Source organism: Rhodopseudomonas palustris, from assembly GCF_003031265.1.
In the GTDB taxonomy this organism is placed as follows: Bacteria; Pseudomonadota; Alphaproteobacteria; order Rhizobiales; family Xanthobacteraceae; genus Rhodopseudomonas; species Rhodopseudomonas palustris_H.
The window spans coordinates 5,052,501-5,110,171 of the sequence record NZ_CP019966.1 but is presented as its reverse complement, the minus strand read 5'-3'; the positions used below and the strand labels follow the sequence as shown (position 1 = coordinate 5,110,171).

Below are 57,671 nucleotides of genomic sequence, written 5' to 3'. Positions count from 1 at the left end.
ACTGCGTGCGCGCCGACGGTCCGCGCTTCAAAGCAAAATGGCCGGGACGAGCCCGGCCATTACGCAGCGATGCGGCGAAGTAGGTGCGCAGGATCAGCCCTTGGCGAGCTGCTGATCGAGGTCGTGCAGCACCTGGTAGCAGGGCAGCACCTGGGCGACGCTGGCGTTCGGCTCGCGGCCTTCGCGGATCGCGGCGAAGAACTCGCGGTCCTGCAGTTCGATGCCGTTCATCGAGACATCGACCTTGGAGACGTCGATCTTCTCTTCCTTGCCGTTCACCAGATCGTCGTAGCGGGCGATGTAGGTGCCGTTGTCGCAGATGTAGCGGAAGAAGGTGCCGAGCGGGCCGTCGTTGTTGAACGACAGCGACAGCGTGCAGATCGCGCCGTTGGCGGCCTTGAGCTGGATCGACATATCCATCGCGATGCCGAGATCGGGATGGATCGGTCCCTGCACGGCGTTGGCCTTCACGATCGGCGAGCCGGCCTGATAGGCGAACAGATCGACGGTGTGGGCGGCGTGGTGCCACAGCAGGTGATCGGTCCAGCTGCGCGGCTGGCCGAGTGCGTTCATGTTGGTGCGGCGGAAGAAGTAGGTCTGCACATCCATCTGTTGGACGTTCAGCTCGCCGGCCTTGATCTTCTTATGGACGTACTGATGGCTCGGATTGAAGCGGCGAGTATGGCCGCACATCGCCACCAGGCCGATCTGCTTCTGCAGATCGACCACCGCCTGCGCGTCCGCCAGCGAATCCGCCAGCGGGATTTCGACCTGGACGTGCTTGCCGGCGCGCAGACAGTCGATGCCCTGCTGCGCATGCATCTGGGTCGGCGTGCAGAGGATGACCGCATCGACCTCTTTGATTGCCAGCGCGTCGGACAGTTCGGTCGAGACGTGCTCGATGCCGTACTTTTTGGCGACTTCCTGGGTCGGCTCCAGCCGGCGCCCGATCAGCGACACCACCTCGACGCTGTCGATGTTCTTGATGCCGTCGAGATGCTTGATGCCGAACGCACCCGCTCCCGCGAGGGCGACCTTGATCGTCTTTGCCATGTCAGGCGTTCTCCAGAATGAGGTGGCCGACCGCAGTGTTGCTGGCCGGGACGTGGTAGAAACGGTGGGCGACCTTGGGCTTGGGGCCGCCTGCGACATCGCTCATCGCGCCGCGCGCGATCAGCCACATCACCAGCTCGATGCCCTCGGAGCCCGCCTCGCGGACGTAATCGATATGCGGCTTCTGTGACAGGCCTTCCGGATCGGCGATCAGCTGATCGAGGAAGGCGTTGTCCCATTCGCGGTTGATCAGGCCGGCGCGCGGCCCCTGGAGCTGGTGGCTCATGCCGCCGGTGCCCCAGATCTGCACGTTGAGGTCTTCGTCATAGGACCGGATGGCGCGGCCGATCGCCTGGCCGAGCATGTAGCAGCGCCGGCCCGACGGCACCGGATACTGTACGACGTTGACGGCGAACGGGATCACCGGGCACGGCCACGCCTGCGGTTCACCGCACATCAGGCTGAGCGGGACGGTGAGACCGTGGTCGACGTCCATCTTGTTGACGATGGTCAGGTCGAAATCGTCCTGGATCACCGACTGGGCGATGTGACCGGCGAGCCGCGGATGGCCGATCACCTTCGGCACCGGCCGCGGCCCCCAGCCTTCGTCGGCCGGCTGATACTCGGCCGCAGTGCCGATCGCGAAGGTCGGAATCAGGTCGAGGCTGAAAGCGGTGGCGTGATCGTTGAATACCAGGAAGATCACGTCGGGCTTCTGGTCCTTCAGCCACTGCTTGGAGAACTCGTAGCCCTTGAACACCGGCTTCCAGTAGTCTTCGCCGGTCTTCTGCATGTCGATCGCCGCACCGATCGCCGGCACGTGCGAGGTGTAAACGCTGGCGGTGATACGGGCCATTACTTCTTCTCCCCGACGTAGCGATTGCCCTCGATCGGGCGGCCGCCGCCGACCATCATGTTGCGATATTCCTCTTCGGTCATTCCGGTCATCGAGCCCGCCATCTGCTGGAAGCTCTTGCCGTCGGTGGCGCCGATCTTGGCGAGGAAGTAGATGTTGCCGCCGAGCGCGATGCAGCGATTGAGGTCGCGATCCAGCACCGCCTGCTTCTGTTCCTCGCTCATCGGCCATTCGTCGAGATAAGCGCGCTCGTCTGCCTTGAAGCGGGCGCGGTTCTCGGCCTTCATCAGCGACATGCAGAACTGGTTGAGATGATAGCCCTGGCGTGACATGTCGGCATCGAAGATCGTGGTGCCGGGCACGTCCTTGTAGGGTTTGTCGAGGGGCATGGCGGGGTCTCCTCTGGAATTTGGTTATGGTTCGTCATTGCGAGGAGCGAAGCGACGAAGCAATCCAACTCAGTGCTCGGTGCTCTGGATTGCTTCGCGGAGCTTGTCATCGGGCCGGCCAAAGGCCGGACCCGGTGGCTCGCAATGACGGCGGTGAATTATTTCTCCTCCGGCCAGTACAGCCGCATCGGGTTGTCGACCAGCAGCTTGCGCTGAAGTTCCGGCGTCGTCGCGATGTGGGGGATGAAGTCCACCAGCAGGCCGTCATCCGGCATGTGGCCCTTCAGGTTCGGGTGCGGCCAGTCGGTTCCCCACAGCACGCGATCCGGGAAGGTCTCGACGATGCGGCGGGCGAACGGGACGACATCGCGATACGCGTTCTGTTCGCCGTTCAGCGCTGGCGGACCGGACACCGAGAGCCGCTCCGGGCAGCTCACCTTCGACCAGACGTTGGTGTGCTCGCGCATGAATTTGACGAACAGCTCGAACTCGGGGCCGTCGACCGGCTTGGTGACGTCCGGGCGGCCCATGTGGTCGACCACCACGGTGGTCGGCAGCGAGGTGAAAAAGTCCCACAGTTCGGGCAGGTCGACGGCCTCGAAATAGATCACCACGTGCCAGCCGAGCTCTTCGATGCGCCCGGCGATCTCGACCAGTTCGTCCTTCGGGGTGAAGTCGACCAGACGCTTGACGAAGTTGAAGCGGACGCCGCGAACACCGGCATCATGCATCGCCTGCAGTTCGGCATCGGTGACGCTGCGCTTCACCGTGGCGACGCCGCGCGCTTTGCCCCCCGAATTGATCAGCGCGTCGACCATCGCCCGGTTGTCGGCGCCGTGGCAGGTCGCCTGCACCACGACATTGCGGGCGAAGCCGAGATGGTCACGCAGCGCATATAGCTGCTGCTTCGACGCGTCGCACGGCGTGTATTTGCGCTCCGGCGCAAACGGAAACTCGTCGCCCGGCCCGAACACATGACAATGTGCATCCACCGCGCCCGGCGGCACCTTGAAGGTCGGCTTCGAGGGGCCTTGGTACCAATCCAGCCAGCCCGGGGTCTTTTCGAAGGTCATTCGGTTACTCGTCTCAGTCCGTGTTGGTCTAATTCAGCGCGAATTCGGGTTGGTGCGGGCTCAAGTGAGCAGTTCAAATCAGTCAGTGTTTCGCCTCGGCCTCTCATCTCCCCTCCCCCTTGCGGGGAGGGGTCGGGGGTGGGGGTCCCCAGGCACAGTGCCCGGGGCCCCCACCCCGGCCTCCGCTTCGCTCGGCCGACCCTCCCCGCAAGCGGGAGGGGTGCCATCAGCGCCGCGGCCAATTAGTTTTGCCGCCAAGCCGTCAATGGCGTCGGCGTTACGTCTTCGTCTCGTCCTTCACCTTCGCCAAAATCCGATCAGCCTCCGTCCGCCAGTCCGGACTCCGCGCAAAGCCGGATGCGCCGCGGGCGCCGAACAGGCCTTCGTCGGCGAGGTCAGCCACCCAGGCTTGCCGCTCCGCGGTGCCTTGCGCGGACCACGGCGTCAGGCCGGCTTCGCGCACCGTCTCGGCGACTTCGCGGACTTCCTCGGCGCGGCGGCGGCCGTGTTCGATCACGCGCTGGAAGAAATAGGCGCCCTGCTTCTCCCAATCGATCGACGGAAACGTCTCTTGCAGCGAGGCGATCACCGCGTCCTCGACGCCGTAGGCCCGCGCGGTGGTGAAGCTCTCGATCACCATCGCCTCGAGGCCCTTGATCATGATGCTGCGGCACATCTTGGTGGCCGAGGCGACGCCGAGCTGGTCGCTGGCCGGCTTGGCGGCGAAGCCGAGCGTGTTGATCAGCGGCGCCAATTCGGCTGCGTGCGCGCCGCCGAGCAGCAGCGGCACCTTGATGCGATACGGCGGCACCGAGGTCATCACTGCGCCTTCGACATAGCGTCCCTGAGCGCCGTCGATCAGCGAGGCGGCGCGCTGCTTGGCGCCGGGCGAGGCGGAGTTGAAGTCGAGAAACCAGGTGCCTTGATTGATCGCGCCGGCGCAGGCCTCGGCGACCGCGACGGTTTGGCTCGCCGTCACCGCCGAGATGATGAAGTCGCTCAGCGCTGCGAGCTCGGCATGCGATGTCGTCAGCGTCACGCCGTGGCGGCTGGCATGCTCGCGCAGCGGCCCGCCGCGATCGTCGGCGAGCTTGACGTCATAGGCCGCGACCTTGACGCCCTGGGCGCGCAGATCCTCGGCGAGGATCTTGCCGACCTCACCATAGCCGACGATCCCGACCAGCCATTGTTTCGCCGCGCTGCTCATCAGTCGATGTACTTCAGGCCGGCTTTTTCAAGCGGCTCGCGCATCTTGTACATGTCGAGGCCGAGCACGCCGCTCGCCAGCTTGGCGCGCTTCTCGGCCTCGTTGGCCTCGCGGGCTTCGGCCGCGTCGGCCGCCATCTGCGCCACCGCGGCCGGCACTACCACGACGCCGTCGTCATCGGCAATCACCACGTCACCGGGCGTGATATGGGCGCCGGCGGCGACCACCGGGATGTTGACCGAGCCGAGCGTCGCCTTCACCGTGCCCTTGGCGTGGATCGCCTTGGACCATACCGGAAACTTCATCTCGGTGAGATCGCGCACGTCGCGAACGCCGGCGTCGATGATCAGGCCGAGCGCGCCGCGGGCACGAAAACTGGTGGCGAGCAGGTCGCCGAAGAAGCCGTCGGTGGAGTCGGCGGTGCAGGCCGCGACCACGACGTCGCCCGGCTGAATTTGTTCGGCGACGACGTGCATCATCCAGTTGTCGCCTGGCTGCAGCAGCACGGTGACGGCGGTGCCGCAGATGTGCGCGCCGGAGTAGATCGGGCGCATATACGGCGCCATCAGGCCGACGCGGCCCATCGCCTCGTGCACGGTGGCGACGCCGAACCGCGACAGCTTCTCGACGGCAGCCTTGTCGGCGCGGCCGATGTTGCGCTTGACGATGCCGAGATCGTTCATCCGCACGGTCATGGTTACTTACCCTTCGCCTTGAGCGCGGCATCGAGCCGCGGATAGACGCGGCGGGCGTTGCCTTCGTAGATCTGCTGCTTCTCTTCGGGCGTCAGGATGGTCGACGCCTCGATGTAGCGCTTTGTGTCGTCGTAATAGAACCCGGTCCGTGGATCGATGCCGCGCACCGCGCCGATCATCTCCGAGGCGAACAGCACGTTGTCGACCGGAATCACGGTGTTGAGCAGGTCGATGCCCGGCTGGTGATACACGCAGGTGTCGAAGAAGATGTTGTTGAGGACGTGATCCTCGAGCAACGGCTTCTTCATTTCCTGCGCCAGACCGCGGAACCGGCCCCAGTGATACGGCACCGCGCCGCCGCCATGCGGGATGATGAATTTCAGCTCGGGGAAGTCCTTGAACAAATCGCCGGCGACGCACTGCATGAACGCGGTGGTGTCGGCGTTGAGGTAATGCGCGCCGGTGGTGTGGAAGCAGGCGTTGCAGCTGGTCGAGACGTGGATCATCGCCGGGATCTCCAGCTCGACCATCTTCTCGTAGATCGGGTACCAGTGCCGGTCGGTCAGCGGCGGCGAGGTCCAGTGCCCGCCCGACGGATCGGGATTGAGGTTGATGGCGACGAAGCCGTAGTCCTTGACGCACTTCTCGAGCTCAGGGATGCAGGTCGCAGGGTCAACGCCCGGCGACTGCGGCAGCATCGCCGCACCGATGAAATTGTCGGGGAACAGCTGCGAGACGCGGTAGCACAGCTCGTTGCAGATCGCCGCCCAGGTCGACGAGACGTTGAAGTCGCCGATATGGTGCGCCATGAACGAGGCGCGCGGCGAGAACACCGTCAGGTCGCTGCCCCGCTCCTGCATCTTCTTGAGCTGGTTCTCGATGATCGAGGCGCGCAGCTCGTCGTCCGAAATCTTCAGCTCGGACACTTTCGGCATCACGGACGGATCCTTGATGCCGGCGATTTGCCGGTTACGCCAATCCTCCAGCGCCTTCGGCGCGGTGGTGTAGTGGCCGTGAATGTCGATGATCATCAGGTGTCCTCGAATAGTCTGTCTCCGTCATTGCCGGGCTTGACCCGCCTGCGGGGCCGAAGCCCCTCCGGCGCGGCGTAGGCCCGGCAATCCATCTTTCTCGGAAGAAGATGGATGCCCGGGTCGAGCCCGGGCATGACGTCTGTGGTTGTGGCGTCGCTCGTGCTAACAGCGCGGGCTTCGATGTTGGTCCTCTATTCTTCGATGTCTTAGCCCGCGCGCCGCAGCGATGCGTCGCTGGCTTGCTTCCCGCCCCACACCGAGCCCGGCACCATCGCTTCGCCGCGCATGATTAGGCGCGCGGTACGCAGCAGGGCGGCGCGGGTGACGTTTTGCGGGTTCTGCGGGTCGACCTCGATCTCGACTGAGAACTCGCCGGTGGGGTGTTCGACCGAGATCTGCTTGATGGTGCCGTCCGGCACCTGCGCGATGCCTTCGGTGACGCTGCCTTTCAGCACGCAAGCGGTCGCCACCGTCACGGCGGCGAGCACGCCGATGGCGTCGTGGCAGACGTGCGGAATGAAGCTGCGGGTCGAGATGCTGCCGCCGGCGCGCGGCGCCGAGATCAGCGTCATCTTCGGATAGTTCTTCGATGTGACGTCGCCGAGCTGCATCGCGTGGCCGCAGGCGATCCGCAGCTTCTCCAGCCGCGCCTTTAGTTCGGTGTCGGCGTTGAGCTGGGCGACGCCCTCATAACCGGTGCGGCCGACGGCCTCGGCGCGAAACATCACCAGCGGCATGCCGTTGTCGATGCAGGTCACCTCGACGCCGTCGATGATATCGCGGACGTTGCCGGTCGGCAGCAGGCCGGGCGCCACCGAACCCGCGGTATCGAGGAAGTTGATCTTGATCGGCGCCGAGGTGCCGGGCGCGCCGTCGATCCGCGCGTCGCCTTCGTAATCGACATGGCCATTCGGCGTCTGCACCGTGATGTCGCACTGCATGTCGGTGTTCAGCGTCAGCACCCGCAACGTGGTGGTCGGCCCTTGCGGCTTCACCAGTCCGGTTTCCAGCGCGAACGGCACGACCGCAGCCAGCATGTTGCCGCAATTCGGCGTGGTATCGACCGTGTCTTTGTCGGGCTGCAGCTGGGCGAACAGGAAATCGAGGTCGACGCCGGGCTTCGATCCTTTGGAAACAATGCCAACCTTGCTGGTGAGCGGATGCGCGCCGCCGAGCCCGTCGATCTGGCGGCGGTCGGGCGAGCCCATCACCGCGAGCAGCACCTTGTCGCGGGTGGCGATGTCGCTCGGCAGGTCGGCTGCATTGAAGAAGGGGCCGCGTGAGGTCCCGCCGCGCATGAACAGGCAGGGAATGGCGGTTTGCATTCGTTTCCTTCCGGATTGTTATTGCTATTTTGGCCGGGCGGCCTGACCGGCGCCACGGCGGGTGGTCTATAACAGCTATCGGCTTCCGGCATGGCAACCGCCCGTGCCGAAAACCGTGAGCCGGAATCAGGTCGGCAGCGTCTGCACCAGGTCGGTCAGGATCCGCATGCTGTGCTGCGCCAGCGGCGTCGGCCGCCGCGTCGCGGACACCACGAGGCAAAGAGCGCTCGCCGGTGCGGGCTCGATCAGCGGACGCATCACCAGCTCGGCCGCCCGCGGCGAAGCGGCCACCCCGCTGCGCGTCAGCACCGCGTGGCCGTAGCCAGCGCAGACCAATTCGATGATCGACGGCACGCTCGAGACTTCCCAGGCGATGTCGAGCTTGACGCCGGCCAGCGCCGCCTCGTTCTCCAGCAGCCGGCGCATCGCGTGCACCCGTTCCGGCACGATCAGCGGATATTTCGACAGTTCCTTGAACGGCAGCGGTGCTGCGGCAGTGCGACGTTTGCCGGCGGGTGCGTAGCTGACCAGCCCGAGCGGCTCCTGCAGCAGCGGCGTGATCTCGATGCCGGACTGTGCGTCCGGATTATAGACCAGGCCGACATCGGCGCGGCCGGTGGTGACCCATTCGATGATGTGTGACGACAGGCCTTCGACGATCGCCAGCCGGGCCGACGGCAGGGTGCGCTTGAAGTGGTCGATCAGCGGCAGCGTCAGTTGCCGCGCGATCGACGGCGGCAACCCGATGGTGACGCGGCCGACCGGCGCGTCGCGGCTGGCGCCGAGATCCTCGCGGGCATGCGCGACCATCTGCATGATCGCCACCGAGTGATCGAACAGCCGCCGCCCGGCTTCGGTCAGCGCCACGCCGCGGCCATTGCGCAGGAACAATTGCTGGCGCAGTTCGGTCTCCAGCCCGCGCACCTGTCGGCTCAGCGCCGGCTGGGCGACATCCAGCACCATCGCGGCCTTGCTGAACGAGCCGAGCTCGGCGACATGCATGAAATATTCGAGCTGCTTGAGGTTCATCGCCTGATCGCGGGCCCGCCGCTATTGCCGCTCGATGCCGGACTGCTCGATCACGGCGCGCCATTTCTCGATGTCGCCGCGCAGCCGCGCCGCCAACTGGTCTGGCGTCGACGGCTTGGCGTCGATGCCGAGTTCGAGCATCTTCTTCTTGAGGGCGGGATCGGCGAGGATCTCCTGTAGCGCGGTGTTCAAGGCGCCGATCACGCCGGGTGGCGTACCGGCCGGTGCGAACAACCCGTTCCAGGATTCGATGCTGGCTTCGATGCCGCTCTCGCGCAAAGTCGGAATCTCGGGCGTGATCTTCGAGCGCAGCGGCCCGGTTGCTGCCAAAGCCCGGATCTTGCCATCGGCGAGATTTCCCTTCAGCGCCGAATAGCTGTCGATCGTCAGGTCGACGCTGTCCTGCAGCAGCGCCACCAGCACTTCCGGCGTTCCGCGAAACGGAACGATCACAAAGTCGACCCCGGCCGCAGTCTTGAACAACGCCGCGGCGAGGTTCTGCGTGCTGCCGGTATTGATGGTGCCGACATTGAGCGCGCCGGGCTTCTGCTTCGCTGCCTTGATGACGTCTTCCAGCGTCTTGAACTTGGACTCGGCGCGGACCGCGAACAGGAAGTCGAAGGTGCCGAGGCTCGAGATCGGCGCGAAATCCTTCACCGGATCGAACGGCAGCTTCTTGAACAGCGACACGCTGATCGCGGTGCCGTTCGACAACAGCGCCAGCGTGGTGCCGTCTGGAGGCGACGAGATCACCGTGCGCGCCGCGGCGATGCCGCCGGCGCCCGGCTGGTTCTCGACATAGAAACGCTGGCCGAGCTTGGTGCCGAGCTGATCGGCGATCAGGCGCGCTGTGATGTCGGCGACACCGCCGGCCGCGAACGGCAGCACGATCCGCACCGGGCGGGTCGGATACAGGCCCTGCGCCCGTGCGGGCGACGGAATCCTCGCCGTCGCCAAGGCTGCGGCAGCGGTGGTCAGGACGGCCCGGCGAGACAAAACAATACGTCGGATCAAGCTCATGGCGCGACGATAGTCCAACTGAACCGGATTTCACAGCGACTGCTGCAATTGACCTGATGCGGCCGGACCGTCAGAATCGTGCGTAACGAACGGGAGGAGCTGGCGTCTGCGCCGAGCTGTCCGCCCGACTGAAGAAGTCTTTCCGAGGAACGTTGTGGAGTCCCGATGTCACAGCCGCCGCTGTTTCGCCCGTTCACCCTGCGCGGCATCACCGCCAAGAACCGCATCCTGATCTCGCCGATGTGCCAGTATTCCGCAGTCGATGGCGTGGCCAACGACTGGCACTTGGTGCATCTCGGCAAGTTCGCCCAGGGCGGCACCGGCATCGTGATGGTCGAAGCGACCGCGGTAACCGCCAACGGCCGCATCACCCATGGCGATCTCGGACTGTGGAAGGACGACCAGATCCGGCCGCTGGAGCGGATCGCCGCCTTTCTGCGCGACAATGGTGCGGTGCCGGCGATTCAGCTCGCCCACGCCGGCCGCAAGGCGAGCATGCAACGGCCATGGTACGGCAACGCCGCGCTGACCGCGGAGGACATCGCCCGCGGTGATCAGCCGTGGGACATCGTCGCGCCGAGCGCGATCCCGATGGACGAAGGCTGGCTGACGCCGCAGGAACTGAGCGACGACGATCTCGACCATCTGCTCGAGGCTTGGCGCAGCGCGACGCTGCGCGCGGTCGAAGCCGGGTTCGAGATGCTCGAAGTGCACTGCGCCCACGGCTATCTGCTGCACTCGTTCCTGTCGCCGCTGTCGAACAGGCGCACCGACGCCTATGGCGGCGACCGCGCCGGGCGGATGCGGTTTCCGCTGGAGGTGATCGAGACGGTCCGCGACGCCTGGCCCGACACACTGCCGCTGGCGGTGCGGGTATCGGCGGTCGATGGCGTCGATGGCGGCATCGAGCTTGCCGACTCGGTCGTATTCGCGCGCGAGGCCAAGGCGCGCGGCGCCGACATCATTGATTGTTCGTCGGGTGGACTGCTCGGGTCGGCCACTGCCAACCGGATTCCGCGTGGCTACGGCTTCCAGGTGCTGTTCGCCGAAACCATCCGGACCGAAGCCGAGATCCCGACCATTGCGGTTGGGCTGATCATCCATCCGGATCAGGCCGAGAAGATCGTCGAGCAGGGTCAGGCTGATCTGATCGCGATCGGCCGCGAGGCGCTGTTCGATCCGAACTGGGCGCTACACGCGCAGCTCGAACTCACCGAAGGCGATGAGGTGTTCGCCGACTGGCCGAAGCAATATGGCTGGTGGCTGGAGCGCCGCGAGTCGGGCCTGCGCAAACTCGACGGGCCGAAGCTGCCATTCCGGCGGAGCTGAGAGATCAGCCGCGCCGCCTGAAAACGCGGATGGCCGGGACGAAGCCCGGCCATCACGACGTTGGTGTAGACGCAAATTAGAGCGAAGTCGGTAGGTTGGGTTGAGCGTACAGCGAAACCCATCGAAACGGTCGGCGCATCAGGATGGGGCGCATAAACTCCCCCCAATCCTAAGACGTTAACGAGTCGTTACCAGCCGCAGCCGCCGCAGCGCGGACGGACCGGCGCGTAGTAGCTGTAGCCCGGCGACACCATCTCGACGCGCTCGCGGGTGGCGTATTGCGGCGGGATGCGCTCGTATTCGACGCCGCCGGGAGAGACCATCACGGTCTTCGGCACCATCACGGTGCGATACTGCGGCGGAACGCGGTGGGCGACCACGCGGCCCGGGTTGACCATCACCGTCTCCTCGACGGTGCGGTACTCCGGAGCAACGTATTGCTGCTGATAGCAGGTGTAGCACGGCGGCGGGGCGCAGCCGTAACAAGCGGAGGCTGCGGTCGGCAGCGCGACGGCCGCGCCGGCGACGACGGCGGAAGCGAGCAAAGCGGCGGACAAACGAGACATGGACGATCCTCAGCGCCAATGAAATATCGCCGCATGTTTGGTTGTGATCACGACGTCCGTCAACGATCGAGCAGAATCAACCTTTACGAAGATCATTAACGGCACGGCTTGGTAACCAGTTGGTCATCAATCCGCCGCGCGCCGCGAACTACGCCGCCCGCACCGTTCGGAGGAAGCGGGCGACTTCGTCTTTCAGCCGGGTGCTGTCATGCGCCAGCGACTGCGCCGCGGACAGCACCTGCGCAGAAGCCGAGCCGGTCGCCGAGGCGCCGCGCTGGACCTCGACGATGTTCACCGAGACCTGATGGGCACCTTCGGCGGCGTGGTGCACGTTGCGCGAGATTTCCTGCGTCGCGGCGCCCTGTTCTTCCACTGCGGAGGCGATCGTCGCGGCGATCTCCGACATCCGCGCGATGGTCTCGCCGATCTGCCGGATCGCGCTCACCGACTGGTCGGTGGCGGTCTGGATGCCGCCGACCTGCTGGCTGATCTGGTCGGTGGCCTTGGCGGTCTGTTCGGCGAGTTGCTTCACTTCGGCTGCCACCACGGCGAAGCCGCGGCCGGCTTCGCCGGCGCGCGCCGCCTCGATCGTGGCATTCAGCGCCAGCAGGTTGGTTTGGGCTGCGATGGTGTTGATCAGTTCGACGACGTCGCCGATCCGTGATGCGGCTTCGGACAGGTGGCTGACGCGTTCGTTGGTGGCCTGCGCCTGCGTCACTGCCTCGCTGGCAATCCGCGCCGACTCCTGCACCTGGCGGCTGATCTCATTGACCGAGGACGACATCTCTTCGCTGGCCGACGCCACCGATTGCACATTGGTGGACGCCTCCTCGGAAGCTGCGGCGACCAGGGTGGTGAACTGCTGGGCGTGATCGGCGGTCGAGGTCAGGGTGGTCGCCGAAGCTTCCAGCTCGGTCGAGGCCGACGATACGGTCTCGACGATCTCGCCGACCGCGTCTTCGAACTTGGCGGCGAGGGCGATCATCTCGCCTTTGCGCTGCTGCGCGGCCAGCCGGTCATGCTCCGCCTTGGCGGCGGCTTCTGCTGCGGCGCGCTCCTCGGCCTTCAGCTTGCAGGATTCCACCGCGCGCGCCATGTCGCCGATCTCGTCGCTGCGCTGCAGGCCCGGCAGCACCAGATCGAGTTCGCCATCGCCGAGGCGGCGGATGCCGGTGTTCAGCCCGCTGAGTGGCTTGGTGATCGACCGCGCAATCCAGATCCCGAGCACCATCACGGTCAGGATGATGGCGATGATCGCGATCTGCATGCGCTGCTCGGTGGCCCGCCGCGCGGTGGCGGCCATCGTCTTCGCGAGCTCCGCCTGCTGCCTAACCGTGCTGGAGAGCTCGTCGAGCGCGGGTTGCACTGCCCGGTAGGTCGTCACCATGTCCTTCTCGGCACGGTCCAACGCCAGGGCATTCTCCATCCAGGCGGAGAAGTCGCGCTGATAGGCGCCGAGCTTTTGGGTGATCTCGGTCTTTGCCGTTGGCGGCAGGTCGGAGGCGGCGAGCAGCTTGGCGAATTCGGCGGATTGCTTCTTCATCTCGTCGCCGTATTTCGGATGGCGGCGGAGCATGAAGTCCTTCTCGTGCCGGCGCATCATCAGCATCTGCACCATCAGGGGCGGGGAGTCGAAGCTGCTGATCGTCTTTTCGACATCGTGCACCGACGCTCGCAGGCTGCCTTCGAGCCCAAGATCTTCCTTGAGGCCGAGCTTCACGGTGGCCTCACCGAACCTGCCGAATTGGCGCTGGTAGTTCTCAAATCCGTCCTGCACCGATTTCAAACTGCGGGTGAGTTCAGTCTGACCGGCTGCCTCGGTCTGCCGGATCATGTCCGCGAGCGTCTCGGCTGCCACTCGGCCGCTCTGCTGAAACATGCCGAGATATTGCTCGTCCTTGCGCAGCATGAAGTTTTTCTCGGCGCGGCGCTGCTCGAGCAGGGCGATTTGCAATTTTGCGTTGCTGTCGCCGAGTGTGCGGGCTCGTTCGTCAATCAGCCTCGCTGCGTCTTGTGACGATGTTCCGATCATATACAGCGCGCCAAAGGCGAGAACGCCAATGATGCCGACCAGAGCGATGGAATTGATCTTGGACGTGAGGCCGAGACGAAGAGACATGGGAGATCCCGAGTTTCAGACGATTCGCTTGGACGATGACGTGTGAGTTGTGGACGTGCTTGTTGGTGAGGCAGGCAATCTGCACAAACACTGAGCAATCTGCGACGTAGTCGATCGCTGGTCCGATGAGGCTCCAGATTCGAATCTTGACGTAATAACTAAGCTTGGACGAACCGGTGCTAAGTTTGCCTTAAGATCTCCCGCGATGTTGAAATCCTGGTACTTGTCCGGATCGGATTGATTAGTTGTCGCGAAGCTTTCGCAAGACGGGGATGACGCTTCGATGACGATCGCTGGGAAATTTCATGCAGACGCCGGATCGAAGGCGATCGATTACTAACAGAGACGCGAGCGATAGAATCTGGTTCGGCGTTCCTAGTGCGGTGTCGAGAGATTGTGCTCGACTCGATCGGTCGTAGTGACGCACGTCAGCGCATCTCGCGGGGCCCGTAGCTGGCCACGGACCTCCCTCATGCGGTCTGCGTCCAAGCATCGGCTGCGGGTGCCGGCGGCATCCGTCATGGAACCGAATCGGCGTTCCTCCACGACGTATCGAACCGTCCTGTTTCAGTTTGGGACCCCACGAACCGCAGTGCATCCTGCGGGCAACACTCGATTTGAAATTGGTCCGAGGCCGGCCGTCGATCTGGACAAAGCCTTGATCGGAAATCACCCTGACGCTGTCTCGAGGGCGCACGGTCTGCGGCTTCGCGACGGGGATCGTTGGGGGAGCCATGAGACTGTTCACGGGGATGCTCGCGGCCATGCTGCTGGTCGCCGGCGTGGCGTCGAGCCAGGCGATGGTGCGAATCGCCGACGATCGTGGCGGCCGGATCGGAACCTATGTGGACCGCTACCAGTCGCTGCGCAGCTCCGGCGAAACCGTGATGATCGACGGCCTGTGCGCCTCGGCCTGCACCATCGTGCTGGGTGCGGTCCCGCACGATAAGATCTGCGTGACTTCCCGGGCCAATCTCGGCTTCCACGCCGCCTGGGATCTCGGCTCGAATGGCAACGTCATCACCAATACCGAGGCCACGCAGATGCTGTACACGATGTACCCGACCAGCATCCGCCGCTGGATCGCCAAGCGCGGTGGCTTGACCCGTCACATGATCTTCCTGCGCGGCAAGCAGCTGATGTCGATGTACCGTCCCTGTTACATGGACGCGCAGGCTCAGGCCGGCCGCTGATTCCGCGCCCGCGATCCATCCTCCGGATCACGTGATCAGTGCGACGGCGTCGCGGCTTGCCGGGCGCCGCCGCTGGCTCTATTGGGGGCGACCGTGCGGCGATTGCCGCACATCGCAGCGGCTGGGCTGAAATAGCGTCCAACCGGCCGCTCCGAAGGTTGCGAGGTGTCTGCCGATGTCTGCACAAGCCAAATCCATCCGCCCGCTGGTCGTGATCGCCGCGTTTGCCGGCAGCCTGATCGTCGGCCTCGTGGTCGTGCTGTGGCTGCTCGGCGGTCTGCAGAAGATCTCGGCACCGGCGACGATCGGCGGTCCGTTCCGTCTCACTGACCAGAACGGCCAGGTCATCACCGAACAAAGCATGAAGGGTAAGCCGACCCTGATCTTCTTCGGCTTCACCCGTTGCCCGGACGTCTGCCCGACCTCGCTGTTCGAGTTGTCGCAGGTGCTCGGCGCGATGGGCCCCGATGCCGACCGCATCAATGCCTATTTCGTCTCGGTGGATCCCGAGCGCGACACTCCGCAGTCGATGAAGGACTATCTGTCGAGCTTCGATCCGCATCTGAAGGGGCTGGTCGGAACCCCGGAAGCCACCGAGAAGATCGAGAAGGCCTACCGGGTCTATGCCAAGAAGGTCCCGCTGAAGGACGGCGACTACACGATGGATCACACCGCGCTGATCTATCTGATGGACAAGTCGGGCAATTTCGTCTCGCCGTTCAACATCAAGCGCAAGCCCGAGGAGGCTGCGGCCGACCTGAAGCGGTATCTGTAGCTTACGCCGACAGCCGCCATCGCGACCGCCGGGCTTTTGGCTTCGGCGCCAGCGGATGCGGACGGCGGGCAACGCCGTGCTGAGTCTTGTCCCAGCGGTACGGACACCAGACGAATTGCGCCAGCGCGCGCCACGCCGCCGCCGATAGGCACAGCCAATAGAGCGGCGTCAGCGCCAATGCGCCGGCGTGCCGTAATTGCCGCCGCCGGGCGAGGCCGAGCAGGCCGACCACCAATGTCGATGCAACGCCGGATGCGATCGTCAGCCAGTGCAGCGCGCTCGGCGCCGCGGGCTCCAGCCAGCCGCCGAGCCATACCGGCAACTGCTCCGGCCAATCGATTGCCGCCGCAACGGCGAGCCACACCAATAATGGATAGGCCAGCGCCGACAGCACATTGCCGCCGACCACCAGGTTGAGGCCGATCACGCCGCGCCAGCCGATCTCGCGCCACAGCCGGATCGGCTGCCGCATATGCACCGCCCAGGTCTGGATCCAGCCCTTCATCCAGCGTGCCCGCTGCGGCAGCCAGTTGCCGAACGCGATCGGAGCTTCCTCGTAGGTGGCCGAAGCAATGGTGACGCAGCGGTGGCCGAACCGGGCCAGCCGGAAGCCGAGGTCGGCGTCTTCGGTGACGTTGTGCGGATCCCAGCCGCCGATCGCGCGGAGCACATCGGTGCGGAAATGGTTGGAGGTGCCGCCGAGCGGCAGCGGCAGTCCGAGCGCCGCCAGGCCAGGCAGAAACAGATCGAACTGGCCGGCATATTCGGCCAGGAATGTGCGCGACAGCCAGCTATGGGTGAGATTGTCGATGCACAGGCTGGCCTGGACGCAAGCGGTGTCGGGGCTCGCAGCATCGAACGCTGCCAACGCCGCCCGCAGCTGGTCCGGGTCGGGCCGGTCTTCGGCATCGTACACCGCAATGAAGCTGCCGCGCGCGAAGGCGAGGGCGTAGTTGAGCGCTTTCGGCTTCGTTCTCGGCTCGACCGCAGGCGCGATCAGCACCCGCAGATGCGGCCGCTGTTTGATCCGTGCCAGTGCCGCGCGGGTGGCGAGGTCGTCGGGCTCGATCACCAGGATAAGGTCGAGCTTCTCGTGTGGGTAATCGAGCGCGTCGAGAGCCTCCACCAGCGTTCCCACCGAGTCGGCTTCGCGATACAGCGCCGCCACCACCGTATAGATCGGCAATTCGGCGTCCGGCTTTCGCGGCGGCGATGGCAAGGTCGAGCGTGGCCACAAGCAGGCCAGCAATCGCAATCCGGCAAAGCCGATGAACCAGGCTGCCAGCAGCGTCGTCGTGATGTCAGGATAGAGATAGAGCGGCAGAGCGAGCGGGACCGCCACACAAACCCCGCGCTTCAGGCGCTGCCGCCACACCGGACCGGGTCGGCGCGGCGCCGCCGACAGCATCGGGTGGCGCTGGTGCAGATCGGAGCTGGCGATGTCGGCCAGTGTGCGCTCGCCCTGCTGCGCCAGAAAGGTCTCCAGATTCGCCGTCGAGGCCAATCGCAGCCGCGGGCGTGTGTCCGGATAGTCGTCGAGCAGCCCGCACAGCCGATGGCTCGCAAGATGTCGCGGCGCCACCACCCAGATCAATTCGCCATCGACCCGGAGCGGCACAATTCCGGTCGCAGTGGCAGACGAGATTTGCGCGTCCTCCAGCGGACAGTCGGCGCGATCGAACGCGCCGAAGTCTTCGAAGCCGAGGCGAAGCCAGCGGGCGAGATAGCGGAGATACGCTTCCTCCTCGATCAGGCCCTGCTGAATCAGGACACGGTCGGCACCGATGTCGAGGTCTCTGGCGCGCCGCGCGGCCGCCTGCAGCAGTGCCGGCGCAAGCACGCCGCGCAAGCAATCCAGCTCCGGCGCTGCGATCGCTTCGGATTGTCGGTCCGCAGCCTCGCGCCATTGCTCGCCTGGATGATTGTCGTTGCTGACGTAGGCAGGCCGGGCGGCGAGAAACCGGGGCGGCCCGGGCCATGGGGCGATTGCCTCACCATCGCCGCGCCCGTCGGTCATCGTCTCGTGCAGTCCGGCGTGGTCGGTCCCGACCATGGCACGCTCTTACGCAAACGATACTCGCGTCTCGCGTCGGATGGTCTATAAGACCGCCGGTGCGGAACCCCTGACTATGCAACCACAGATTGCGATGTTGATCAATGGCCGACCGGCCGTCTGGCGCGCAGCCGTGGCGGCGCTGGCGCTCGCCGCGACCACGCTGCTGACGCCTGTGGCCGCGCGGGCTGCGGAGACCGCGCCCGAGGCGAAGGCGATTGCGGACGCGACCGCGCATGCGGTGCCGGGGTTTTGGGATCCACGGCGGCGGCCGGAGCGGCCGGATATGTCGCGCCTGACGATGATCCGGTTCCTGACCGAGGTCGATTATCCGCCGTTCAACTTCACCGGGGCCGACGGCAATCCGGCAGGGTTCAACGTCGATCTGGCCCGCGCGCTGTGCGATGAGATCAAGATCACCTGTACGGTGCAGATGCGGAAGTTCGAGACCCTACTCGACGCGCTCGCCGGCAATCGCGGCGACGCCATCATCGCGTCGCTGGCGGTGACGCCGCAGACCCGCACCAAGCTGGATTTCACCGATCCCTATTACCGCACGCCGGCGCGGTTCGTCGCCCGCAAGGATGCGGTGATGCGGGAGATGCGTCCTGAGTTTCTCGAAGGCCGCAAGGTCGGCGCGGTCGCCGGTTCGGCGCATGAGGCCTATCTGAAGGCGATGTTCACCGACGCCGAGCTGCATTCCTATCCGAATGCCGAGGCGCTGCGGACCGCGCTGAAGCGGGGCGAAGTCGATTTCATCTTCGGCGACGCGATCTCGCTGGCGTTCTGGATCAACGGCACCGACTCGGAGAACTGCTGCGCATTCTCCGGCGCTCCGTTCCTGGAGAGCCGCTATTTCGGCGAGGGCGTCGGCATCGCGGTGCGCAAGGGCAACGACACGTTGCGCCAGGCGCTGAATTGGGCGCTGTTCCGGGTTTGGGAAAAGGGCCAGTACACCGACTTGTGGCTCCGGTATTTTTCCGTCAGCCCGTTTTGAAAGACCCGCCTTCAAGGGCGGCTGGAGACCTGAATGACGACGATCGACCTTCCGAGCGCTTCCGAGCTGCGCACCCTCGCCGAACAATCCAACGCCTGGCCGTTCGAGCAGGCGCGCGCGCTGGTGAACCGGCTGAAAAAGCATCCGAAGGACGAGGTGCTGTTCGAGACCGGTTACGGTCCGTCGGGGCTGCCGCATATCGGCACGTTCGGCGAGGTCGCGCGCACCACGATGGTGCGCCATGCCTTCCGTGTGCTGACCGACGACAAGATCAAGACCAAGCTGCTGGCGTTCTCGGATGACATGGACGGCCTGCGCAAGGTGCCGGACAATGTGCCGAACAAGGAGCTGCTGGAGAAGAATCTCGGCAAGTCGCTGACCAGCGTGCCGGATCCGTTCGGCACCCATGATTCGTTCGGCGCCCACAACAACGCGCGGCTGCGCGCCTTCCTCGACACATTCGGTTTCGACTACGAGTTCGCTTCGGCGACCGAGTACTACAAGTCGGGCCGGTTCGACGCGACGCTGCTGAAGGTGTTGGAGCGGCTCGAGAAGGTGATGGCGATCATGCTGCCGTCGCTCCGCGAGGAGCGCGCCGCCAGCTATTCGCCATTCCTCCCCATTTGCCCGCGCACCGGCGTGGTGCTGCAGGTGCCGATCGTCGCGCACGACGTCAAGGCCGGCACGATTTCCTACGACGATCCGGAAACCAATGAACGCATCACCGTTCCGGTCACCGGCGGTCACTGCAAGCTGCAATGGAAGCCGGACTGGGCGATGCGTTGGACCGCGCTCGGCGTCGACTACGAGATGGCCGGCAAGGACCTGATCGATTCCGTGAAGCTGTCCGGCAAGATCGCCCAGGCGATCGGCGGCACGCCGCCGGAAGGCTTCAACTACGAGCTGTTCCTCGACGACAAGGGCCAGAAGATCTCGAAGTCGAAGGGCAACGGCCTGACCATCGAGGAGTGGCTGCGCTACGCTTCGCCGGAATCGCTGTCGCTGTTCATGTACCGCGAGCCGAAGGCGGCGAAGCGGCTGTATTTCGATGTGATCCCGCGCAACGTCGACGAGTATCAGCAGTTCCTCGATGGCTACGCGCGGCAGGATCTGAAGCAGCGGCTCGCCAACCCGGTCTGGCACATCCATTCCGGCAATCCGCCGCAGGCCGACATGCCGGTGACGTTCCAGCTGCTGTTGACGCTGGTGTCGTCGTCCAATGCCGAAAACGCCGATACGCTGTGGGGCTTCATCGGCCGCTACCGGCCGGGCGTGACGCCGCAGAGCCATCCCAAGCTCGACGCGATGGTCGGTTACGCAATCAATTACTACCGCGACTTCGTGGCGCCCACCAAGGTGTTCCGCGATCCGACCGATGCCGAGCGCGCCGCGCTGCAGGATCTGCGCGATGCGTTGTCACAGCTGCCGGCGGACGCGACCGCCGAGGCGATCCAGGACGTGGTGTACGAGATCGGCCGCCGCGAGCCGTTCCTCGACCACAAGAAGACCGCCAAGGACGGCAAGCCGGGCGTCTCGCTCGACTGGTTCAACATGCTGTACCAGGTGCTACTCGGCCAGGAGAAAGGGCCGAGGTTCGGCTCCTTCGTGGCCGTCTACGGCGTCAGCAATGCGGTGGCGATGATCGACGGCGCGCTGGCGCGCAGCGCGTAAGATCAACAGGCGCGGCGCCGGACAGTGCCGCGCTCCACGATCAGGCCGCTCGCACTGCGGCCGAGAAGCGGTCGACCTCGATCTTGAGATGACGGCTTTCCGCCAGCAGCGCGGCGGCGAGATCGTGCACATGCGTTGAGGCCGCGCCCGTGTTCTGGGCGCCCTCGCGGACCGCCCCGATCGTCCCCGAGACTTCGGTCGCAGCATCCGCCGATTGCCGCACCGTGCTGGCGATCTCGCGCATCGCGGCGCCCTGGTGATCGACGGCCGAGGCGGTCGAATCCGAAATCTCCGAGATCTGCAGGATGGTGTTGCCGATCGCTTCGATCGCCGACACCGACGATTCGGTCGCCGCCGTCATCTGGGCGATCTGTTCGGTGATCTCGTCGGTCGCGCGCGCGGTCTGCGCGGCCAGTGCTTTCACTTCGGCGGCCACGACGGCAAAGCCACGGCCGGCCTCGCCGGCGCGCGCGGCTTCGATGGTGGCGTTGAGCGCCAGCAGGTTGGTCTGCGACGCAACCGCGTTGATCAGATCCACCACATCGCCGATGCGCCCGGCTGCCTTCGAAAGCTCGGCGATCCGCGCGTTGGTTTCCTGCGCCTGCCGGACGGCGGCCTGGGAAATGTTCTGCGATTGCCGGACCTGCTGACCGATCTGCGAGGCCGATGAGGCTACCTCGTTGCAGGACACGGACGCCGACTGCGCCGTTGCACAGGATTGCTGCGAAGCCGCCGCCACCGTCGTTGCCAGGTGCTGGGTCGTCTCGGCCCCGCTCTCGAGCTGTCTGGCGGCCGCTTCCATGTCGGCGGAGGTGGAGGTCACGGTCTGAACGATGCGGCCGATGGCACGATCCAGGTCGTCGGCCATCTTGTGCATCTCGGCGCGGCGATCGGCGTCGGCTCGCGCCTTGATGCCCTGCTCGGACTCCATGGCTTCGACCCGCAGCGCATTGTCCTTGAACACCTGAACGGCCCGCGCCATCGCGCCGACCTCGTCGCCACGCTCGATCGCCGGAATGGCAACAGCCCGATCGCCGCTTGCCAGCCGCCGCATCACTTCGGTCATTCCGGTGATCGGCACGATCACCCTTTTTACGATCGCCGTCAGCCCAGCCACGAACAGCAGGAACACGATGCCGGATACGCCCCACAGCAGATAATTAAGGTCGGTCACGCGGACCGCCGTCGCGGCTTCGGTGGCGGCGTTGAGATCGTTGGTGCGCTTGACGATGTCGTCGATGATCGCGCGATGCGCCGTGTAGGCGGCGGTCAAATCCTTATAGGCCTGCATCGCGGCATCCGGATCCTTGGCCTCGATCGCCGGAACCAGGCTCGCATCGATGATGCGCCAGAATTTCTGCACCTCGCGGTCGGAATCATCGATCAGCCGCGCCTTGATGGCCGGCTCGAGCGGCGCCTTGCGCCAGAAGGCGTGACGGTCCTGGTACTCCTTCTTGAGGCGGTCGAGCCGCTCGCGGTGAAGCGCGGAAGAGCCGGGGTCTTCCAGCGCCAGCGTCGCTTCCAGATAGGCTTCGATCACATAGGCGGGCGGCGGCAGGATATCGGCCACCAGATCGTTGCCGAGCTTGATCTGCTCATACAGCGGCCCGCCGACCTTGAGCTGGGAAAGGCCGTACAGGCTCGCCCCGAAAACCGCCGCCAGGCCTGTGCCGATGATGAGGCCGAACATCAGAACCGCTCGGGTGATTGAAAGTCGCATCTAAGCCTCTCAGGTCGACGCCGCGTAAATCACTCACCCGCGGGAGGTTTTGGAATCCCGGAGCGGCGTCTCGGTTCAATGAACGAGTTCCTAAATACCCCACGGCGCACCAGTTGCGTTACTCGTGGGACTACCAAAACGACAAATGCCGATGAGAGGGGCGGCCCTAGGCGAACTACGCAGTCGCCTCTCGCGCCGTTGATGCGATTCGGGGCAGGGTTACGAGAAGAAGCGCGGCAGGGTGCAACAGGTGCGGTGTGTCTCGGGTGCGGCAACTTTGCTGACTGTTATTCCTGATATCAGTCGTGAATGGCGCGCTGATACCTGCCGTATGCCTTGATCTGGTATCACCGGCCTGTTGCCGCGTTGAAGTGACGCAGTCTTTCCCGTCGCAGTTTTGATTTCAAACAAAGTTTGCTGCGTTGCGTCTTTCGCACAGTCGGCACAACGATAATCCCTCGTCGGGTTGCCGCTGGAGCGGCCCCGTCAGTTTGCTCGTCAGCTCCAAAGGGAAAGACAGTGCCGTTTCTCATCAGGTCTCATGGAGGAAGACAATGTCTGAACTGGCTGGACTGCCCTACGACGCCAACATGCCGGCGATCGTCTGGTCGATGTATCTCGTTGCTGCTGCGTTGTACTGCGCGCCAATGTTGATCGCGTTCGCGCGCAACGTCGAATACAAATGGGGACTCTACGTCGGCAATCTGCTGCTCGGCTGGACCGGCATCGGCTGGGCCTACGCGTTGTACTATGCGGTGTTCGCCGACAAGGAGCGGGTGTCCCAGCCTCGCTTGTCTCTGGTTCGATAGCTCGTGCCGTAACCCTTTGCGGCGGATCGGTCGCGGCCGAAGCCGTCAGGCGCCTCGGTGTTATTTCGCCGAGGCGCCGGCGGCCAGCACCGGGCGCACCGCGTCGCCTTCGCGGAGCAGCGCGCCTGCACGTTCGACCACGATGTCGCCTTCCTTCAGGCCCTCGCGGATTTCGACGTTGCCACCATTCATCAGGCCGATTTCGACGCGGCGGGTTTCGACCACCTGGCGCCGCACGACCTGCACGATGGTTCCGACCGGATTGTAGATCACCGCGGTGAGCGGCACCGAGATGTTGCAGCTCTCGCCGGTCTTGATGGTGGCTCGGCCGGAGGCGTTGGCGAGCAGGCGCTTGTCCGAGCTGACGCCGACGAACACGTTGCCGAGCTGGGTCTTCGGCTCCACCGTGGCGGAAACGCGGCGAACCTTGCCCTGTAGCTCGTTTTTGTCGCCGACCACCTTCACGGTCGCGGTTTGGCCGACCGACAGCCGCGGCATGTCGCGGGTCGGCACCTGTCCAACGAGATCGAACTCGCCGCGGCTGACGATGGTGAACAGCGCTTCGCCCTTTGGCGACGCCGGTGCGCCGATCAAAGCGGTCGAAGCCGACACCAGGCCGGCGACCGGCGCCTGAACCGTGCTGCCGCCGTCGAGCTTCGCCAAGGTTTGGCCCTGGGTGACGGTCTCACCTGGGTCGACCAGCACGTCGCTGATTTTGGCCCCGGGCCGGTCCGGTCGCACCGAGACTTCGTCGCGCGGGATTAGAAATCCCGACACCTCGACCACCGCCGGAAAGCAGGCCTTGGCGGCGGGAAAGACCGTGACGGTCTGGGCGGCGGCTTCACTTCCCTGAGCGCGGACCGGTGATACCAGCGCGCAGGTGATCACGAGAGCCAGCAGCGTTGCACGCTGAAGATCAGGCCCCAAACGGAGGGGATCAGCGATCAGCCTGGTCATGTTGGGTCCTTGCCTCGATGCCATCCAAGCTTTGCTCTCGCGCATTCCGCTGGTCGTGATCTTGCCGGTTCGCATCGATCGTCACCGTCCGAACAGCTGCTTGATAATCGCGTCCACCGCCGCACCGTGATCGTCGTCAGGGCGGCTGGCGTCGCTTGAGTTGTTGCGATCGCCGCGGCTGCTGCCGAGCAGGCCGAACAGACCGCTGCCGATCTCGCGCAAACGCTGATACGCCGCATCCGGATCATCGAGCACGCCGGCGATATCGGGAAATATGCGCGGCGCAATCCACGGTCCCTCGATCCTGACCGGAATGCCGAAGCCGATCGGCTCGGGGGCGGGCGCAACACTTCGCTCCAACGCGCTCTGTCCCTGCGTCGTCAGCACCAGCTTGGGCTCCACTTTGAGCGCCAGCGTTTTGGTCGGCAGATCGATCGCGCCGGCGCCGGTCATCCGCACCAGCGGACCGGCGAGCCTCAGATCGGAGGTCTCGGCCTTGCCTTGGGCGATCCGGAACGAGGCGGCGAATTCGCTGAGATCGGTGGCGTCGGTCGGGGCGATCTGCCAGCCGTCCTGGGTATGCGCAGTCAGATTGCGGATGATCCGGGTGACGTCGATGCCACGGATCGCGCCGTCGCGAAGTCCGACCGCGGCGCTGCCGCTGAGGCCGGATGCGATCGCGCGCGCACTACCCCCGCTGCTGCGCAGCGCCAGCTTGGCCTGCAGCCGGCCGTCAAGCCGGTCGAAATCGGCCAGCCCGTCGAGCAGCGGCAGCGCATGCACGCCGCTGAGATCGCCCTGCAGGTCGAACGTCGGCACCGCACCGGAGGCGTCGATCGCCAGCGTCCCGGTCGCTTGTCCGCCATAGGCGGCCAGACGGCTCGCTTGCACCGACAGCACCCCGCCCGCGAGCTTTGCGTCGGCCGAAGCCGGTGCGATCCGGGCCGGGCCGATATTCAGCTCGGCGGCGGACAGCCGCAATTCGGCATCGACGTAATTCAGGCCGGCGAAATCGAGCGGCGTTTCGCTCCACGGTGAGCCGGGAGGCGCGGTCCGGGTGATGGCGACGAGATCGAGCCGCTGAAAGTCGAGGTCGAGCTTGACCAGCGGCTTGCCGGCGACGTCCACCGAGGCCCAGCCATTGAACGGTGCGTCGCCCAGTCTGCCGCTGACGCCGTTGATCGCCAGCGTGGTGCCGCGCAGCCGCGCTTCCGCTTTGGCGCTGAGCCGTGACGTCAGCAGCCCCGGCGCGTCGAGCGTGAGATCGATCAGCATCGGCTGCTTGTCATCGGCAGGCGGCGTGGCGGTGAGTTCGAACGACACCGGCGAGCGGCCGAGCGTGGCCGAGCCGCTGGCGGTGATCGGCCCCTCGGTATCGTCACGTTCGATGTCGGCCTGGATCCCGGCAATGCGGCGTTCGACGCGGTCCGCCGCGCTGGTCATCACCACGACGCCGTCCTGAACCACGATGCGCTCGATGTCGGCGAGCTCGGCGCTGCCTTTACGCGCGGGCGCTGGCGTGGCGCCGGCCTCGTCGCGCCGGCGCAGCAGCGGCAGGTGTAGTTCTGGACTGATCAGGGTCAGCTCGGTGAGCCGCGGCGTCGCCGAGATCAGGCTGGTCAACGGCAGTTCGGCGCGGACGGTCGCGATTCTCAGCCGCGGATCGGTGGTGCGGCCGCTCGGCAATTCGGCGCTGACATCGTGCAAGGTGAGCGCGACCGCCGGAAACAGTCGGACGGTACCGGTCCCGGCGATCGTCACCCGGTAGCCGGTGTCGCGTTCGATTCGGCTCTGGATCGCGCCGGTCAGCGCGCCAGCCGGAATCCCGATCGCGATCAGCAGCGTGGCCGCGACGAGGAGCAGAGCCGCCATGGCGCCTGCGATCCTGATCGGTTTCATCTCGGCTCCTTACGCATCCGGCTGCCCGCTGATCCGCCGACCCTAGCCACGCCAGAACGACGGCTTCTTGGCCGTCGGTGCCGGCTCGGCACTGGCGGGTGGTGTCGCCGCCGCCGGCACGGCTTCGGCCGCATCGCGCGCGCTGCCGCTGAGCAGTCGTTTGCCGACCGCCCAGAAGCCGCGGCCGACATCATCCATCATCATGAACACGGCAGGCACGAAGATCAGCGACAGCACCGTGGAGAAGATCAGGCCGCCGATCACCGCCAGCGCCATCGGCGAGCGGAATTCGCCGCCGGCGCCGAATGCCAGTGCGCTCGGCATCATGCCGGCCACCATCGCGATCGTGGTCATCACGATCGGGCGGGCGCGCTTTTGGCCGGCGTCGATGATCGCGGCGTCGCGGCTCTTGCCCTCGCGCATCGCCTCCATGGCGAATTCGATCAGCATGATCGCGTTCTTGGTGACGATGCCCATCAGCATCAGGATGCCGATCCACACCGGTGTGGTGAGCTGTTTGCCGGTCAGCAGCAGCGCCCCGATCGTGCCGCCGATCGACAGCGGCAGCGAGAACAGGATGGTGATCGGCTGCAGGAAGGTGCCGAACAGCAGTACCAGCACCGCATAGACCATCATCAGGCCGCCGCTGATCGCCGTGGCGAAGCCGTCCGACAGTTCGGCGAGGTTCTCGGCATCGCCGGAGGGGCTGACTTTGACGCCCTTCGGCAGCGACTTCATCACCGGCAGCTCGTTGATCTGCTTGGTGGCGTCGCCGAGTGCGGAATTGCCGACCAGGTCGGCCGCGACGGTCGCCTGGCGCAGCCGGTCATAGCGGTTGATGCTGGTCGGGCCCTGATCGAACTTGACGTCGGCGACGACGGACAGCGGCACCGCGCCGCGGCCGCCATAGATCGGCACCTGAAGCTGTTCGAGCGTGGCGAGCTCGCCGCGCGCCGAATCCTCGAGCTGCACCCGGATCGGCACCAGCCGGTCGCCGGCGTCGAACTTGGCGAGCGCCGGGCCGACGTCGCCGATGGTCGCAACCCGGATGGTCTCGGACAGGCTTTCGGTCGAGACGCCGAGCCGGGCGGCGAGATCGGCGCGGGGGCGGATCCGCAGTTCGGGCCGGTCCAGCGCGGTTTCCGAGATCACGTTGGAGATCAGCGGAATCCGCTTCATCTGTGATGCGAGTTCCTGGGCGACGTTGTTGACGACGGCGCTGTCGTCCCCGGTCACCACCAGCGAGATCGCGCGCAGGCCGTTCTCGTCGAGGAACCAGTAGCGGATGTCCGGCACCTGATCGAGCTGCCTGCTGATCGCGTGTTCCAGCTCGCGCTGGGTGATCGAGCGGTCGTGCTTCGGCGTGTAGTTGATGATCAGCGAGGCGCGGCGCACTTCCTGGATGCCGGGCGGCACCCGGCCGCCATCGACGAATACGCTCTTCACTTCGGGTCGCTCGCGCAGCAGTTTGACGATCGCCTCGGTGGTCTTCTCGGTGGTGCCGATCTGGGTGCCGGGCGGCAGCTGCATCGCCAGCACCGAGCGTGCGGTGTCTTGCGCCGGCAGGAACCCCTGCGGCAGCAGCACGATGCTCCAAATCGAAGCGGCGAAGATGCCGAGCCCGATCAGCACTGTGATGTAATAATGCTGCACCGACCAGGTGACGACCCGCGTATAGGCGCGCAGCACGCGGCCCGGCGGTTTCTCGACATGCGGATGATCTTTCAGGAAATACGCCGCCAGCACCGGCGTGACGAACCGCGCCGCCAGCAGCGAGAAGAACACCTGCACCGAGACGGTGATGCCGAACTGCTTGAAGAACTGTCCGGCGATGCCCGACATGAAACTGGCCGGCGCGAAGATCGCGATGATGGTCAGCGAGATCGCGATCACCGCGAGGCCGATCTCGTCGGCGGCCTCGATCGCCGCCTGATAAGGCGATTTGCCCATCCGCATGTGGCGGACGATGTTCTCGATCTCGACGATGGCGTCGTCGACAAGGATGCCGGTCGACAGCGTGATCGCAAGGAAGCTGACGAGGTTCAGTGAGAACCCCAGCATGTCCATCGCCCAGAACGCCGGGAAGATCGACAGCGGCAGCGAGATCGCCGCGATCACGGTGGCGCGGAAGTCGCGCAGGAACAGGAACACCACGATGACGGCCAGGATCGCGCCCTCGAACAGCGTCGAGATCGCCGCCTCGTAATTGCCTTTGGTGTAGTCGACCGAGGTGTCGATCAGCTTGAGCTCGACGTCGGGATATTGCGCCTTCAGCGCGTCGATCCGCTTCTGCACCGCCTCGGCGACCACGACGTCGCTGGCGCCCTTGGAGCGCTTGATGCCGAGCGCGACCACCGGCTCGCCGTTGAAGCGCGCGAAAGTGTGGCGCGCCGCGATGGTGTCGGTGACGGTGCCGAGATCGTCGAGCCGCACTTCGCCGCCGGCATTCAGGCTGATCATGGTGCCGGCGAGATCGTTGAGCGTGCGGGCGCCGGCGAGGGTGCGGATCGCCTGATCGTTGTTACCGATCTCCGCGCGTCCGCCGGCGAGATCGACATTGGTGCCGCGCAGCCGGCGAGACACGTCGAGCGCGGTCAGCCCTGCGGCTTTCAGCCGGTCGGGATCGAGCGACACCAGGATCTCGCGCTCGACACCGCCGATGCGTTCGACCTGGGCGACGCCGCGCACGCCCTGCAGCGCGCGTTTGACGACGTCATCGACGAACCAGGACAGTTGCTCCGGCGTCTTGCCGGGCGAGATCGCCGCGTAGGTGACGATCGGCAGGCCGATGACGTCGACGCGCTGGATCAGCGGTTCATTGATGTTCTGCGGCAGGTTAGCGCGGACGCGCGTCACCGCGTCTTTGACGTCGTTGAGCGCGCGGTCGGTGTTGGTTTCCAGCGCGAACTGGATCGTCGTCACCGACAACCCGTCGGTGATCGACGAGGCGATGTGGCGGACGCCTTCGACACCGGAGACGCCGTCCTCGATCGTCTTGGTGACCTGCGCTTCCAGTTCGGCCGGCGCCGCGCCGAACTGCGACACCGCAACCGAAATCACCGGGATGTCGGCGCTCGGCAATCGCGTCACCGCCAGCTTGGTGAAGCTGATCCAGCCCAGCGCCAGCAGGATGATCGAGAACACGATCGAGGGCAGCGGATGCCGGATCGACCAGGAGGAAACGTTGAGGCCCATCAGCGCGCTTTCGGTCGCTCGGAATCGTCGGTGAAGATCGGCTTGATGCGGTCGCCGTCGTGCAGCGAGGTGCCGGCGTCGGCCACCACGATCTCGCCTTCGCGGACCCCGTCGATGATCTCGATCGCATGATCGGAGGTCAGGCCGACCTTGACCGAGCGAGTTTCGACGACGTTGTCCTTCACCACCTGTACGGTGGCGTGGTCGATCGCGGAGCGCGGGATCGCGACGCCGCAGCTTCGCCGCGCATCGATGGTGACGCGCACGAACATCCCGACCTTGAGGGCGGGCGAGGCGGCGAGCGCAATCCGCACCTGGCCGAATTGAGTCTTGCGGTCGATCTGCGGCGCGGCGAGCCGCACCGTGCCGGTGAGTTCGGTGCCGTCGTCGCGGCTGATCCGCGCGGTGGCACCGGGGCCGACCTTCAGGGCGTGAATGCTCGGCACTTCGGCATCGATTTCGAGGTCATTGCCGACCGCGATCCGCAACATCGGTCCTGCGAGCGGCGAAGCGGGTGCGCCGGCGATCGTCCGCACCTCGGTGATCAGGCCTGCAGCCGGCGCCTTCAGCGTCCTGTTGCCGCCGGGGCCGGTCACGCGAACGAGATCCTGATTGTCGGTCACGACATCGCCTTCGCGCACCAGCACGTCGGTGACGCGGCCGTCGCTATCGGCGATCACCACCGCTTCCTTGCGCGGCACCACGAAGCCGGTGACCCGAACCTTGTCGGAAAAGCAGGCGCTGGTCGCCTTGGCGACGACGACCTGCACACCGGCATTGCCGGCGGGCTGATCCGCATGAGCCATCGTGACCAGGCCACAGAGCAGGCCGGCAGCGATCGCAGCGCGTGCCGGCGACAGGTTCGGGCGGATCCACGCATTGATCATCTTGGTACTCGGCGAACTTTCGACTGGCCTGGCGTTAGTCCGGTTTCGCGCGCGGGCGCGCCGGGCCCTCTATACACCGACCAATAGTGACAAAACAGCGAAGGCGTCCCGCGGCAGCGGAACGCCTTGAAACGACGCCGGTATCAGCTGGAACGCTGCTCATTTGGCCGCGGCGCTCTGATCCGACATGTTGACCACCTGCACCCGGCGATTGACGCCGCTGTTGGGATGCGCCGGATCTTTAAGCCGGCTCTCGCCGTAACCGACGGTGACGAGGTCGGCGCCCGCGATGCCGTACTTCTCGACCAGCGCCCGCTTGATGGTGTCGGCGCGACGTTCCGACAGGTCCTGATTGAACGTGTCACTGCCGACGCTGTCGGTATGGCCGGCGACCACGAAGGTTGCGCCCTTCAGATTGGCGCTGGAAAGCGCCTTGCCGAGTGCTTCGACCGCCGGCGCCGCCTGGTGGCTGATCGTGGCGGAGTTGTAGTCGAAGGTGATTTCGAGATCGATGTTCGGCTTGTCCTTGGTGATCTCGGCGATCTGAGTCCGTTCGGCGGACGACAGCGATCGTGTCGGCCGGTTGCGCAGGCCGTCCACGAACTTGATCTGAGCTGGGTCGGCGGTTGCGGCAGCCGGCTGTGCGGCCGACAGGCTGCGGGTCAGCGGCTTGTTCGGCGTCAGCGCCCGCACGATCTGGTCCGACGTCACCTCTCCGGCCGATGCTGCGCCGAACGGGAGAGCTGCGCCGAGACCGAGCATGAAAGCGCCGAGCAGGGCGCGGTGTCGGGCTGCGGTCTTCCTGGTCATCGTTCGGTCTCCTGCGATTGGCGGGCGTTCGCTGGCGGAGGATCTGGATCGCGTGGTTCCTGATCGTCGCGCCATCGCGGCGGCAGGTTCAATGCCGCGGGGCGGTGAAGCGGAACTGTCACGCCTACTTCACGCCGTAGCCGGCGAACTCCTTGCCGATATTGGGATCGAGCTTTTTGGCGGTGGTCAGGTCGATCTCGCCTTCGGAGGCCAGCCCGATCCGCTTGCGCGCCAGCCCGCGGCCGTACAGCGACGAGGTCAGACGTGGATTGACTTTGAGCGCGGCGTCGAAGTCGGCGATCGCGGCCTTGTCGCGTCCGCTCTTCAGATGCAGCAGCCCGCGGCTATCCAGCGCATCGACGAAGTTCGGACGCAGCAGCAGCGCCTGGTCGCAGTCGGCGAGCGCGGGCTCGAGTTCGCCGATCACGGTCCGCACCCAGCAGCGGTTGTTGTAGGCTTCGACGTCCTTGCCGTTCAGCCGGATCGCTTCGTCGAAGTCCTTGATGGCGGTCCGGTAAGCGCCCTTGCTGGCATAGACCTGACCGCGCCGGTAATACGCATTGCCGTCGGACGGCTTGTCTGCAATCTGCGCGGTCAGTGATTTCACCGTCGGATCGCTGGCGAGCGCCAGCACCAGTTTGTCGTCGTCGCCGCCGCTCGCCGGCTTTGCTTCCGCGGCCTGCGGGGGCTTGGCCTCCGGTGGTGCTGGTGCCGGCTTAGCGGCTTCCACTGGCGCAGTGGCGGCCGCCGGTTTCTCTGCAGTCGGTTTGTCCGCCGTCGCGACGCCGGGGGCAAAGACAAAGTCTTCGGCCAATGAGGACGAGATCCACGGCACCTGCTCGCCGCGCGAGGCCCGGGTGACCGTTGTCCGGGTGCGATTGAACGCTTCCTCGGCGGACAGCCCCGGCGTGCGTATTTCCTCGCGCAACGCGCCGACGAACGAGCTGTGCGCACTGTCATTGTCGGTGACGACGGCGCTCAGTGCGGCGGCGTACATCACCAGCGATCCGCTCGGAGCGATCACCGGAGCGAGGCCGGCGGAGAAACTGCGAAAGCGGCGCTCGAACGGATTGCGGCGCGAGGCGTCGACCAGTGCAATTTTGACCGATGCGCCGCGACTGTTCAGCTCATTGAGAACGCTCTCGAGCGCGATGCCGTCCCGCCGCACGTCGGGCTCGGTCCAGATCTGCGCATCGACCGGGATCAGGTAGCTCTGCCGGCCCGACTGGATGCCGAAGCCGCTGAAGAACACCAGCGCGGCGGCGCCGGGTTTGGTCCGCTGATACAGCCGGTCGAACGCACGGCGCATCGCATCGCCGCTCAGGTCCTCGCCGAGTTCGGCATCGAAGCCGGCACGCTTCAGCTCGTCGGCGACCCCGCGGGCATCGCTGACCGCTTGGCTTAGCGGCTTGTCGGCATCCGGATATCTGGTGTTGCCGATCACCAGCGCGACCCGCGGCGCCGAACTATCGGCCGCAGAGGAGCGCGGCACGGCGATCATCGCGGCGACCATCAGCACGACCAAACCGAGACGGATCTTCATGCGATGCGGGACCTGCAGGGGCGGGGCTGCGTGGACGAGGCGATTAACTCAGTCTTTGTGCACCGCATCTCACCCCGCCGTCGCTGCGCCTGTCAATCGTCCCTGGTTGCGCTCCGATCGTCTTAGCAGCCCGGTATTTCCAGATCGCGACGCGTGATCGGGAAGCGCTATCCGACCGACGCCGGCAGCTTTGTTGGCGCCGTCTCGGAATGGTCGTGGCTGGCCTGGATCAGGTTCAGATGTCGCTCGATCTTGCCGAGCGCTGCGGCGAACTGTTCGAGTTCGCGGGACGACAGGCAGGACAGGATGTCCTGCTCCTTGCGTTTCAGCCGGGGAACCAGTTCGAGATACAGGGCGCGGCCTTTCTTGGTGAGGCGCAGCCGAAACTCGCGGCGGTCGTCTTCGTTTTCGACCCGTTCGATCAGTTCGCGCTCCAACAGGCCGTTCACCGCACGGCTGATCGTCGATTTGTGCGTGCGTGTGCACTGCGCAATGAACTGGGCTGTGCAGGCGTCGTTGCGAAAACCGAGCGTGGCGAGAATGCGCCAGCCGGGAATATCCAGCCCATAGCGCTGCTGATACTCCTCCGACAGCGCGGCGCTGACTTCCGCGGCCAACCGGTTGAGCTGGAACGGCACGAACGAGAACAAATCGAGCTTCGTCAAAAAAAATCTCCGGGGCCGGGTTGCGCGGCGCGACGACTGCGGCTTAGATAGTTGCAAATGAAACTATCACGCAGGAGGACGCCTTGACCAGCGCTTTGCACGGGACGGGTCGGCAGGGCTGAGGCCGATGGCCCATCAGGAGCATTTTCAGTTCGGCTATCGCCGGCATCCGGATCAGGATCGCCAGGACCCCGCGCGCCATCCGGTCGTGGTGGTCGGCGCCGGTCCGGTCGGATTGTCGCTGGCGATCGATCTGGCGCAGCGCGGCCAGAACGTCGTGCTGCTCGACGATGCCGATCGGATCGGCGAGGGCTCGCGCGCGATCTGTTTCTCCAAGCGCGCGCTCGAAGTCTGGGACCGGCTCGGCGTCGGCGCGCAGATGGTCGAGAAGGGCGTCGTCTGGCAGGTCGGCAAGATCTTTCGCCGCGACGAGATGGTGTATCGCTTCGACCTGCTGCCGGAGACCGGCCACAAGATGCCGGCCTTCATCAACCTGCAGCAATACTACGCCGAGGCATTCCTGGTCGGCCGGGTGCAGCAACTGCCGGGAATCGATCTGCGCTGGCGCAACAAGGTGACGGCGCTCGCCCAGCACAATGATCACGCCGAACTGACGATCGAGACGCCGGACGGGACGTATCGTCTCGCCGCCGACTACGTGATTGCGTGCGATGGCGCCCGCTCTAGCCTGCGCGGCATGGTCGGTGCCGAGTTCGCCGGCGAAGTGTTCGAAGACCAGTTCCTGATCGCCGACGTGAAGATGACGGCCGAGTTTCCAACCGAGCGCTGGTTCTGGTTCGATCCGCCGTTCCACTCTGGGCAGTCGGCGCTGCTGCATCGCCAGCCCGACGACGTCTGGCGGATCGATCTGCAGATCGGGCCCGAGGCAGATGCCGCGGTCGAGCGCCAGCCGGAGCGGGTGCGGCCGCGGATCGAGCGGATGCTGGGCCACGGCGATTTCAGCTTCGAGTGGATCTCGATCTACAAGTTCCAATGCCGGCGGATGCAACGCTTCCTGCACGAGCGGGTGATCTTCGCCGGCGACTCCGCGCATCAGGTGTCGCCGTTCGGCGCGCGCGGCGCGAACTCCGGTCTGGAGGACGGCGAGAACCTGGCCTGGAAGCTCGATCTGATATTGCGCGGGCAGGCGCCGGCGAGCCTGCTCGACAGCTACGATATCGAGCGCAGCCAAGCGGCCGACGACAACATCCGTCACTCCACCCGTTCGACCGATTTCATCGCGCCGCATTCCAAGCAGGAACGCCGGCTGCGCGATGCGGTGCTGGCGCTGGCGCACGATGTCGAATTCGCCAAGCGGATGGTCAATGCCGGTCGGCTATCGACGCCCTCGGTCTACGACTCGCCGCTCTCGACCCGCGACACCGATGAGTGGAGCAGCGGGCCCGAGCCTGGAGCCGCGATGCGCGATGCGCCGCTGAAGACGGCCGACGGCGCGCCGATCTATCTGACCGAAGCCTTCATGCAGGCCGGCGGTGGCTTCGTGCTGCTGGAGCGCGCCAACGGTAGCGCGGCGCCGGTGCCGCAAGGCGTCCGCAGTCTCCGGATCGGCGGTGACTCGCCGCTGCGCGATGACGAAGGCGTCTTTGCCGCGCGCTACGACGCGACACCCAGTGCGGCCTATCTGCTGCGCCCCGACGGCTACGTCGCCGCCCGGTTCCGCCATCCGACGCAGGCTGCCATCGACGCAGCGCTCGCGCGGGCGTGCGGGAGGGCTGCGCCATGAGTGCCGTGTTGTCGACCAAAAGCAATTTCGCCGATCCCGATGCCGCCTATCGGCTGATCGTCGAGGCGCATCGCGGCCTCAGCGACGAACAGAGCGCGGCGCTCGATGCCGCGCTGGTGCTGATCCTCGCCAATCACATCGGCGATCTCGATTTGCTGCGCGAGGCGACGGCGTTGGCGAAGCGGGGCGTGGTGGATGGGCAACGGGAGTGAGTGACATCAACGAAACCGCGCGGCGCAAGCTCGTCGCCCCAAGGTTCGTCATTCCGGGGCGCGCCGCCAGGCGCGAAACCGGAATCTCGAAGTGATGGTGTGAAGCGGCAGTCGCAGAACAGCTCGGGATTCCGGGTTCGCTCGCTGCGCGAGCGCCCCGGAATGACCAACTAAAACAGAGTAAGGAATACACATGGCCAAAGGCTTCGCCTCCACCACCGACCTCGCCGAGAAGAAGGTGACGTTTTCCGAGATCGGGCCCGATCTCTATGCATTCACGGCGGAGGGCGATCCGAATTCGGCGGTGATCGTCGGCGAGGACGGCTGCTTGGTGTTCGACGCCCAGGCGACGCCGGCGATGGCGGGCAAGGTGATCGAGCGCGTTCGCAGCGTCACCGACAAGCCGATCAAATACGTGGTGCTGTCGCACTATCATGCGGTGCGCGTGCTCGGCGCGTCGGCCTATCAGGCGCAAGGCATCATCGCGTCGCAGGAAACCTATCGGCTGATCGAGGAGCGCGGTCAGCAGGATTGGGATTCGGAATACGGCCGGTTTCCGCGGCTGTTCCAGGATGCCGAGAGCATTCCGGGGCTGACCTGGCCGACGCTGGCGTTCGACGGCGAGATGTCGGTCTTTCTCGGCAAGCGTGAGGTGCGGCTGATGCAGCTCGGCGCTGGCCATACGTCGGGTGACATCGTCGCCTGGGTGCCGGACGCGCAGGTGATGTTCACCGGCGACCTCGTCGAGTATCACTCGGCCTGCTATTGCGGCGACGCGTATTTGCGCGAGTGGCCGGCGACGCTGAACGAGATCCGCGAGTTCAATCCGAAGGCGATCGCGCCTGGGCGCGGCGACGCGCTGAAGGGACTGGAGACCACGCGCGAGGCGATCGCGATGACGCGCGATTTCGTCGGCACGCTGTACGGCGCCGCCGAGATCTCGGTCGCCAAGGGCCGCAGCCTGAAGGAGACCTGGGACGCCACCCGTGAGGTGATGGATCCGAAGTTCGCGTCCTTCGCGATCTACGAGCACTGCCTGCCGTTCAACGTGTCGCGCGCGTTCGACGAAGCCTCGGGCATCGACGATCCGGTGATCTGGACCGCCGAGCGCGATCGCGAAATGTGGGCCGCCCTGCAGGGCGGTTAGTCCGAACCGCGAGCGTAGCTTCGGCCGCGTCCGCGCCAACCGATCGGAGGACGACCATGAACATCAATGCCGCGCCGCAGATCCTCGGCGGCTCATCCCAAGGCATCACGCCCGGCTACATGTCCGGCTTCGGCAATTCGTTCGAGACCGAGGCGCTGCCCGGCGCACTGCCGGTCGGACGCAATTCGCCGCAGCGCTGCGCCTATGGTCTCTACGCCGAGCAGTTGTCCGGATCGCCCTTCACCGCACCGCGCGGCGCCAACGAGCGATCGTGGCTGTATCGCATCCGCCCGTCGGTGAAGCACTCCGGCCGCTTCGCCAAGGCCGAGATGGGGTTGTGGCGTTCGGCGCCGTGCTACGAGCACGATTTGCCGATCGCGCAGCTGCGCTGGGACCCGCCGCCGATGCCGCAGGACAAGCTGACCTTCCTGCAGGGCGTGCGCACCATGACGACGGCCGGCGACGTCAACACCCAGGCCGGAATGGCGACGCATCTCTATCTGATCACCCAATCGATGGTTGATCAGCACTTCTACAATGCCGACGGCGAGATGATGTTCGTGCCGCAGCAGGGCAGCCTGCGTCTCGTCACCGAATTCGGCGTCATCAGCATCGAGCCGGCCGAGATTGCCGTGATCCCGCGCGGCGTCAAGTTTCGGGTCGAACTGGTCGATGGCCCAGCGCGCGGTTATCTGTGCGAAAACTACGGCGGCGCGTTCACGCTGCCGGAGCGCGGCCCGATCGGCGCCAACTGCCTCGCCAATTCGCGCGACTTCCTGACGCCGGTCGCCGCCTATGAGGACAAGGACACGCCGACCGAGCTTTATGTGAAATGGGGCGGTTCGCTGTACGTGACCAAGCTGCCGCATTCGCCGATCGATGTCGTCGCCTGGCACGGCAACTACGCACCGTACAAATACGACCTGCGAACCTATTCGCCGGTCGGCGCGATCGGCTTCGACCATCCCGATCCGTCGATCTTCACCGTGCTGACCTCGCCGTCCGAGACGCCCGGCACCGCGAACATCGACTTCGTGATCTTCCCCGAGCGCTGGATGGTGGCCGAGAACACGTTTAGGCCGCCGTGGTATCACATGAACATCATGTCGGAGTTCATGGGGCTGATCTACGGCGTGTACGACGCCAAGCCGCAGGGCTTCGTTCCGGGCGGCGCGTCGCTGCACAACATGATGCTGCCGCACGGGCCGGATCGCGAGGCGTTCGACCATGCCAGCAATGGCGAATTGAAGCCGGTGAAGCTGACCGGCACGATGGCGTTCATGTTCGAGACCCGCTATCCGCAGCGCGTCACCGAATATGCCGCGACCTCCGGGCTGCTGCAGGACGATTACGCCGACTGCTGGAACGGCCTCGAAAAGCGCTTCGATCCGAACCGGCCATGACCAGAGCTCCGGATCACGACGCCGCGGTGCTGTACGGCTACTTTCGTTCCTCCGCGGCGTATCGGGTGCGGATTGCGCTCAACTTGAAGAACATCGTGGTGGCGCAGCGCTACGTCCACCTGCGCAACGGCGAACAGAACCTCGAGGCGTTCCGCTGGATCAATCCGGCCGGCCTAGTGCCGTATTGGAGCGAGGGCGAGTTCAACCTCGGGCAATCGCTGGCGATCATCGAATATCTCGATGAGACTCATCCCGAGCCGCCGCTGCTGCCGAAAGATCCGAAGGCTCGCGCCATCGTCCGCGAGATCGCCTATGCGGTGGCCTGCGACATTCATCCGATCGGCAACCTGCGCATCCTGAAGCGGCTGAGCGAACTCGGCGTCGACGAGATCGATCGCGCCCGTTGGTCGAAAGAATGGATCGAGCAAGGCTTCGCGGCGATCGAGGCGCGGCTGGCGCAGACGCCGGGGCCGTTCGCATTCGGCCATAGGCCGACGCTCGCCGACATCTGCATCGTCCCGCAAGTGTTCAACGCCCGTCGCTTTGATGCCGACCTAGCCCCATTCGAACGCATCCGCCAGATCGAAGCCGAAGCAATGAAGCTCGACGCCTTCGTCGCCGCCGAGCCGGGCCGGCAGCCGGATGCGGAGTGAACGTGACGAATACCCTCCCCTGGAGGGGGAGGGTCGCTCGCGTCAGCGAGCGGGGTGGGGTGGCGAAGAGTTCATCCGCCGTGCCCGCAGCACACCCCACCCCGTCCCGTATCCCGCTGCGCGGGCTGCGTGCCGACCCTCCCCCTCCAGGGGAGGGTGAAGAGAGCTTCACGATCCGGCCAAGCCGATCAACGTTCCAGGACTAAACATGCACCCCAACGACCCGCGTCTGCGCTCCTTCGTCGATGTGAAACCGGAATCGGACTTTCCGATCCAGAACCTGCCTTACGGCGTGTTCTCGACTGCAGATCATCCATCACCGCGCGTCGGTGTCGCGATCGGTGATCATGTGCTCGACCTCGCAGCATTGCAGGCTGCGAAGATGCTCGATCTGCCGGAGGGCGTGTTCGCACAAGGGGCGATCAACGCCTTCATGGCGCTCGGGCCGAACGTCTGGCGCAGCACGCGGGCGCGGATCAGCGCGCTGCTGCGGTACGACAATGCCGAGCTGCGCGACAATGCGGAGTTGCGCGCCAAGGCGCTGCTGCCGATGCGCCAGGTGAGGCTGCATCTGCCGCTCCGCGTCGAGGGCTTCACCGATTTCTATTCGTCAAAGGAACACGCCACCAATGTCGGCTCCATGTTCCGCGACAAGGCCAATCCGCTGCTGCCGAACTGGCTGCACATCCCGATCGGCTACAACGGCCGCGCCTCGACCGTTGTGGTCAGCGGCACTCAGATCCATCGCCCGCGCGGTCAGCTCAAGCCGCCGTCGGCGGCGCTGCCGAGCTTCGGACCGTGCAAGCGGCTCGATTTCGAACTCGAGATCGGCGTGGTGGTCGGGCAGTCCTCAGCGATGGGCTCGATGCTGACCGAACAGCAGGCCGAGGAGATGATCTTCGGCTTCACGCTGCTCAACGACTGGAGCGCGCGCGACATCCAGCAATGGGAGTACGTGCCGCTCGGGCCGTTCCAGGCCAAGGCGTTCGCGACCTCGATCAGCCCATGGATCGTCACCCGCGAGGCGCTGGAGCCGTTTCGCGTGGCTGGGCCGGTGCAGGACCCGGCGCCGCTGCCGTATCTGCAGCAGAAGGGCGCCAACAACTACGACATGGCGCTGGAAGTCGCGGTGCGGACGCCTGCGATGCCGCAGCCGGCGCAGATCAGCGCCACCAATTTCAAATACATGTACTGGTCGTCGGTGCAGCAGCTCGTGCACCATGCCTCCAGCGGCTGCGCGATGAGCGTCGGTGACCTGCTCGGCTCCGGCACGGTGTCGGGCCCGGAGAAGGATCAGCTCGGCAGCCTGCTGGAATTGAGCTGGAACGGCTCGGAGCCGGTGCAGCTGCCGGGGGGCGAGACCCGCGGCTTCCTCGAAGACGGCGACAGCCTGGTGATGCGCGGCTGGTGCCAGGGCGACGGCTACCGCGTCGGCTTCGGCGAGGTCGAGGGCACGGTGTTGGCGGCGAAGTGACCGCCGGCCGTGTCATTCCGGGGCGCGCCGCCAGGCGCGAACCCGGACTCTCGAGGTGATCATGATTTCGGGATTCCGGGTTCGCTCACGTTCGTGAGCGCCCCGGAATGACGAGTCGCGGCAGTTACTTCCCGCCCCAGGCCTTCACCACGTCGCCGATCTGCGAATGCACCGGCGGGCGGGCGGCCGAGGGGGTGCGGGAGAAGCGGGGGGCGGGGGCCGGCTGGGTATGGCCCTCGTGATTGATGAACACCTCGCGCGCCACCATGTGCGGATGCTTGGTGGCTTCCGACATCGTCAGGACGGGTGCGAAGCAGACGTCGGTGCCTTCCATCAGCTTGCACCATTCGTCGCGGCTCTTGGTCTTGAACACCGCGGCGAGCTTTTGCTTCAGCGCCGGCCATTGCTTGATGTCCATCTGGGCGTCGTAATCGGCGTCGGTGAGCCCGGCGATCTGGCGCAGCAGCGCGTAGAACTGCGGCTCGATCGAGCCGATCGAGATGAACTGGCCGTCGGCGCATGCATAGGTGCCGTAGAAGTGCGCGCCGCCGTCGAGCATGTTGCTCTCGCGACCTTCCTTCCAGCGGCCCGCCGCGGTCATGTCGAAGAACATCGTGATCAGCGAGGCGGCGCCGTCGCACATCGCGGCATCCACCACTTGGCCCTTGCCGGACTTCGAGGCTTCCAGCAATGCGGCGAGGATGCCGACGACGAGATACAGCGAGCCGCCGCCGAAATCGCCGACCAAGTTGAGCGGCGGCACCGGCTTCTCTGCCGGGCCGATCGCCGCGAGCGCGCCGGTGATCGAGATGTAGTTGATGTCGTGGCCGGCGGCCTGCGCCAGCGGGCCGGTCTGGCCCCAGCCGGTCATCCGCGCGTACACCAGCTTCGGATTGCGCGCCATCACCACGTCGGGGCCGAGGCCGAGACGCTCCATCACGCCGGGGCGGTAGCCCTCGACCAGCGCATCGGCGCTATCCAGCAGCTTCAGCACGTCGGCGACCGAGGCCTTGTCCTTCAGGTCGACGGTGACGACGGTGCGGCCGCGCGCAGCGGCGCCCTGCGGCTTCTGGCCGGCGCGCACCAGGGTGATCACCTCGGCGCCCATGTCGGCGAGAAGCATCGAGCCGAACGGGCCGGGCCCGATGCCGGCGAATTCGACGATGCGGGTGCCGGAGAGCGGGCCGCTGACGTTGGTTTTCGTGGTCGGCTTGGGGGAGGCGGTCATTGTGTCTTGCACCTTGGGTGTCCATTGTTGTTGTCCGCGCGCGGCGCGGAGCGGTTGTTGTCAGGATCAATCACCATGTCCGGCGTGCTCCGGGCAAGTGACTTTTCGTCCCAGCGCCGCATGCCGCCATGCTGCGGCACCGCACAAAAACAAAGCGGCGCGCGAAACCGCGCGCCGCCTGCCGTGTCATGGAATTCCTCAGCCGGCGGCCTGCACCGCGCGCTGCGCCATCACCTTGATCAGGTTGGCGCGATAGTCGGAGGTGCCGTGGATGTCCTCGATCAGGCCATTGTCGGAGACCTTGATGCCGTCGAGTGCCGACGCCGACCAGTTCGCCTTCAATGCGTCTTCGATCACCGGCACCCGCATCACGCCGTCCTGCGAGGCGCCGGTGGCGGCGGCGCGGATCTCGCCGCTCTTCAGCTTGGCGACGAACACGCCGGTCAGCGCGAAGCGCGACGCCGGATTGCGCATCTTGGCGTAGCCGGCCTTCTCCGGAACCGGGAACGAGATCGCGGTGATCATCTCGTTGTCGTCGAGCGCCGTCATGAACAGCCCCTTGAAGAACTGATCGGCCGGGATCTCGCGCTTGTTGGTCTTGACCGTTGCGTTCAGCGCCAGGATCGCGGCCGGATAGTCTGCGGCCGGATCGTTGGTGGCGACCGATCCGCCGATCGTGCCGCGATAGCGCACCGCCGGATCGCCCAGTACCGAGGTGAGATGCGCGATCGCCGGGATCATGCGCTTCACGTCGGCATTGTGCATGATGTCGTAATAGGTGGTCGCCGCCTTGATGGTCAGCGTGTCGCCGCTGGCCTCGATCCCGATCAGCGCCGGGATCTTGGCGATGTCGACGAGATCGCCCGGTGCTGCGAGTCGCTGCTTCATCACCGGCAGCAGCGTATGGCCGCCAGCGAGGAATTTGGCGTCGCTGCCCTTGGCGATCAGCGCCACGGCTTCGTCGACCGAGGAGGCGCGGTGATAGTTGGTGGAATACATGGGTATCTCCTGTCAGAGATCGATTGTTTGTCTGTCCAACAAGCTCTCCGTCATTGCGAGGAGCGAAGCTCTGGATTGCTTCGCGGAGCCTGTGCCCGGACCGCGCGACGCGCGGACCCGGGTGCTCGCAATGACGGTCTTATTCGGCCGCCTGTTGCAGTTGCATCGCGTGCCAGACCCGGTCCGGCGTCGCCGGCATTTCCAGCCGGTTGTTGCCGATCGCGTCGGTGATGGCGTTGATCACCGCCGCGGACGCACCGATCGCGCCGGCCTCGCCGCAGCCCTTGACGCCGAGCGGATTGCCCGGACACAGCGTCGTGGTGTGCGAGATCTGGAACGACGGCACGTCGTCGGCGCGCGGCATCGCGTAGTCCATGAACGAGGCGGTCACGAGCTGACCGCTGTCGTCGTAGATCGCGTTCTCCAGGATCGCCTGGCCGATGCCCTGGACCAGGCCGCCATGCACCTGGCCCTCGACGATCATCGGGTTGATCAGCCGCCCGAAGTCGTCGACCGCGACGAAGTTGACGAACGAGGTCTTGCCGGTGCCGGGATCGACCTCGACTTCACAGATGTAGGATCCGGCCGGGAAGGTGAAGTTGGTCGGATCGTAGAACGCGCTTTCCTTCAGGCCGGGCTCCATGCCGTCCGGCAGGTTGTGCGCCGTGTAGGCGGCGAGCGCGACCATCGGCAGCGCGATCGCCTTGTCGGTGCCGGTGACTTTGAACTCGCCGTTCTCGATGACGATGTCGTTCTCGCTCGCTTCGAGCTGATGCGCCGCGATCTTCTTGGCCTTGGCTTCGACCTTCTCCATGGCCTTGAAGATCGCCGACATGCCGACCGCGGCCGAGCGCGACCCGTAGGTGCCCATGCCGAACTGCACCTTGTCGGTGTCGCCGTGCACGATCGACACCTGGTTGATCGGGATGCCGAGACGATCGGCGACCAGTTGCGCGAACGTAGTCTCGTGGCCCTGGCCGTGGCTGTGCGAGCCGGTCAGGATCTCGATGGTGCCGACCGGGTTGACGCGGACTTCGGCCGACTCCCACAGGCCGACGCCGGCGCCGAGCGAGCCGACTGCCTTGGACGGGGCGATGCCGCAGGCCTCGATGTAGCAGGACAGGCCGATGCCGCGCAGCTTGCCTTCGCTCTTGGCCTTGGCCTTACGGCTTGCGAAGCCGGCGTAGTCGATCGCCTTCAGCGCGGCGTCGAGCGACGCGTTGAAGTCGCCGGTGTCGTAGGCCATGATCACCGGGGTCTGGTGCGGGAACTGGGTGATGAAGTTCTTGCGCCGCAGTTCGGCCGGATCGACCTTGAGCTGCCGCGCCGCGGTCTCGACCAGCCGCTCCAGCAGATAGCAGGCCTCGGGCCGCCCGGCGCCGCGATAGGCGTCGACCGGCGTGGTGTTGGTATAGACGCCCACCACCTCGGTATAGATCGCCGGGATGTTGTACTGGCCGCTCAGCAGCGTCGCGTACAGATAGGTCGGCACCGACGACGAGAACAGCGACATATAGGCGCCGAAATTGGCGTAGGTCTTGACCCGCAGCCCGAGCATCTTGTTGTCGGCGTCGAACGCCATCTCGGCTTTCGACAGATGATCGCGGCCGTGCGCGTCGGTGACGAAGGCTTCGTTGCGGTCACCGGTCCACTTCACCGGGCGGCCGGTTTTCTTCGAGGCCCACAGCGCCACCATCTCTTCCGGATAGATGAAGATCTTGGAGCCGAAGCCGCCGCCGACATCGGGTGCCACCACCCGTAGCTTGTGCTCGGGGGCGATGTTGTAGAACGCCGACAGCACCAGGCGCGCGACATGCGGGTTCTGCGATGTGGTGTAGAGCGTGAAGTGCTCTTCGGCCGGATTGTATTCGGCGACCGCCGCGCGCGGCTCCATCGCGTTCGGCACCAACCGGTTGTTGGTGAGCTCGATCGAGACGACGTTGGCGGCCTTGCTGAACGCCTCGTCGGTCGCCTTCTGGTCGCCGATCTCCCAGTCGTACACGATGTTGCCGGGCGCTTCGGGGTGAAGCTGCGCTGCACCATCGGCAATCGCCGCCTTGATGTTGGCGACCGCGGGCAGCTCTTCGTAGTGCACCACCACGGCCTCCGCGGCGTCGCGGGCGAGGTTCTTGCTCTCGGCGATCACCACCGCGACCGCCTGGCCGACGAACCGCACCGTCTCCGGCGCCATCGCCGGCCACGCGCCCATCTTCATCGCCGAGCCATCCTTGGAATGGATCGCCCAGCCGCAGATCAGGTTGCCGACCTTGTCGTCGACGATCTGCTGGCCGGTGAGCACGTCGATCACGCCCGGCATCGCCTTGGCGGCGTCGAGTTCGATGCCGGTGATCTTGGCGTGCGCGTGCGGGCTGCGCACGAAATGCGCGTAGGTCATGCCCTGCAGCTTGATGTCGTCGACATAGCGGCCGCGCCCGGTGATGAAGCGGCGGTCTTCCTTGCGCGCGACGCGCGCGCCGATACCCTCGATGCCCATGTGCAATTCTCTCCCTTCGACTGCTTTGGCCGCGCGGATTCGGAACGTCGCGGGTCGCAGCCATCATTCGAACGTGTGGTCGGCGACGAAAACGGCAGGCGGGCAGGCGGCCTATTCGGCGGCCTGCGCCACATTCATGCGGGAGGCGGCGTCGAGCACCGACTTGACGATGTTATGATAGCCGGTGCACCGGCAGATGTTGCCTTCGAGCTCGTGGCGCACGGTCTCTTCGTCGAGATTGCCGCCGTAGCGGTGCACGATGTCGATCGCCGACATGATCATGCCGGGCGTGCAGTAACCGCACTGCAAACCGTGATTGTCGCGGAACGCCGCCTGCATCGGATGCAGTTCGTCGCCCTTGGAGATGCCTTCGATCGTGGTGATGTTGGCGCCGTCGACCTGGCCGACCAGCGTCGTGCACGACTTCACCGCACGACCGTCGATATGCACCACGCAGCAGCCGCACTGGCTGGTATCGCAGCCGACATGGGTTCCGGTCAGGCCGAGATGATCGCGCAGCAGATGCACGAGGAGTGTTCGATCCTCGACATCCGCCGTCACGAGCTTGCCGTTGACGGTCAGTGAGACTTTGGACACGCGTCAGTCCTCCCGATGAATTTTTAATTGTTCCAATTAGAAGCGCGGCGGCCACACTTTGCAACTGGGATTTTTCGCTACTCGGATGACCTCCAGCTTCAAGCTTTGGTGACGGTTTAGTGACCGCCGCAAACTACGCGGCCATTCGCGCCGTCGGGTCGATCTTGGGAGGGAAGATTGCTCTGAACTTAAGCAGCGGCTGCCGATCGACGCGGTTTAGGTTGCGGTGCAGCGATGATTGGAACGGGGCAGAGCACCGGCTGGGACTCTGCCGGTGCACCTTTTACTCTGCCGCAAGTGATCAGGCGTTGTTGGCGGCGTGCAAAAGCGCACGCACCGAAGCCGTGGCGACGTCCGGATCAATTCCGGTGCCGAACACGGTGCGGCCATCGGCCGTGCGGCATTCGACATAGGCGGCGGCCTGCGCGGCGGCACCGGAGCCGATCGCGTGCTCCTGATAATCCGCAACGTCGAGCACCGGACCGCCGGCATCTTGCAGCGCTGCCACCACGCCGGAGATCAGGCCATTGCCGCGGCCCGACAGCGAACGGACCTCGCCGTCGATCGCAATATGGCCGATGAAGGTCCGTCGTCCTACCGGTCCGGTCTCTTCGTAGTCCACCAGCACGAACCGGTCGGTCGGGCGCTGCAAATAGCAGCCCGCAAAGCACTGCCAGATGTCCGAGGTATTCAGCTCGCGGCCGAGATCGTCCGCCAGTTTCTGGACGTGCGTGCTCAAATCCGCCTGCATCCGCTTGGGCAGCTTCAATCCCTTGTCCTGCTCCAGCACCCAGGCGACGCCGCCCTTGCCGGATTGCGAATTGACGCGGATGACGGCCTCGTAAGTTTCGCCGATGTCCGCCGGATCGATCGGCAGATACGGCATCTCCCACTGACCGTCATTGCGCTGCGCGTGTGCGGCAAAGCCCTTGCGGATGGCGTCCTGATGCGAGCCGGAGAAGGCCGTATGCACCAGCTCGCCGGCGTAGGGATGCCGCGGATGGACCGGCAATTCAGTGCAATGCTCGACCGTGCTCACCACCTCGCGCATCGCCGGGAACGACAGCCCGGGATCGATCCCCTGGGTGTAGAGGTTCAGCGCCAAGGTCACGAGATCGACGTTGCCGGTGCGCTCGCCATTGCCGAACAGGCAGCCTTCGACCCGATCCGCGCCGGCGAGCAGGCCCAGCTCGGCCGCCGCAACCCCGGTGCCCCGGTCGTTATGCGGATGCAGGCTGATGACCACGGACTCGCGCCGCGAGATCTGGCGACAGAACCACTCGATCTGGTCGGCATAGACGTTCGGCATCGCGACTTCGACGGTCGCCGGCAGGTTCAGGATCGCCGGGCGCTCCGCGGTCGGCTGCCAGACGTCGAGCACGCGCTCGCAGATCTCCAACGCAAAGTCCGGCTCGGTGAAGCAGAAGGTCTCGGGCGAATACTCGAAGGTCCAATCGGTGCCGGGGCGCTTCAAGCTCTCGTCGAGCATTGCCGTGACACCCGTGATCGCCAGATCGACGACGTCCCGCCGCTCCATGCCGAACACCACGCGCCGGAACAGCGGCGCCGTCGCATTGTAGAGATGCACGATGGCGCGCTGCGCCCCCTCCAGCGACTCGAAGGTCCGGGCGATCAGGTCGGTGCGCGATTGGGTGAGAACCTGGATCGTGACGTCGTCGGGGATCCGGTCGTCGGTGATCAGGCTGCGGACGAAATCGAATTCGGTCTGCGAAGCCGACGGAAACGCGACCTCAATCTCCTTGAAGCCGATCGCGATCAGCATGTCGTAGAAGCGCTGCTTACGCTCGACCCCCATGGGATTGGCCAGCGACTGATTGCCATCGCGCAGGTCGGTGGACAGCCAGCGCGGCGCTGACGTCAAACGACGGGACGGCCATTGCCGGTCCGGCAGGCCGACCGGCGTGACAAAGGGGCGGTATTTGGTTTCGGGATTCTTCAACATGAACGATATCCGTTGCGCGCGGAGGAATGGTCAAAGCGGGCACGGCTGGATACGGCCGCCAGGCTGCCGTTAGTCCCGGCGACCGCCAGTAAGTCGAAGCGCAACGGACAGAAGCTGGTCGTGGTGAGCCGGCACGGCGCGTGTGCTCGGACCGCAGGTCTCGACAGCCGCCGACACCGCGTAAAGCGGTCGGGCAAGGCTGGGGACGATAGGAGCGATCGAGAACACGGGGGTATCCACGGACCTCTGCGGGACTGTCCCCTTACTTAAATCAAGACACTTGTGATAATCTCGCGCGGAAAGATCAATCATCGTCTCGAAAGGATCAGGTGGGCGATGCGCGCGCAGGCGGTCACCGATCATGTTGCCGTCGTCAGCCAGGATGCGCCGCGCTTCGCCAGCCGCCGTCATTCCCATCCGCAGGCGCAGCTGATTTACGCCATCACCGGCGTCGTCTCGGTCACCACCGCCGTTGGCACCTGGGTGGTGCCGCCGAGCCGCGCCGTGTGGGTGCCGGCCGGTGTCGAACACGACACCAGAAGTCATTCGGCCGTCCAGTTCCGCTCGCTGCTGATCGACCCGGCGGAGGTTGCGGGACTGTCGGTCGTCTGCACCGCAATCGAAGTGACTCCGTTGCTGCGCGAACTGATCCTGCGGCTTGTTGCCGTCGCGGACGCACCCGGGCGCGTGGAACTCAGGGACGTTGTCACGCAGCTCCTGCTGATGGAACTGGCAAGTTTACCGGTCGAGCCGCTCAGTCTTCCGCGGCCTCAGCATGCGCAGTTGGCTCGGTTTTGCGACCAGATCCGCGACGAACCCGCCGCTGCTGTGTCGCTCGAACAAGCCGCTCGGGCGCTGCATATGAGCCGGGCGAGCTTCATGCGGCTATTTCAGCGTGAAACTGGAATGAGCTTTCTGCGCTGGCGGCAGCAGGCGCGCTTGTTGCACGCCTTGTCGCTGCTCGCTGAAGGACAGTCGATCCTGAACGTGGCTCTGGCCTGCGGCTATGAAAGTCCGAGCGCTTTTTCGGCAATGTTTCGGCGTGTCCTCGGAAAATCACCAAGTGAGTACTTCGCCCCTGTTGGACTAAAGTCGGTACCTTGAGCGCCGCGCCCCGGTTTACGCGGCCTTAGACAATGCCGCGTAGTTTCGGAGTACCCGGTACGGTTCCGGGGTAAGTCGTTTTCGACGGGGTAGATCAAGTGAGTGGTACGACAGCCGCCGGAGCGCGGGATAAATCCTTTGCGCTGCCGGCTTTGCGCTTTCGTGGCAAGGTGACGCTGGGCTTTGCGGTGGTGCTCGGTATCACCGCCATCAGCATGGGGCTGGCCTACCTCGGGTTCGAACGAGTCTCGGATGGCGTGGTCGCCTACCGTGACGGCGTTCGGCAGTCGGATCTTGCCCGCAACATCGACCGCGAGATGGTCGGCTACGAGGCGAGGGCGCGCTACTACGTGCTGACCGGCAAGGAAGACGATGCCAAAGCGGCGCTGGCCGCCGAAGCCCGCCTCAAAGACGCGATCGCTGCGTCGCTGCAGGGCGCCACCAAACCGGCGCAGCGCGAGGCGCTGACGCGCCTGTCCACTGAGTTCACCACCTTCACCAAACTGTTCGCCGACATCGTCGCGCTGAAGACCGACAGCGCCCTGGTGATTCAGAACGGGGTGACCCGCGGCGGCCTGAACCTGCGCTACAAGTTCGACGACCTGGTGAGCGCGGCCAGCGACCGTGAAGATTCCAGCGCCGAACTCGGCGCCAAGCGCGCCGCCGAGCAGTATGCCGGCGCGATGACGCTGGCGAATACGTTCACGATCAATTCCAGCATTCCGGTCGCCGACAACGCGCTGGCGCGGCTGAAATTCGTCGAGAACTCATTGAACATCGTCAAGGCCGACGGCGAAATCGCCGCAGCCGTGAATGAGATATTCACCATGCTGGGCGAGTACCGGCAGGCTTTGGTCAAGCTCTCCGACAACGTCAAAGCGATCGACGCCAAGGGCGCCACCATGGTCGGCTCGGCCGCGGAGATCATCCGCGCTGCCGAAGCGATCAAGGCCGACCTGCTCGCCGATCAGCAGCGGCTCGAGCGAGAGTCCGACGCAACCGTCACCACGACCGAACGGATGGTGGCGATGCTCGGCATCGGCGGCTTCCTGCTCGGTGCGGTGCTGGCGGTGCTGCTCGGCCGCGGCATCTCGCGTCCGATGCAGGCGATGTGCGCGGCGATGCGCCGGCTGGCCGGCGGCGACTTCAATGTGGTGCTGCCGGGGCTGGGCCGCCGCGACGAAATCGGCGAGATGGCGGCCGCAGTCGAGGAATTCAAAGTTCAGGCGGGCCGCAAGGCCGAGCAGGACGCGATTGCCCGCGAGCGCGAGGCGGAGGCGGGCCGCGAAGCCCGCCGTGCCGAACTGATCGGCTTTGCCAGTGAATTCGAAAGCGCGGTCGGCGCGATCGTGGCGCATGTTTCCGATGCTGCGGCCCAGCTCGAAAGCGCCGCGGCGACGCTGACCCGCACCGCCGAAACCACCCAGTCACTCTCCGGCCAGGTCGCAGGCGATTCCCAGCAGGCGTCGTCCGGCATGCAGGCGGTGGCTTCGGCGACCGAACAGCTGTCAGCCTCGGTCGGCGAGATCGGTCGCCGGGTCGGACAGTCGAGCGCGATCGCCGAAGCGGCGGTGGCGCAGGCGCATGAGACCGACGACCGCATCGGCAAGTTGACCCAGGCGGCGCAGCAGATCGGCGAGGTGATGCAGCTGATCACCACGATCGCCGAGCAGACGAATCTGTTGGCCCTCAATGCGACCATCGAAGCCGCGCGGGCCGGCGAGGCTGGACGTGGCTTCGCGGTGGTGGCGGCCGAAGTGAAGTCGCTCGCCACCCAAACCGCGAAGGCGACCGACGAGATTTCCTCGCAGGTTGCCGAGATGCAGGAAGCGACCCGCGATTCGGTGACGTCGATCCAAAAGATCGGCAGCACGATCGCCGAGATTTCCACGATCTCCGCGTCGATCGCCAGCGCCGTCACTCAGCAGGACGCCGCGACGCGGGAGATCGCCAGCAGCGTTCAGGGCGTGGCGCAGGGAACCCAGCGCGTCGCCGGCAATATCGCCGAGGTCAATCGCGGCGCCGCCGAAACCGGGGCGGCTTCCGCCCAGGTGCTGCAATCCGCCCGAAGCCTGTCGTCCGAAAGTGCGCGGCTGCGCACCGAACTCGATCGATTCATGGCGAACATCCGCGCTGCCTGATCGCTTCCTTCCGCGCGCAGCCTCCTGAACTTGCGGCAGGCCGCCGCAGGTTCGGCGCGTGCATTGGAACCGTTCCGGCGCTCTCCCGTTGACCCGACGCAAATCGGTCCATCGCTTGCCGGTGGATCGCCACGTTCGGCGCTGGCGGCGTGGCACACCGCAGCCGGAGTGGGAGTGTATGGCCGACAGCGTCAGTGCCGCGATCAATGAGCCGCCGCAGGCTCCGGTCCTGGCGACCGCCGACGGCCGGGTGATCGACACCGATATCCCGGCCCGGCTCGATGGTCTGCTCTGGAGCGGCTTTCATACCCGGGTGGTCGGCGCGCTCGGAATCACCTGGATCCTCGACGGTCTTGAAGTCACGCTCGCCGGAGCACTGGCGGGCGCGCTCAAGGAAAGCCCGAGCCTGCGCTTCTCCAATCTCGATATCGGGCTCGCCAACAGCGCTTATCTGGCCGGTGCTGTGATCGGCGCGATCGGCTTCGGTTGGCTGACCGACCGGATCGGACGCAAGAAGCTGTTCTTCATCACGCTGGCTTTGTACCTCGCCGCCACCGCGGCGACGGCCACATCGTGGGACGTGATGAGCTACGCGCTGTTCCGGTTTCTCACCGGTGCCGGCATCGGCGGCGAATACACCGCGATCAACTCCACCATCCAGGAGCTCGTGCCGGCGCGTTATCGCGGCTGGACCGATCTGGTGATCAACGGCAGTTTCTGGATCGGCGCCGCACTCGGTGCAGTCTGTGCCATCGTGCTGCTCGACCCTGTGGTGATCGACCCCGATTATGGCTGGCGGCTGGCCTATCTCACTGGCGCGATCATCGGCGTCGTGGTGTTCGCGATGCGCTGGTGGATTCCGGAGAGTCCACGCTGGCTGATGATCCACGGCCAGCCCGAACGCGCCGAAGCGATCGTTGCCGATATCGAACGGCATGCACGCCATGCACCCGATCGGCCGCGCGTGCTGCCGACCATCAGGTTGCGGATGCGCACCCACACGCCGATCCTCGAAGTCGCGCGGACGCTATTTTCGACCTATCGGCAGCGTTCACTGGTCGGGCTGGTGCTGATGGCCGCGCAGGCGTTCTTCTACAACGCGATCTTCTTCACCTACGCGCTGATCCTGACCGACTTCTTCGGCATCCCGGCCAATCACGTCGGCTGGTACATCCTGCCATTCGCGGCAGGCAACTTCCTCGGGCCGCTGCTGCTTGGCCGGCTGTTCGATACGCTCGGCCGCCGCACCATGATCGGATTCACGTACGGCGTCTCGGCGATTCTGCTCGCGGTGTCGGGTTATCTGTTTTCGATCGGCGCCCTCAGCGCGCAGAGCCAGACGATCGCCTGGATGGTGATCTTCTTCTTCGCCTCGCCGGCGGCGAGTGCCGCCTATCTCACCGTCAGCGAGACGTTTCCGCTCGAAGTCCGTGCGCTGGCGATCGCAATTTTCTACGCGATCGGCACCGGCATCGGCGGCGTCGCGGGGCCGGCGCTGTTTGGTGCGCTGATCGACACAGGTTCGCGCGGCAGCGTGTTCGCCGGCTATTTGTTCGGCGCGGTGCTGATGATGGGCGCAGCCGTCATCGGCTGGCGCTATGCTATCGCGGCTGAGCGCCGCTCCCTCGAACAGGTTGCGCGGCCGCTGGCCGCTACAGAGGATACTTGATGACGACGAAGATCGAACAACCGTCCAAGCCTGCCACTTCGAATCAGGTTCCGGTTCCGGGCGCCTTGGTACCGCATCTCGATAAGTGTGCGTTGTTGCTCGATATCGACGGTACGCTGCTGGACCTGGCGCCGACGCCGCGCGAAGTCTGGGTGCCGCCGGAACTGGAACAGACGCTGAAAGATCTGCTCAGCAGAACGTCGGGGGCGTTGGCTTTGGTCAGTGGCCGCTCAATCAATGACATCGACCTGATTTTCGCGCCGATGCGACTGCCGGCGGTCGGCGGTCATGGCGCAGAGATGCGACTGTCGGGCAATGGCGACGCGGTTGCGACGCAAGCGCCGCCGCTCGATCCGGAACTCAAGAGCCGTCTCGCTGCGATTGCGCGCATCAGTCCTGGTATCTTGTTGGAGGACAAGGGCTACTCATTGGCGCTGCATTATCGTCTCGCACCGCACACTGAGAAAGCGATCTACGAATCAGTTGCGGCGATTCGCGCGGAGAATCCCGATGCGCCGCTCGAAGTGCTGCCTGGCAAGGCTGTGTGCGAAATCAAGCATTCAGGCTTCACCAAGGCAACCGGCGTGCTGGAACTGATGAAATACGCGCCATTCAAAGGCCGTCGGCCGATTTTCATTGGTGATGACGTTACCGACGAGACGGTATTCGCAATCATGCCGGAACTCGATGGTCTCGCATTTTCAGTCGGACGTCATAGCGAACTCACCGCTGGTCACTTCGACGAGCCGCGAGATGTGCGCAATTGGCTCGCACGTCTGCTCGAACCGAGCAGTTAGTTCGCGCGTTGAGTACGGTTCCGGACCAAAAAACATCGCAAAACGCTTAGTTCTCAGAAAAGTTCCAGACTTGCCATGGAACGATCACGATGAATGGATGTTAATCTCCGCAGCGTCGCATAGACGCACCAGACAGTTGGGGAGTCGGAGGGAAACGTGAACCTGGTCGTGGTTTCGAACCGAGTTGCCCGAGCGTCGGGAAACGAGCCGATGACGGGAGGGTTGGCAGCAGCGCTGCTGCCGGTGGTGGAAAAATCCGGAGCGATCTGGGTCGGCTCCAGCGGTCGGGTTCGTGATGGTGTTCATCGCGAACCTTTCGCTGAGATCGAGCCGCTCGGCACTGGCGCTCTCGCGATGCTCGATCTGCCCGCCGCGCACTACGGCGGTTACTACGAAGGCTTTGCCAATTCGGCGCTATGGCCGGCGCTGCACTCCCGCCCGGATCTGATCCGGGTTTCCCATGATGATTATCGCTCCTACCGCGAAGTGAACGCCTTCATGGCGCGGGCGCTGCTGCGCTTTCGCAAGCCGGACGCGGCGTTCTGGATCCAGGATTACCACTTCCTCGCGCTCGGTGCGGAACTGCGCCAGCTCGGCGTCCAGCATCCGATCGGGTTTTTTCTGCATACGCCGTGGGCGTCGCGGGCGACCATCGGCTGCGTGCCGCATCACCGCGAGCTGATCGAGGCGATGCTGGCGTACGATCTGATCGGGTTCCAAACCGAAGAAGATCGCGGCAATTTCCTCGGCTACGTCGCCTCCGAACTCGGCCTGAAGGTAACAGGCGGCGTTGTGACAACCGCGCACGGCACCACGCGCTGCGACGTGTTCGCGATCAGCATCGACGCCGACGCATTCGCCAACCAGGCGCAGAAGGCGATGACTCACCCGGAGGTCTCGCGGCTTCGTAAGAGTCTGCACGGCGAGAAGCTGGTCATTGGTGTCGATCGGCTCGACTACTCGAAGGGACTGATCAACCGCGTCAAAGCGTTCGACAAGATGCTGAGCGACCGGCCTGCGTTGCAGCGGGCGGTGTCGCTGCTGCAGATCGCGACTCCGTCCCGCGGCACGATCGAGGCCTATGGCAATCTGCAGGGCGATCTCGCCAAGCTGGTCAGCGACGTCAACGGCCGGCTCGGCGAGGTCGACTGGACCCCGATCCGCTATCTCAACAAGGGTTATCGCCAGAGCGTACTGGCTGGCCTCTACCGCTCGGCTCATGTCGGACTGGTCACGCCGCTGCAGGACGGCATGAACCTGGTGGCCAAGGAATACGTTGCCGCCCAGAACCCGATCGATCCCGGCGTGCTGGTGCTGTCGAAATTCGCCGGCGCCGCCAACGAGCTCGATACGGCCCTGCAGGTGAACCCGCACGACATCGACGGAATGTCGCGCGTGATCGCCACCGCGCTGGCGATGCCGCTGACCGAGCGGCGGCTGCGCTGGGAGGCGATGATGGCCAAGCTGCGCGACAACAGCATCCGCCGCTGGTTCGCGGATTTCGTCGCCTCGCTGGAAAGCGCGCACGCCGCCAACCGCAGCGCCGGACCGATTCCGCTGGCGCCCCCCGCGCAGCCGTCCTCGATCATGATGGCAGGCGGCTGGTCGCGTCGCACGCCACGGGCCGTTGGCGGCGCAGTGCTCCAATAGGGGAGCGCGTAGGGCGTCGCCGGAGGGGCGAGGCGGAACTGGCCGTCGGCCGCCGCCGGTCATCCGAACCACCGAGCATCGCTCTGGGCGGGGCGTCGCCATCCGTCCAGGGCCATTTCCGGCAATATTTGACGTGAAATCCGCCGCCGGTTGGCGCAACCGCTTGCCAAATCCGCGCGGCGCGGTCATGAGAGGGCACCCGGAGAGGTGGCCGAGTGGTTGAAGGCGCACGCCTGGAACGCGTGTATACGGGAAACTGTATCGAGGGTTCGAATCCCTCTCTCTCCGCCATTTCGGCCCCGGTGCCGGTTTTTCCCCCATCGCTGTTCTGATGTCGGCTCGTTCCCGGGGCGCTTGATGCGTTTGCCGGTGGGCGCCCGCCCGACCACGGTCTGCGCGCCATCTCCCGCCGACGATGCTTTGCGAAAAATTTCGCCCCTCTTTCCGGCCTAGGAACCTTCCGAGGGCGGGCGCGTCTCCTCTGAGAACGGAAAAAATCGAGGGCCCTCCCGCCACTTTTTTACGGACCCGGCCGGCGAATGGAGCCGAGTTCCCAATTCCTGCTTTGCGGAACACACTGAAAACTCGTTTGATTTCAGGTGCTTCGACGGGGCGAATTTTGAATTTCGCGAAACCTTCATTTTCCGCTTGCGGACCCGGAAGAGGGGGGCTATAGAAACACCCACACGCCGCCCGCGGGTCGGGCTTCTCTCTCTTGGCTCTCAGCCGAGGGAGAAATTGGCGCCTCTGACGCTCCTCACTTCGTTGAGTGACGCAACAGCCGATAGTTGTCGGTTGGAGCCTCTCTTCGTCGTCGAAGGGTGTCCTGCTCTCTCTTTGTAGAGAGTGTGAGATCTTCGGATCTCGGGCTGTTTGACAAGTGAAGAAGAAGAAAGAGAAACGTGGACGGCGAAGTCCTTGCGGGTCTCGGTTTTAGGAAGCTTCGGCTTTCTGGGATTGGGGCCGGACGAAAGACTTCGGCGGTACACGTTTTCAAGGAAACACCATGTTCGCGAGCGCTGTGAAGCGCTGCGACGAACCGGCGATCTTCGGATTGCTGGTGATGGTGGGACCTCGTCAAACGTTGTGATCAGCCGGTTCAAAGTTCAAGTCCAACTTGAGAGTTTGATCCTGGCTCAGAGCGAACGCTGGCGGCAGGCTTAACACATGCAAGTCGAACGGGCGTAGCAATACGTCAGTGGCAGACGGGTGAGTAACGCGTGGGAACGTACCTTTTGGTTCGGAACAACACAGGGAAACTTGTGCTAATACCGGATAAGCCCTTACGGGGAAAGATTTATCGCCGAAAGATCGGCCCGCGTCTGATTAGCTAGTTGGTGAGGTAATGGCTCACCAAGGCGACGATCAGTAGCTGGTCTGAGAGGATGATCAGCCACATTGGGACTGAGACACGGCCCAAACTCCTACGGGAGGCAGCAGTGGGGAATATTGGACAATGGGCGAAAGCCTGATCCAGCCATGCCGCGTGAGTGATGAAGGCCCTAGGGTTGTAAAGCTCTTTTGTGCGGGAAGATAATGACGGTACCGCAAGAATAAGCCCCGGCTAACTTCGTGCCAGCAGCCGCGGTAATACGAAGGGGGCTAGCGTTGCTCGGAATCACTGGGCGTAAAGGGTGCGTAGGCGGGTTTCTAAGTCAGAGGTGAAAGCCTGGAGCTCAACTCCAGAACTGCCTTTGATACTGGAAGTCTTGAGTATGGCAGAGGTGAGTGGAACTGCGAGTGTAGAGGTGAAATTCGTAGATATTCGCAAGAACACCAGTGGCGAAGGCGGCTCACTGGGCCATTACTGACGCTGAGGCACGAAAGCGTGGGGAGCAAACAGGATTAGATACCCTGGTAGTCCACGCCGTAAACGATGAATGCCAGCCGTTAGTGGGTTTACTCACTAGTGGCGCAGCTAACGCTTTAAGCATTCCGCCTGGGGAGTACGGTCGCAAGATTAAAACTCAAAGGAATTGACGGGGGCCCGCACAAGCGGTGGAGCATGTGGTTTAATTCGACGCAACGCGCAGAACCTTACCAGCCCTTGACATGTCCAGGACCGGTCGCAGAGACGTGACCTTCTCTTCGGAGCCTGGAGCACAGGTGCTGCATGGCTGTCGTCAGCTCGTGTCGTGAGATGTTGGGTTAAGTCCCGCAACGAGCGCAACCCCCGTCCTTAGTTGCTACCATTTAGTTGAGCACTCTAAGGAGACTGCCGGTGATAAGCCGCGAGGAAGGTGGGGATGACGTCAAGTCCTCATGGCCCTTACGGGCTGGGCTACACACGTGCTACAATGGCGGTGACAATGGGAAGCTAAGGGGTGACCCTTCGCAAATCTCAAAAAGCCGTCTCAGTTCGGATTGGGCTCTGCAACTCGAGCCCATGAAGTTGGAATCGCTAGTAATCGTGGATCAGCATGCCACGGTGAATACGTTCCCGGGCCTTGTACACACCGCCCGTCACACCATGGGAGTTGGCTTTACCTGAAGACGGTGCGCTAACCAGCAATGGGGGCAGCCGGCCACGGTAGGGTCAGCGACTGGGGTGAAGTCGTAACAAGGTAGCCGTAGGGGAACCTGCGGCTGGATCACCTCCTTTCTAAGGATGGGTCTTCAACAGCTTGCTGTTATCGACCTGTTTTAGAAACATCAGAGGCTCTAAGTCATACGAGCCTCATTGGCGGGATTTCGCCGTCTTCGTTTCTCTTTCTTCGCGGACGAACACGCGCCTGGGGTGCGCGCAAGTCGATCGGCCTGGCGTCTGCCGGCTGGTGGTTTGCTTGCGGCCTCTCGTGCTGAGGGCTTGTAGCTCAGTTGGTTAGAGCGCGCGCTTGATAAGCGTGAGGTCGGAAGTTCAAGTCTTCCCAGGCCCACCATTTTGTCGAGCGCTGCATTCGTCTTCTGGTTACGGGGCCATAGCTCAGCTGGGAGAGCGCGTGCTTTGCAAGCATGAGGTCGTCGGTTCGATCCCGTCTGGCTCCACCAGATGGACTATCATCGAACGAACATCATCGTAACCTCGGCTTCGCCTCGTTGCTGTCATCCGGACAGCGACGATGGCTCATCGTCCGCAACTTGTATTCGCCGGCTTTGCGCAATGCGCAGCCTGGCGGGTTTTCTGACATCGTGAAGAGGAGATCGATCCGGGTTCGGGTCTTGTAGAGCAATCTACTTGGCGCCGTTCGCGTATCTCCAGATCGTTTTCGGCGCATGCCGGTCGCAAGACCTGCGTGTTGTAAAACGGTCTTTGTTGGCGAGCTTGACCGCACGCCATCGGTTCGATCTTACGAAGCAATAACTGGTCTTTTCATTCAATGTCCGTTTGCGACGATGGCCCTTCGGGGTGTGTCGCAAGTACATTCTGCCGAGTGTGTGGACATTGATAATGAGAGCAATCAAGTGCCTTAAGGGTGTTCGACGGATGCCTTGGCGCTGAGAGGCGATGAAGGACGTGCTACGCTGCGATAAGCCATGGGGAGCTGCGAAGAAGCTTTGATCCGTGGATTTCCGAATGGGGAAACCCA

43 protein-coding genes, 3 tRNA genes and 2 rRNA genes (1 of these 48 only partly in view) are annotated in these 57,671 nt (G+C 64.8%); 22 read left to right on the top strand and 26 right to left on the bottom strand.

Annotated features, from left to right (window positions below):
• Positions 1-93: 93 nt before the first annotated feature.
• From RPPS3_RS23715 to RPPS3_RS23665, 10 genes are all read right to left on the bottom strand, one after another.
• Complete coding sequence (locus RPPS3_RS23715) at positions 94-1,053, bottom strand: Gfo/Idh/MocA family oxidoreductase (protein ID WP_107346238.1); 960 nt, start codon at positions 1,051-1,053, stop codon at positions 94-96.
• A 1-nt stretch (position 1,054) separates the two neighbouring features.
• Complete coding sequence (locus RPPS3_RS23710; RefSeq protein WP_107346237.1) at positions 1,055-1,909, bottom strand: class III extradiol dioxygenase subunit beta; 855 nt, start codon at positions 1,907-1,909, stop codon at positions 1,055-1,057.
• The gene (gene ligA, locus RPPS3_RS23705) at positions 1,909-2,298 is read right to left on the bottom strand and encodes a protocatechuate 4,5-dioxygenase subunit alpha (RefSeq protein WP_107346236.1); all 390 of its coding nucleotides are present in this window, start codon (positions 2,296-2,298) and stop codon (positions 1,909-1,911) included. Before ligA ends, RPPS3_RS23710 begins: the two co-directional genes overlap by 1 nt.
• A gap of 158 nt (positions 2,299-2,456) precedes the next feature.
• Positions 2,457-3,371, bottom strand: coding sequence for an amidohydrolase family protein (locus tag RPPS3_RS23700; protein ID WP_107346235.1), 915 nt, complete (start codon positions 3,369-3,371; stop codon positions 2,457-2,459).
• A gap of 277 nt (positions 3,372-3,648) precedes the next feature.
• On the bottom strand, positions 3,649-4,578 hold the full coding sequence (locus tag RPPS3_RS23695) for a DUF1932 domain-containing protein (protein WP_107346234.1): 930 nt from the start codon (positions 4,576-4,578) through the stop codon (positions 3,649-3,651).
• The gene (gene ligK, locus RPPS3_RS23690; RefSeq protein ID WP_107346233.1) at positions 4,578-5,273 is read right to left on the bottom strand and encodes a 4-carboxy-4-hydroxy-2-oxoadipate aldolase/oxaloacetate decarboxylase; all 696 of its coding nucleotides are present in this window, start codon (positions 5,271-5,273) and stop codon (positions 4,578-4,580) included. The genes RPPS3_RS23695 and ligK overlap by 1 nt, the downstream gene beginning before the upstream one ends.
• A 2-nt stretch (positions 5,274-5,275) precedes the next feature.
• Positions 5,276-6,304, bottom strand: coding sequence for an amidohydrolase family protein (locus RPPS3_RS23685; protein WP_107346232.1), 1,029 nt, complete (start codon positions 6,302-6,304; stop codon positions 5,276-5,278).
• A gap of 209 nt (positions 6,305-6,513) precedes the next feature.
• Complete coding sequence (locus tag RPPS3_RS23675) at positions 6,514-7,632, bottom strand: 4-oxalomesaconate tautomerase (RefSeq protein WP_107346230.1); 1,119 nt, start codon at positions 7,630-7,632, stop codon at positions 6,514-6,516.
• A 126-nt stretch (positions 7,633-7,758) separates the two neighbouring features.
• Positions 7,759-8,661, bottom strand: a complete 903-nt coding sequence (locus tag RPPS3_RS23670; RefSeq protein WP_107346229.1) for a LysR family transcriptional regulator — start codon at positions 8,659-8,661, stop codon at positions 7,759-7,761.
• Between the two features lie 21 nt (positions 8,662-8,682).
• Positions 8,683-9,618: a tripartite tricarboxylate transporter substrate binding protein gene (locus RPPS3_RS23665; protein ID WP_234820045.1), complete on the bottom strand. Its 936-nt coding sequence runs from the start codon at positions 9,616-9,618 to the stop codon at positions 8,683-8,685.
• Positions 9,619-9,846: 228 nt separating this feature from the next.
• On the opposite strand from RPPS3_RS23665, the gene RPPS3_RS23660 reads away from it, so the two are divergent.
• Positions 9,847-11,010 carry an NADH:flavin oxidoreductase/NADH oxidase gene (locus tag RPPS3_RS23660; RefSeq protein ID WP_107346227.1) on the top strand — a complete coding sequence of 388 codons (1,164 nt, stop codon included), beginning with the start codon at positions 9,847-9,849 and terminating at the stop codon, positions 11,008-11,010.
• A 188-nt stretch (positions 11,011-11,198) separates the two neighbouring features.
• Here RPPS3_RS23660 and RPPS3_RS23655 read toward each other — a convergent pair whose 3' ends face one another.
• On the bottom strand, positions 11,199-11,576 hold the full coding sequence (locus tag RPPS3_RS23655) for a hypothetical protein (RefSeq protein ID WP_107346226.1): 378 nt from the start codon (positions 11,574-11,576) through the stop codon (positions 11,199-11,201).
• 148 nt (positions 11,577-11,724) lie between these two features.
• Positions 11,725-13,695 carry a methyl-accepting chemotaxis protein gene (locus RPPS3_RS23650; protein WP_107346225.1) on the bottom strand — a complete coding sequence of 657 codons (1,971 nt, stop codon included), beginning with the start codon at positions 13,693-13,695 and terminating at the stop codon, positions 11,725-11,727.
• Between the two features lie 734 nt (positions 13,696-14,429).
• On the opposite strand from RPPS3_RS23650, the gene RPPS3_RS23645 reads away from it, so the two are divergent.
• Both RPPS3_RS23645 and RPPS3_RS23640 read left to right on the top strand, forming a co-directional pair.
• Positions 14,430-14,888 carry a hypothetical protein gene (locus tag RPPS3_RS23645; RefSeq protein ID WP_107346224.1) on the top strand — a complete coding sequence of 153 codons (459 nt, stop codon included), beginning with the start codon at positions 14,430-14,432 and terminating at the stop codon, positions 14,886-14,888.
• 175 nt (positions 14,889-15,063) lie between these two features.
• Entirely contained in the window at positions 15,064-15,663 is a 600-nt protein-coding gene (locus RPPS3_RS23640) for an SCO family protein (protein ID WP_107346223.1), read from the top strand.
• Between the two features lies 1 nt (position 15,664).
• Here RPPS3_RS23640 and RPPS3_RS23635 read toward each other — a convergent pair whose 3' ends face one another.
• Complete coding sequence (locus RPPS3_RS23635; RefSeq protein ID WP_107346222.1) at positions 15,665-17,716, bottom strand: glycosyltransferase; 2,052 nt, start codon at positions 17,714-17,716, stop codon at positions 15,665-15,667.
• Positions 17,717-17,792: 76 nt separating this feature from the next.
• On the opposite strand from RPPS3_RS23635, the gene RPPS3_RS23630 reads away from it, so the two are divergent.
• Positions 17,793-18,713 (top strand): transporter substrate-binding domain-containing protein, encoded by a 921-nt coding sequence (locus RPPS3_RS23630; protein WP_234820044.1) that lies wholly within the window; start codon positions 17,793-17,795, stop codon positions 18,711-18,713.
• A 33-nt stretch (positions 18,714-18,746) separates the two neighbouring features.
• Positions 18,747-20,384: a lysine--tRNA ligase gene (locus RPPS3_RS23625; protein ID WP_107346220.1), complete on the top strand. Its 1,638-nt coding sequence runs from the start codon at positions 18,747-18,749 to the stop codon at positions 20,382-20,384.
• A gap of 40 nt (positions 20,385-20,424) precedes the next feature.
• Here the strand turns inward: RPPS3_RS23625 and RPPS3_RS23620 are convergent, their stop codons facing one another.
• A complete protein-coding gene (locus RPPS3_RS23620; RefSeq protein ID WP_107346219.1) occupies positions 20,425-22,104 on the bottom strand; it encodes a methyl-accepting chemotaxis protein in 1,680 nt (559 codons plus the stop codon).
• 554 nt (positions 22,105-22,658) lie between these two features.
• Between RPPS3_RS23620 and RPPS3_RS23615 the strand changes: the two genes are divergently transcribed.
• Complete coding sequence (locus RPPS3_RS23615) at positions 22,659-22,913, top strand: superinfection immunity protein (protein ID WP_107346218.1); 255 nt, start codon at positions 22,659-22,661, stop codon at positions 22,911-22,913.
• Positions 22,914-22,973: 60 nt separating this feature from the next.
• Here the strand turns inward: RPPS3_RS23615 and RPPS3_RS23610 are convergent, their stop codons facing one another.
• The 7 genes from RPPS3_RS23610 to RPPS3_RS23580 all read right to left on the bottom strand — a co-directional run bounded on the left by RPPS3_RS23610 (position 22,974) and on the right by RPPS3_RS23580 (position 32,869).
• Positions 22,974-23,870, bottom strand: a complete 897-nt coding sequence (locus tag RPPS3_RS23610) for an efflux RND transporter periplasmic adaptor subunit (protein WP_107346217.1) — start codon at positions 23,868-23,870, stop codon at positions 22,974-22,976.
• 81 nt (positions 23,871-23,951) lie between these two features.
• Positions 23,952-25,742, bottom strand: a complete 1,791-nt coding sequence (locus RPPS3_RS23605) for an AsmA family protein (protein WP_234820043.1) — start codon at positions 25,740-25,742, stop codon at positions 23,952-23,954.
• A gap of 69 nt (positions 25,743-25,811) precedes the next feature.
• A complete protein-coding gene (locus RPPS3_RS23600) occupies positions 25,812-28,964 on the bottom strand; it encodes an efflux RND transporter permease subunit (RefSeq protein WP_107346215.1) in 3,153 nt (1,050 codons plus the stop codon).
• Positions 28,964-29,851, bottom strand: coding sequence for an efflux RND transporter periplasmic adaptor subunit (locus tag RPPS3_RS23595; protein WP_107346214.1), 888 nt, complete (start codon positions 29,849-29,851; stop codon positions 28,964-28,966). Before RPPS3_RS23595 ends, RPPS3_RS23600 begins: the two co-directional genes overlap by 1 nt.
• A gap of 159 nt (positions 29,852-30,010) precedes the next feature.
• Positions 30,011-30,661 carry an OmpA family protein gene (locus RPPS3_RS23590; protein WP_107346213.1) on the bottom strand — a complete coding sequence of 217 codons (651 nt, stop codon included), beginning with the start codon at positions 30,659-30,661 and terminating at the stop codon, positions 30,011-30,013.
• Positions 30,662-30,785: 124 nt separating this feature from the next.
• Positions 30,786-32,204, bottom strand: coding sequence for a caspase family protein (locus RPPS3_RS23585; RefSeq protein WP_107346212.1), 1,419 nt, complete (start codon positions 32,202-32,204; stop codon positions 30,786-30,788).
• Between the two features lie 167 nt (positions 32,205-32,371).
• A complete protein-coding gene (locus RPPS3_RS23580; protein ID WP_199852175.1) occupies positions 32,372-32,869 on the bottom strand; it encodes a MarR family winged helix-turn-helix transcriptional regulator in 498 nt (165 codons plus the stop codon).
• 127 nt (positions 32,870-32,996) lie between these two features.
• Here RPPS3_RS23580 and RPPS3_RS23575 point away from each other — a divergent pair, with 127 nt between their 5' ends.
• The 6 genes from RPPS3_RS23575 to fahA all read left to right on the top strand — a co-directional run bounded on the left by RPPS3_RS23575 (position 32,997) and on the right by fahA (position 39,502).
• Positions 32,997-34,613 carry an FAD-dependent oxidoreductase gene (locus tag RPPS3_RS23575; RefSeq protein WP_107346210.1) on the top strand — a complete coding sequence of 539 codons (1,617 nt, stop codon included), beginning with the start codon at positions 32,997-32,999 and terminating at the stop codon, positions 34,611-34,613.
• Entirely contained in the window at positions 34,610-34,825 is a 216-nt protein-coding gene (locus tag RPPS3_RS23570) for a DUF2783 domain-containing protein (RefSeq protein WP_107346209.1), read from the top strand. Before RPPS3_RS23575 ends, RPPS3_RS23570 begins: the two co-directional genes overlap by 4 nt.
• 193 nt (positions 34,826-35,018) lie before the next feature.
• Positions 35,019-35,972, top strand: coding sequence for an MBL fold metallo-hydrolase (locus tag RPPS3_RS23565; protein ID WP_107346208.1), 954 nt, complete (start codon positions 35,019-35,021; stop codon positions 35,970-35,972).
• A gap of 56 nt (positions 35,973-36,028) precedes the next feature.
• The gene (gene hmgA, locus RPPS3_RS23560) at positions 36,029-37,375 is read left to right on the top strand and encodes a homogentisate 1,2-dioxygenase (protein WP_107346207.1); all 1,347 of its coding nucleotides are present in this window, start codon (positions 36,029-36,031) and stop codon (positions 37,373-37,375) included.
• Positions 37,372-38,028, top strand: a complete 657-nt coding sequence (gene maiA / locus RPPS3_RS23555) for a maleylacetoacetate isomerase (RefSeq protein ID WP_107346206.1) — start codon at positions 37,372-37,374, stop codon at positions 38,026-38,028. Before hmgA ends, maiA begins: the two co-directional genes overlap by 4 nt.
• Before the next feature lie 208 nt (positions 38,029-38,236).
• Positions 38,237-39,502: a fumarylacetoacetase gene (gene fahA, locus RPPS3_RS23550; RefSeq protein ID WP_107346205.1), complete on the top strand. Its 1,266-nt coding sequence runs from the start codon at positions 38,237-38,239 to the stop codon at positions 39,500-39,502.
• A 124-nt stretch (positions 39,503-39,626) separates the two neighbouring features.
• Here the strand turns inward: fahA and RPPS3_RS23545 are convergent, their stop codons facing one another.
• The 5 genes from RPPS3_RS23545 to leuA all read right to left on the bottom strand — a co-directional run bounded on the left by RPPS3_RS23545 (position 39,627) and on the right by leuA (position 46,783).
• Positions 39,627-40,730, bottom strand: coding sequence for a CaiB/BaiF CoA transferase family protein (locus tag RPPS3_RS23545; protein ID WP_199852174.1), 1,104 nt, complete (start codon positions 40,728-40,730; stop codon positions 39,627-39,629).
• Between the two features lie 198 nt (positions 40,731-40,928).
• Positions 40,929-41,729, bottom strand: a complete 801-nt coding sequence (locus RPPS3_RS23540; protein WP_107346203.1) for an FAD binding domain-containing protein — start codon at positions 41,727-41,729, stop codon at positions 40,929-40,931.
• Between the two features lie 139 nt (positions 41,730-41,868).
• A complete protein-coding gene (locus RPPS3_RS23535; protein WP_107346202.1) occupies positions 41,869-44,223 on the bottom strand; it encodes a xanthine dehydrogenase family protein molybdopterin-binding subunit in 2,355 nt (784 codons plus the stop codon).
• Between the two features lie 111 nt (positions 44,224-44,334).
• A complete protein-coding gene (locus tag RPPS3_RS23530) occupies positions 44,335-44,820 on the bottom strand; it encodes a (2Fe-2S)-binding protein (protein ID WP_013504476.1) in 486 nt (161 codons plus the stop codon).
• 301 nt (positions 44,821-45,121) lie between these two features.
• On the bottom strand, positions 45,122-46,783 hold the full coding sequence (leuA, locus tag RPPS3_RS23525; protein ID WP_107346201.1) for a 2-isopropylmalate synthase: 1,662 nt from the start codon (positions 46,781-46,783) through the stop codon (positions 45,122-45,124).
• 336 nt (positions 46,784-47,119) lie between these two features.
• On the opposite strand from leuA, the gene RPPS3_RS23520 reads away from it, so the two are divergent.
• The 10 genes from RPPS3_RS23520 to RPPS3_RS23470 form a co-directional block, all read left to right on the top strand.
• Entirely contained in the window at positions 47,120-47,887 is a 768-nt protein-coding gene (locus RPPS3_RS23520; RefSeq protein ID WP_107346200.1) for an AraC family transcriptional regulator, read from the top strand.
• Between the two features lie 98 nt (positions 47,888-47,985).
• Entirely contained in the window at positions 47,986-50,028 is a 2,043-nt protein-coding gene (locus RPPS3_RS23515) for a methyl-accepting chemotaxis protein (RefSeq protein WP_107346199.1), read from the top strand.
• A 178-nt stretch (positions 50,029-50,206) separates the two neighbouring features.
• Complete coding sequence (locus RPPS3_RS23510; protein WP_107346198.1) at positions 50,207-51,697, top strand: MFS transporter; 1,491 nt, start codon at positions 50,207-50,209, stop codon at positions 51,695-51,697.
• A complete protein-coding gene (otsB, locus tag RPPS3_RS23505) occupies positions 51,697-52,494 on the top strand; it encodes a trehalose-phosphatase (RefSeq protein ID WP_107346197.1) in 798 nt (265 codons plus the stop codon). The genes RPPS3_RS23510 and otsB overlap by 1 nt, the downstream gene beginning before the upstream one ends.
• A 156-nt stretch (positions 52,495-52,650) precedes the next feature.
• Complete coding sequence (gene otsA / locus RPPS3_RS23500; protein WP_107346196.1) at positions 52,651-54,144, top strand: alpha,alpha-trehalose-phosphate synthase (UDP-forming); 1,494 nt, start codon at positions 52,651-52,653, stop codon at positions 54,142-54,144.
• Between the two features lie 201 nt (positions 54,145-54,345).
• Positions 54,346-54,435 (top strand) — tRNA-Ser (locus tag RPPS3_RS23495).
• Positions 54,436-55,257: 822 nt separating this feature from the next.
• Positions 55,258-56,746: ribosomal RNA gene (locus tag RPPS3_RS23490) — 16S ribosomal RNA — on the top strand.
• A 200-nt stretch (positions 56,747-56,946) separates the two neighbouring features.
• Positions 56,947-57,023, top strand: a tRNA-Ile gene (locus tag RPPS3_RS23485).
• 33 nt (positions 57,024-57,056) lie between these two features.
• A tRNA-Ala gene (locus tag RPPS3_RS23480) sits at positions 57,057-57,132 on the top strand.
• A 408-nt stretch (positions 57,133-57,540) separates the two neighbouring features.
• A 23S ribosomal RNA gene (locus RPPS3_RS23470) occupies positions 57,541-57,671 on the top strand (it continues 2,686 nt past the right edge of the window).
• Together the 16S and 23S rRNA genes with 2 tRNA genes alongside form the textbook arrangement of a ribosomal RNA operon.

Bases quoted from the DNA above. Each gene is read 5' to 3' on its own strand.
- RPPS3_RS23715 (WP_107346238.1), bottom strand. From the start codon at position 1,053: ATGGCAAAGACGATCAAGGTCGCCCTCGCGGGAGCGGGTGCGTTCGGC.
- RPPS3_RS23710 (WP_107346237.1), bottom strand. From the start codon at position 1,909: ATGGCCCGTATCACCGCCAGCGTTTACACCTCGCACGTGCCGGCGATC.
- ligA (WP_107346236.1), bottom strand. From the start codon at position 2,298: ATGCCCCTCGACAAACCCTACAAGGACGTGCCCGGCACCACGATCTTC.
- RPPS3_RS23700 (WP_107346235.1), bottom strand. From the start codon at position 3,371: ATGACCTTCGAAAAGACCCCGGGCTGGCTGGATTGGTACCAAGGCCCC.
- RPPS3_RS23695 (WP_107346234.1), bottom strand. From the start codon at position 4,578: ATGAGCAGCGCGGCGAAACAATGGCTGGTCGGGATCGTCGGCTATGGT.
- ligK (WP_107346233.1), bottom strand. From the start codon at position 5,273: ATGACCGTGCGGATGAACGATCTCGGCATCGTCAAGCGCAACATCGGC.
- RPPS3_RS23685 (WP_107346232.1), bottom strand. From the start codon at position 6,304: ATGATCATCGACATTCACGGCCACTACACCACCGCGCCGAAGGCGCTG.
- RPPS3_RS23675 (WP_107346230.1), bottom strand. From the start codon at position 7,632: ATGCAAACCGCCATTCCCTGCCTGTTCATGCGCGGCGGGACCTCACGC.
- RPPS3_RS23670 (WP_107346229.1), bottom strand. From the start codon at position 8,661: ATGAACCTCAAGCAGCTCGAATATTTCATGCATGTCGCCGAGCTCGGC.
- RPPS3_RS23660 (WP_107346227.1), top strand. From the start codon at position 9,847: ATGTCACAGCCGCCGCTGTTTCGCCCGTTCACCCTGCGCGGCATCACC.
- RPPS3_RS23655 (WP_107346226.1), bottom strand. From the start codon at position 11,576: ATGTCTCGTTTGTCCGCCGCTTTGCTCGCTTCCGCCGTCGTCGCCGGC.
- RPPS3_RS23650 (WP_107346225.1), bottom strand. From the start codon at position 13,695: ATGTCTCTTCGTCTCGGCCTCACGTCCAAGATCAATTCCATCGCTCTG.
- RPPS3_RS23645 (WP_107346224.1), top strand. From the start codon at position 14,430: ATGAGACTGTTCACGGGGATGCTCGCGGCCATGCTGCTGGTCGCCGGC.
- RPPS3_RS23640 (WP_107346223.1), top strand. From the start codon at position 15,064: ATGTCTGCACAAGCCAAATCCATCCGCCCGCTGGTCGTGATCGCCGCG.
- RPPS3_RS23635 (WP_107346222.1), bottom strand. From the start codon at position 17,716: ATGGTCGGGACCGACCACGCCGGACTGCACGAGACGATGACCGACGGG.
- RPPS3_RS23630 (WP_234820044.1), top strand. From the start codon at position 17,793: ATGCAACCACAGATTGCGATGTTGATCAATGGCCGACCGGCCGTCTGG.
- RPPS3_RS23625 (WP_107346220.1), top strand. From the start codon at position 18,747: ATGACGACGATCGACCTTCCGAGCGCTTCCGAGCTGCGCACCCTCGCC.
- RPPS3_RS23620 (WP_107346219.1), bottom strand. From the start codon at position 22,104: ATGCGACTTTCAATCACCCGAGCGGTTCTGATGTTCGGCCTCATCATC.
- RPPS3_RS23615 (WP_107346218.1), top strand. From the start codon at position 22,659: ATGTCTGAACTGGCTGGACTGCCCTACGACGCCAACATGCCGGCGATC.
- RPPS3_RS23610 (WP_107346217.1), bottom strand. From the start codon at position 23,870: ATGACCAGGCTGATCGCTGATCCCCTCCGTTTGGGGCCTGATCTTCAG.
- RPPS3_RS23605 (WP_234820043.1), bottom strand. From the start codon at position 25,742: ATGGCGGCTCTGCTCCTCGTCGCGGCCACGCTGCTGATCGCGATCGGG.
- RPPS3_RS23600 (WP_107346215.1), bottom strand. From the start codon at position 28,964: ATGGGCCTCAACGTTTCCTCCTGGTCGATCCGGCATCCGCTGCCCTCG.
- RPPS3_RS23595 (WP_107346214.1), bottom strand. From the start codon at position 29,851: ATGATCAATGCGTGGATCCGCCCGAACCTGTCGCCGGCACGCGCTGCG.
- RPPS3_RS23590 (WP_107346213.1), bottom strand. From the start codon at position 30,661: ATGACCAGGAAGACCGCAGCCCGACACCGCGCCCTGCTCGGCGCTTTC.
- RPPS3_RS23585 (WP_107346212.1), bottom strand. From the start codon at position 32,204: ATGAAGATCCGTCTCGGTTTGGTCGTGCTGATGGTCGCCGCGATGATC.
- RPPS3_RS23575 (WP_107346210.1), top strand. From the start codon at position 32,997: ATGGCCCATCAGGAGCATTTTCAGTTCGGCTATCGCCGGCATCCGGAT.
- RPPS3_RS23570 (WP_107346209.1), top strand. From the start codon at position 34,610: ATGAGTGCCGTGTTGTCGACCAAAAGCAATTTCGCCGATCCCGATGCC.
- RPPS3_RS23565 (WP_107346208.1), top strand. From the start codon at position 35,019: ATGGCCAAAGGCTTCGCCTCCACCACCGACCTCGCCGAGAAGAAGGTG.
- hmgA (WP_107346207.1), top strand. From the start codon at position 36,029: ATGAACATCAATGCCGCGCCGCAGATCCTCGGCGGCTCATCCCAAGGC.
- maiA (WP_107346206.1), top strand. From the start codon at position 37,372: ATGACCAGAGCTCCGGATCACGACGCCGCGGTGCTGTACGGCTACTTT.
- fahA (WP_107346205.1), top strand. From the start codon at position 38,237: ATGCACCCCAACGACCCGCGTCTGCGCTCCTTCGTCGATGTGAAACCG.
- RPPS3_RS23545 (WP_199852174.1), bottom strand. From the start codon at position 40,730: ATGACCGCCTCCCCCAAGCCGACCACGAAAACCAACGTCAGCGGCCCG.
- RPPS3_RS23540 (WP_107346203.1), bottom strand. From the start codon at position 41,729: ATGTATTCCACCAACTATCACCGCGCCTCCTCGGTCGACGAAGCCGTG.
- RPPS3_RS23535 (WP_107346202.1), bottom strand. From the start codon at position 44,223: ATGGGCATCGAGGGTATCGGCGCGCGCGTCGCGCGCAAGGAAGACCGC.
- leuA (WP_107346201.1), bottom strand. From the start codon at position 46,783: ATGTTGAAGAATCCCGAAACCAAATACCGCCCCTTTGTCACGCCGGTC.
- RPPS3_RS23520 (WP_107346200.1), top strand. From the start codon at position 47,120: ATGCGCGCGCAGGCGGTCACCGATCATGTTGCCGTCGTCAGCCAGGAT.
- RPPS3_RS23510 (WP_107346198.1), top strand. From the start codon at position 50,207: ATGGCCGACAGCGTCAGTGCCGCGATCAATGAGCCGCCGCAGGCTCCG.
- otsB (WP_107346197.1), top strand. From the start codon at position 51,697: ATGACGACGAAGATCGAACAACCGTCCAAGCCTGCCACTTCGAATCAG.